This window comes from Leucobacter chironomi DSM 19883 (assembly GCF_000421845.1).
Taxonomy (GTDB): domain Bacteria; phylum Actinomycetota; class Actinomycetes; order Actinomycetales; family Microbacteriaceae; genus Leucobacter; species Leucobacter chironomi.
This window is the reverse complement of the sequence record NZ_ATXU01000005.1, coordinates 173,015-228,050: the sequence shown is the minus strand read 5'-3', so window position 1 is coordinate 228,050 and position 55,036 is coordinate 173,015. Positions and strand designations below refer to the sequence as shown.

Here is a 55,036-nt window from a genome sequence, read left to right as displayed (position 1 = left end):
ATGAAGAGGCGGCGGCGGATCGGCGGCGGTGCGGATCTGCGAGGCGGGCATACAGTGGGGAGCACACCGACGGAGGGATACGGCATGACCGGCGAGTTCTGGACCGATGATGTGACGCGGTTGCTGCGGGTGGGCGCCGACTTCGATCTGCGCGGGGTGGATCCCGACTCGACGCCCGGCACCGAGGCCCGCAAGCGCGACGGCGTCGACGAGCTGGGCCGTTCGGCGCAGGAACTGCGCGGGCTGCAGGAGAAGCTGTTCGCGCAGAGCCGGCTCGGTGCGCGCGACCGGCTGCTCGTGGTGCTGCAGGCGATGGATGCCGCGGGCAAGGGCGGCATCGTGAATCACGTGTTCAGTCAAGTCGAGCCGTACGGTCTCGCACTCTCGGCGTTCAAAACGCCCACGGAGGAGGAGCGCGCTCATGACTTCCTGTGGCGGATCGCGCCGCGGGTGCCGGCGCCCGGCATGATCGGCGTGTTCGACCGTTCGCACTACGAGGACGTGCTGATCCAGCGCGTGCGCGGCTTCGCGCCGCCGGAGGAGATCGAGCGCCGCTACGGGGCGATCGTCGATTTCGAGCGCGGGCTCGTCGCCGACGGCGTGCGGATCGTGAAGATCATGCTGCACATCTCGCCCGAAGAGCAGGCCGAGCGCCTGCTCGCCCGCCTGGACGACCCCGAGAAGCACTGGAAGTACAACGCCGGCGACATCGACGAGCGCGAGCGGTGGCCGGAGTACATGGACGCCTTCAGCATCGCGATCGAGCGCACCGCGACCGAGCGGGCGCCCTGGTACGTGGTGCCGGCGAATGCGAAGTGGTACGCGCGGGCGGCCGTGCAGCGCATCGTTATCTCGGAGCTGCAGCGGATCGATCCGCGCTGGCCGCAGGCCGACTTCGACGTCGCATCCGAGCGGGCCCGCCTCGCAGGCACCGCCGACATGCACTGGCCCGGCTGACGTCGCACCGGTGCACGGCCGGCGGCGTCGCTACGCCGCGAAGGCCTCGGTGATGGGGCTCAGCTTCGCCACGGTCTCGGTGAGCTCGTGCTGCGGATCGGAACCGGCGAGGATGCCGCCGCCGGCGCTCGCCACGACCGCCAGCGACCCGTCCTCGGCCGGTTCGGAGAGCTGGGCGCAGCGCAGCGCGATCACCCATTCGCCGTCGCCGGCAGCGTCGATCCAGCCGACGGCCCCCGAGTAGCGGCCCCGGTCGAAGGGTTCGAGTTCGGCGATCGCCTCGACGGCCTCGGCGGTCGGGGTGCCCGCGACCGCGGCCGTGGGATGCAGGGCGCCGACCAGCTCGATCGCCGAGCTGCGCTCGTCGAGCGTCGCCCCGAGGTCGGTGGCGAGGTGCCAGACGTTCGGCAGCCGCAGAGGGAAGGCCTCCTCGCTCGTGCGCAGCTCGCGCACGTGTGGCGAGAGCGCCGTGACCACGCTCTGCACCGCGAAGGCGTGCTCGTGCTGCTCCTTCGCACTCGTGAGCAGCTGCGCGCGGGCGCGGGCGTCGCGCTGCGGGTCGTCGTGGTGTCGCGCACGGGTCCCCGCGAGCACGCGTGCCGATACCGCGCCGCCCGTCGAGCGGATCAGCGTCTCGGGGCTCGCGCCCACGAGACCGTCGACCGCGAAGGTCCAGCAGTCGAGGTAGTGCTCGGCGAGTCGGCGCAGCGGCACGCGAAGATCGGAGCCCGGCTCGACCCGTCCCTCGATCTGGCGGGCGAGCACGATCTTCTCGACCTCGCCGCTCGTGATGCGGTCGACGGCTTCGCGCACGCCCGCGATGTAGGCGTCGACGGAGTCGCGGCCGGCGTCGCGATCGGCGCGCGACGGAAGCGCGCGCGGCTCGAAGGCCGTGCCCGGCCACGGACCGGGCGCTGCGGCCGCGGGAACCTCGGGCGCGACCGTCGACGCCGCCGGTGCCGAGGCCTCGCCGGCGAGCGAGATCTCGGTGATCCAGGCGGCGTCGCGGTGCCGGGCGATGACGAAGCGCGGCACGATGAGCACGCTCTCGGCTGCGCTGCGGTCATCGAAGGCGAAAGTGCCGAGGGCCACGAGGCCGGTGCCGGGCAGGCGCACCGGGTCGTCGATCTCGGCGGCTGCGGCGATGCGGCGCCACTGCTCCGCGGCGTCGCGGAAGCGGCCGGGGCCGCGGAAGCCGAGGCGCAGCGTCTCGCCCAGTCCGACGCTGCCGCGGTCGTCGCGGTGCCAGAGCATGGGTCGTTGCGGGTCGGGCAGCGAGAGCAGGTCCGGGAGCCGCTGGAGGCTTCGCGTCACCGCGCGCAGCCGGGGCACCTCAGGTTCGCTCGTCACCCTCACCAATCTACCGGCTCGGCCTCGGCGGTGCCGGTTCGCGAGCCCGGGAGGCTCCGAGGAATGAACGGCTAGCATGGAGGGGTGACCCGACCCGACACCGAGACCAAGCATGCGGCCGATGTTTCAGCCATGTTCGACGAGGTGTCCCCTCGCTACGACCTGATCAACGACGTGCTCACGGTCGGCAACGACCGGCTCTGGCGCATCGCCACCACGCGCGCGGTCGCGCCCCGCAAGGGCATGCGAATCCTCGACCTCGCCGCGGGCACCGGCACTTCCTCGGCGGCGCTCGCCGCGCACGGCGCGCACGTCACGGCCGCCGACTTCTCGGAGGGCATGCTCGCCGAGGGGCGCAAGCGCCACGCGGGCAACGATCTCATCGACTTCGTCTGGGCCGACGCCACGCAGCTGCCCTTCGACGACGACACCTTCGACGCGGCCACCATCTCGTACGGCCTGCGCAACGTGAGCGATCCGCGCAAGGCCCTCGCCGAGATGCGGCGCGTGGTGAAACCGGGCGGCCGGGTGGTCATCGCCGAGTTCTCGGAGCCGCCGTCGGCGCTGATCCGCCGCCCCTACCAGCTGTACGGCCGCCACGTGCTGCCGCGCGTCGCGGGGCTCATCAACCGCGAGGCCGCCGAGGCGTACCGCTACCTCAACGACTCGATCGAGGCGTGGCCGGATCAGGCCGAGCTGTGCCGGTGGATGCGCGGGGCGGGTCTCGACCGCGTCGCCTTCCGCAACCTCACCTTTGGCATCGTGGCACTGCACCGCGGCTTCGTGTCGAAGCGCGCGACCGATCACTCGACGACCGACACCTCGAAGGGCGGAGCCAGCCAGTGAGCCGTTCCATGGCCGAAGACACGGCGACCCAGGCGTTGCCCATGCGTCTTTTCCGGGGTGTGCAGGATCGCCGCCACGCGAAGGAGCTGCAGCAGCAGCTCGAACTCATCGAGGCCGAGCTGACCGAGCACCTGCGTTTCGCGTCGCCGGTGGCCGACGCGCCCGCCCGCTACCTCATGGAGGCCGGCGGCAAGCGCATCCGCCCGATGCTGACCCTGCTCACCAGCGAGCTCGGCGACGGCCCGAACGAGCAGGTGCGCCGCGCCGCTCAGGCGATCGAGATGACCCACCTCGCCTCGCTCTACCACGACGACGTGATGGACGACGCGAAACTGCGCCGGGGCGTGCCCGCGGCGCAGACGGTCTGGTCGAACTCGGTCGCGATCCTCGCCGGCGATCTGCTCTTCGCGCGCGCCTCCACGCTCGTCTCGGGGATGGGCGAGGAGGCGATCCTGCTGCAGGCCCGCACCTTCGAGCGCCTGTGCCTGGGGCAGCTGCACGAGACCGTCGGCCCGCAGGAGGGCGACGAGCCGATCGCGCACTACATCCAGGTGCTCGCCGACAAGACGGGCGCGCTGATCGCGACCGCCGCTCGCATGGGCGTGATGTTCGGCGGCGCTCCGGCCGAGTACGCCGACCCGGTCATGGAATACGGCGAGCGCATCGGCGTGGCCTTCCAGCTGATCGACGACGTGATCGACCTGTCGCCGAAGAAGGAGCAGACGGGCAAGCGCGCCGGCACCGACCTGCGGGCGGGCGTCGCGACGCTGCCGCTGCTGCTGCTGCAGCAGCGGGCCGCGGCGGGCGACGCCGCCGACGCCGAACTCCTGCGCCGCATCGACGCGGGCGTCGCGGCCATCCGCGAGGGAGCGGATCCGGGCGTGCTCGACCCCGAGGTCGAGGAGCTGCGCGCGCACGACGTGACCCGCGAGACGGAGGCCACGGCGCACCGCTGGGCGGAGGACGCGAAGGCGGTGCTCGAGGTGCTGCCGAAGACTTCGGTGCGGCGCGCGCTGGAGCGCATGGCGGATTCGATCGTGAACAGGGAAGGCTGAGAATGAGCAAGATGCGACTGGCGATCGTCGGAGCGGGACCTGCGGGCATCTACGCCGCGGACCTGATGCTGAAGGCGGAGCGCGACTTCGAGGTCGAGATCGACCTGTTCGAGCAGCTGCCGGCCCCGTACGGTCTCGTGCGCTACGGCGTTTCGCCGGACCACCCCCGCATCAAGGGCATCATCACGGCGCTGCGCGAGGTGCTCGACAGCGGCGCGATCCGCTACTTCGGCAACGTGCGCTACGGCCAGGACATCACCCTCGCCGACCTCAAGCGGCACTACCACGCGGTGATCTTCGCGACCGGCGCGATCCGCGACGTCTCGCTGAACATCCCCGGCATCGACGCCGAGGGCTCCTACGGCGCCGCCGACTTCGTGAGCTGGTTCGACGGGCACCCCGACGTGCCCCGCACCTGGCCGCTGGAGGCGCGCGAGGTGGGCGTCATCGGCAACGGCAACGTGGCGCTCGACATTTCCCGCATGCTCATCAAGCACGCCGACGACCTGCTCCCCACCGAGATCCCCGACAACGTGTACGCGGGTCTCAAGCAGAACCCCATCGAGGAGCTGCACCTCTTCGGCCGCCGCGGCCCGAAGTACGTGAAGTTCACGCCGCTCGAGCTGCGCGAGCTCGGCGAGGTGCGCGACGTCGACATGGTCGTGGACGAGCGCGACTTCGACCGCGACGACGCCTACGCCGACGAGACGCTCGCGAAGAACAAGCAGGTCGTGGTGATGACCCGCATCATGGACAAGTGGCGGGCCGAGCAGCAGCAGCGCGAGGCCGGCGAGGTCGAGCCGTCGTCGCGCCGCCTGCACCTGCACTTCTGGTCGAAGCCCGTCGAGGTGGTCGTCGAGGACGGCCGCGTGGCCGGGCTCAAGATCGAGCGCACCGCGCCCGACGGTCAGGGCGGCGTGGTCGACACCGGCGAGTTCGAGATCGTCCCCATGCAGTCGCTCTACCGCGCGGTCGGCTACTACGGCTCCCCGCTCGATGAGATCCCCTTCGACGACGCGAAGGGCGTGATCCCGAACGCGCAGGGGCGCGTGCGTGATCTCGAAGGCGAGCAGATTCCGGGCGTGTACGCGACGGGCTGGATCAAGCGCGGCCCCGTCGGCCTCATCGGCCACACCAAGAGCGACGCGATGGAGACGCTCGAGTGCCTGCTCGAGGACCGTGCGAGCTGGTGGCAGCCCGAAGCGCCCGAGGCCGGGGCGATTCCCGAGCTGCTGCACGCGCGCGAGGTGCCGTACACCACGATCGAGGGCTGGCACCGGCTCGACGAGCACGAGCTCGGTCTCGGCGAGCAGGCGGGGCGCACCCGCATCAAGGTCGTGTCCCGCGAGGAGATGACCCGCGTCTCGCGCGGGGAGTGACGAAGCAGCCGCTGGGTTCGTCGTGCTGCTCTGGCCGGCTGGCACGGCGGCCCGTCGCGGTGCTCAGCCGGGGGCGGATCCGGATCCGCTGCGCAGCTGCAGCCACGCCGCGAGCAGCGTGTCCGGGTCGTAGAGGTCGACGCCGTAGTGCTCGTCGGCCCGCTTGAGGCGGTAGCGCACCGTGTTCTCGTGGATGCCGAGCTCGCGGGCGGTGCGGGCCACATTGCCGAACGCGCCGCACCAGGCGACGAGCGTGTCGGCGACGAGCGGATCGGCTTCGATCACGCGCTCGATCGCGGGCGATCGCAGCTCGGGGGCTTCGGCGAAGAGCGCTGAGGCGCGTGCGAAGACGAGAGCGGGGCGCAGCGCGTCGACGGTGAGCAGCCGATCGGCGGGGCTGGCCGGGCTGTCTCCCGGGCCCGCCGGCGAGACGTCGAAGAGCCGCGTCGCGAGATCCCTGAGCGGCGCGACGTCGCCCGGGCGTGCGGCGACACCGGGCAGTGCGACCCGCACGCCGGGTCCGAGCAGACGGTCGATGACCGGGAGCACGGGCTCGACGAGGTCGCGCGGCGAGCGGGAGCCGGCGTGCTCGACGAGGGCGTAGACGCGGCCGCCGCGCATCGCGGTCACCGCTTCCGGCCGCTGCAGGGCGAGATGCCGCTGCACCAGCGAGCGCAGCTGCGCCGGCAGTGGCGAGTGCTCGCGCCGCTCGGGGGAGAACGCGAGGAGCACGGCACCGTGCTCCTCGGAGATGCCGAGCTCCGCGAACTCTGAGCCGCCCACGTCATTCCCGTCGAGCAGAGTGCGCAGCCGGTCCTCACGGGGCTGCTGGGTGGCTCGGCGCACGCGGAGGTCGTCGAGCATGTGCGAGGCGGCCAGCGCTGCGGCTGAGCGCATCCGCTCCTCCTGCTCGGCCGTGAGCTCGGGCAGGCCGCTCGAGTCGATGGCCCAGATCGTACCGAGCGGCAGGGTGCCGGCGTGGATCGCGTAGGCGACGCGCGGCTCCTCGTCGTCGAGCCGCGGGTACTTGATCGGCACCTCCGAGCGGAGCACGGTGCGGTACTGGTCGTCGTTGAAGGGGGAGTCGGGCACCTTCCGAGTGAGGATGCCCTGGGTGCGGAGGCGGTCGATGAGCTGGCCAGGCACCGAGGAGTAGGCGATGATGCGCCGGCCGAGGTCCTCGATCGCGACGGAACCGCCGAAGAACTCGGCGAGCTCGTTGGTGAGGGCGAACAGGGGTTCGGCGCCGCGGTCGCGGTGGGTGTCCTCACTGGAGCGGTGCTCGCCGAGCAGCTGGGCGAGGAGCGCGTCGAAGAGGCGCCAGCTGATCCGCTCCCCGACGCGGATGACGGGGATCCCGGCGCGAAGCGAAGCCGCTGAGACCGCGTCGACGTCCGCGTCGCGGCACTTCACGGCGATGCCGGCGTAGCCGAGCTGCGCGGCGGTGGCAGCGAGAGCGGCGAAGTCGGGGCCCGCGGCGGGCGCGGCGGAGGGGACGAGGAGCAGCGTGTCGGGTTCGTCGGGGAGGTCTTCGAGCGCGTCGTGGAACTCGGTGGTGCGCACGGCGCGAGCCGCCGGCGGGGCGCCGAGCAGGGTCGCGGTCTGGGGGCCGAGCTCGGCGACGAGGGTGTCGAGCCGCAGCGCACCGACCGGCAGTGCTGTCGAAATCGCTGAGCTCATGATTCAAACATATAAGAAAAGTACAAAATGTTGTCGGTTCTCGGTGCCTAAAGTGGGGGAGACGACGACGTGAACGGAGATCCAGTGACCCACGCACAGACCCCTGCCCGCACCGCCCCCGACGGCACCCGGCTCGGCGAACTCTGGAACATCCTCCCCGAGGAGGCCGCACGCATCGACGGCCCGCGCGGCGGAGAGCTCGCGATCGGCGGCCTCGGCGTCACCGAACTCGCCGAGACCTACGGCACCCCGCTGCACATCATGGACGAAACCGGTCTGCGCCGGCAGATCCGCCGCTTCATCGACGGCCTGGCCGAGCGGTGGCCGAACTCGGAAGTGCTCTTCGCCTCGAAGTCGTTGCCCGTGCCCGGCATGTACCGGATCGCGCACGAAGAAGGCCTCTCGGTCGACGTCGCCGGAGGCGGCGAGCTGCAGCTCGCACTTGCGGCCGGGGTGCGACCCGAGAAGCTGCACTTCCACGGCAACGCGAAGACCGACGCCGAACTGCGGATGGCGCTCGACGCGGGCGTCGGCGCGATCATCGTCGACAACGACGACGAGCTCGATCGCCTCGAACGGCTGCTCGAACGGCCGCAGGCGCTGCTCCTGCGCGTGATCCCCGGGGTCGAGGCCGAGACCCACGCCTCCCAGGCCACGGGCGGCGCGAAGTCGAAGTTCGGCCTGCCGATGGATCAGGCGAAGCGCGCCATCGAGCGCATGCAGGCTCACCCGCTCATGCACTTCGAGGGCGTCCACCTGCACATCGGCTCGCAGATCCTGAACACGCGGCAGTTCGCCGAGGCGGTCGCGAACATCTCCACCGTCGGCACCTTCGGCACCTACGACGTGGGCGGCGGCCTCGGCGTGCAGTACACCTACGACGAGACGCCCCCCACCGTCGACGAGTACCTCGACGCGATCGTGGCGGCGGCTCGCGAGAACCTGCCGGCCGACGCGCGGATCATGATCGAGCCGGGCCGCTCGGTCGTCGCCCGCGCGGGCGTCACCCTGTACCGGGTAGTCACCGTGAAGCACACCGGCGAGATCTTCGTGGCGATCGACGGCGGCCTCGCCGACAACCTCGACATCGCCCTCACCGACCAGCGCTACGAGGCGCTGCTCGCCGACCGCATCGACGAGCCGTGGACCGAGACGGTGCAGCTCGTCGGCCGCCAGTGCGAGTCCGGCGACCTGTTCATCGACGGAGCCCCGATGCCCCCGGCCCGCCCGGGCGACCTCGTCGTGATGCCGGGCACGGGCGCCTACAACTACACCCTCGCCAACAACTACAACGGGGCGCTCAAGCCGGCGATCGTGTTCGTGCGCGACGGTGAGGCCCGCCTCGTGACGCGGCGCGAGACCTACGACGACCTGCTGCGCCTGCACGAGCCGCTGCTCGGCGAGCTCGGCTGAGGCCGACTGCGCCGGGCGATCCGCCCTCAGAACTGCCCAATCTCCTCCGACGACGAAGGAACACCATGAAGAAGACACCCCTCACCCTGCTCGCGGCGGCTGCCGCGCTCACCCTCGCGATCACCGGCTGCTCGAACGCTGCGACCTCTGGCGCCGAGGCGTCGGGCGGAGCGGGCGGCGACAGCCTGCCCGCCGGCGACGAGATCAGCACCACGACCGATGCGGCGCTCACCGAGCTGCTGCCCGACGACATCGTCGAGAAGGGGCGGATCGATATCGCCGTCGACATCCCCTTCCCGCCGATGGCGATGTACGACGACTCGAACCGTGCGATCGGCTTCGACCCCGAGCTCGGTCGCCTCATCGGCCAGAAGCTCGGCATCGACGTCTCGCTGAACAAGCAAGCCTTCGACTCGGTGATCCCGTCGCTCCAGGCCGGCAAGAACGACATCATCATGTCGGGCATGAACGACACCCCCGAGCGCCAGGAGACCCTGAGCTTCGTGGACTACACCCACGGCGGCTTCGCCATCGCGGTGAAGAAGGGCAACCCCGAGGGGATCACCACCCAGCGCGACCTCTGCGGGCTCACCGTTTCGGTGCAGAAGGCCACGGTGCAGGGCGAGCTGCTGCGCGCGATGGACTGCGACATCAACGTGATGGAGCTCCCCTCGGATCTCGACGCGCAGACCGCGCTCCGCGCCGGCAAGAGCCAGGCCTACACCGCCGACGCGGTCGTCGCGGAGTACGTCGTCGCGACCACCGACGACGGCAAGGCGTTCGAGATCGTGCGCGACGCCGAGAACCCGGCTGGATTCAATCCTGTCTACAGCGGCATCGGCATCCTCAAGGGCGACACCGAGCTGATCGAGGCCGTGCGCGCCGCACTCCAGTCCCTCATCGAGGAGGGCACCTATCAGCAGGTGCTCGACCGCAACAACATCGGCGCCTACGCGGTCGAGACGGCCGCGGTGAACCAGGGCAAGGCCGCCTCGTGACCGCGCCCACGCTGCCCCGCGGCTCGGCCCCGGCCGATCCCGGCTTCGCCACCGACGACGACGTCGAAGCGATCCCGCTGCGACGCCCCTGGCGCTGGATCAGCGCGGTCGTCGTGCTCGCCCTCCTCGTCTGGTTCGTGAGCGTCATCGCGACGAACCCGAACCTCGACTTCGCGACCGTCGGCCTCTTCCTGTTCGACCCGCGCATCCTCGAGGGGGTCTGGCTGACGATCCTCATCACCGTCATCTCGATGGCGGTGTCGACGATCCTCGCGATCGTCATCGCCGCGATGCGGCTCTCCTCGAACCCGGTGCTGCTCAGCGTCGCCTGGTTCTACGTCTGGGCGTTCCGCGGCACGCCGGTGCTGGTGCAGATCGTGCTCTGGGGCTACCTCGGCCTGCTCTTCGATCAGATCCGCCTGGGCGTCCCGCTCACCGACGTCGTCTTCTGGTCGATGGACACGAACGCGCTCGTCACCCCGTTCGTGGCCGGCCTGCTCGCGCTCACGCTCAACCAGGCCGCGTACTCCTCGGAGATCGTGCGCGCCGGCATGATGTCGGTCGACGAGGGGCAGCGCGAGGCCGCGTACTCCCTCGGCATGTCTCCGCTGTACACCTTCCGTCGAGTGCTGCTGCCGCAGGCGATGCGGGTCATCATCCCGCCGATGGGCAACGAGCTCATCTCGATGCTCAAGAACACCTCGCTGCTCTCGGTCATCGCGGTGATGGAGCTCTACACCCAGGCCTCCGTGATCTCCTCGTCCAACCTCAAGCAGGTCGAGCTGCTCATCGTGGTGAGCATCTGGTACCTGTTCATGACGAGCGTGCTCTCGGTGCCGCAGTACTACCTGGAGCGCCGCTTCGGGCGGGGGAGCACCCGCAACCTTCCGCCCACCCCCTTCCAGCGTCTGCGCTCCGCGCTGCAGAGCCGAAAGCCGGGCCCCGCGCCCGCGCCCCCCACGAACGCCGTCGAGGTGATCGGAGCATGAACATGAGCATGACCCTGACTGCGGCCGAGTCCGAGGCGCAGCACTCCGAGGCCCTCGTGCAGATTCGCCGGGTGCGGAAGAGCTTCGGCGCGCACGAGGTGCTGCGGGACATCTCCCTCGCCGTCCCGGCAGGCACGGTGACGGTGCTCCTCGGCCCGTCGGGCTCGGGGAAATCGACACTGCTGCGCTGCGTGAACCATCTCGAAACCATCGACGGCGGCCGGATCATCGTCGACGGCGAGCTCATCGGCTACCGGCAGGCGGGGCACAAGACCCACGAGATGAGCCCGCGGCAGATCGCGAAGCAGCGGCGGGGCATCGGGATGGTGTTCCAGCGCTTCAACCTCTTCCCGCACATGACCGCGCTGGAGAACATCATGGAGGCGCCGGTCGGCGTCGCCGGTCGCCCGCGCGCGATGGCGAAGGGCCGCGCACTGGAACTGCTCGATCGTGTCGGCCTCGCCGACTTCGCGGGGCACTACCCGGCGCAGCTCTCGGGCGGCCAGCAGCAGCGCATCGCGATCGCCCGGGCGCTCGCCATGGAGCCGAAGCTGATGCTCTTCGACGAGCCGACCTCGGCCCTCGACCCCGAACTGGTCGGCGATGTGCTCGACGTGATGCGCGAGCTGGCGCGGGAGGGTATGACGATGATCGTGGTCACCCACGAGATCGGCTTCGCCCGCGGCGTGGCGGATCAGGTCGTCTTCATGGACGGCGGCGTCGTCGTCGAGGCCGGCCCGCCGCACGAGGTGCTCGACAACCCGCAGCGCCAGCGCACGCGCAACTTCCTGGAGAGCGTGCAGTAGCGGGGCCGCGCGGCTCAGCCGCCGTGCGCGCTGTTCGCGCCGCGCGGTCAGTCGCTTTCCGCGCCGAGCACGGCGACGAGGGCGGTGAGTGTCTCGCTCGTGCCGCCCTCGACGCGCACCCGCACGGAGTCGCGGTCGTCCACCGCGGTCGGGCCGCGGTTGATGACGGCGACCGGGATCCCGCGCCGTTCGGCGCGGTGCACGAGTCGCAGGCCGGTGTTCACGGCGAGCGAGGTGCCGACGAGCAGCAGCGCCTCGGCGTCCCGCAGCAGCGTCTCGGCGGTGGTGAATACCGCCGGCGGCACGGTCTCGCCGAAGTAGACCACGTCGGGTCGCAGCAGTCCGCCGCAGGGCGCGCCCCGTCCCGGGCAGGCGGGGACGACGGCGTCACCGGCTCCCGAGACGCGCGCGTCGCCGTCGGGGGCCAGCTCGGCGGTCGCGTTGCGGTCGACGAAACCGGGGTTGAGCTCGTCGAACCAGCCGAGCACCTCGGTCCGGCTCCAGCGCGCTCCGCACCGCAGGCAGCGGATGACGCTGCCGTTGCCGTGCAGCTCGACCACGGTGCGGGAGCCGCCTCGCCGGTGCAGGTCGTCGACGTTCTGGGTGATGACCCCGCCGATGCGGCCCGCGGCCTCCAACCTGGCGAGGGCGAGGTGGCCGGCGTTGGGGGCGACGCCGCTCGACCGCAGGGAGCCGATGCGTGCGCCGGCCCAGAACCGGCGGCGGTAGGCCTCGTCGTCCATGAACTGCGCGATGCTCATGGGCGTCCGCGGCGGTGAGCCGGCCCCGCGGTAGTCCGGGATGCCCGAGTCGGTGCTGATCCCGGCGCCGGTGAGCACGGCCACCGGCCCCGCCTCGAAGAGCCGGGCGAGCGCCGCAGTGGTCTGCGGTGAGCCGGCCTGCGGTGGTGTCATGATTCCCCCTTTCCTCCGAACCTAGGGCATGCCCTCGACGCTCATCTCTGCGCGAGCGGTGAAGACCGTGTAGTCGGCATGCGAGCGCTCGGCGTAGCCGCGTCCCCAGTCGAGCAGCGCCTCGCCGACCCTGGTGCCGTCGCCGAGGTAGCCGCTCACCTCGGCCGCGCGCGGCGACTGCGCGTGCGCGCGGGCGAGCGTGACCGCGCAGGCGCGCGAGTAGGTGACGAAGGGCTCGTCCTCGATCTCCTCGATCTCGATGCCGCCCTTCATGTCGTGGAACTGGCGCACGTAGAGCTCGAGCTCGCCGAACTCCTCGCCGGTGTGGCGCAGCGAGCCGAGGAACGGGTCGCTCAGCGCCTGGAGGATCCGCTGCATCGCGACGACGCGTCCGCCTTCGCCGAGGTCAGCGGTGAGTTCGACGAGCTCTGCGGGTTGGGCGATGCCGCCGTACTGTTCGAGAACGCTCGGCCCCGCCTGCTTCGATTGGAGGATGAGGGCGTTGCCGTCTCCATCCTGGAAGAGCGAGAGCGCGCACCGGGTGCCGACGCTCCCGACGCCGACGACGCGGCGGATCGAATCGACCGCGGTGTAGTGGCGGAGCAGCAGCCGGATGTCCGCGCTCGCGGTGCGGAGGTAGCGCTCGATGAGCTCGGTCTGGAGCGCCCGCCGGGCGGGTTCGAGTGCGCGCATCGTCGGCGGCCGCTCGACGAAGCGGAGGCGCCCGTCCGGATCCGCCTGGGTGAGCTTGCGGGAGGCGCGCTCGCCCGTGCGCTTTCTCGCGTGGGCGATTGCGCGGTCGAGGACGCTCCGGGACTCCGGGTGCATGTCACCGGTGCCCGCTGAGGCCTCGAAGTGCGCGTAGTAGCGCTGGAGCGGTGATGCCTTCGCCGCGGTGCGCATCGCGAGCGCGTAGGAGCGGGTGGCGGTGACCACCGCCTTCCCGACGATGTCCTCCGCGCGTCCGTTGCTCGCCCCCGCGATGACGATGCTCGCGATGAGCCGCTTGAGATCCCACTCCCACGGCGCCCACGCCGCCTCGTCGAAGTCGTTGAGGTCGAAGACGAGCGTGCGCTGGGGCGAGGCGTAGAAGCCGAAGTTCGCGACGTGGGCGTCGCCGCAGGACGGTACGAGGATGCCGGTGTGCGGCTCGGCCGCGAGGTCGGCGGCCATGATCGCCGCGGTGCCGCGGTAGAAGGCGAACGGGCTCGCGCTCATCCGCTCGGTGCGCAGCGGGATGAGCTCGGGGAGTCGGGTGGCGTTCTGCCCGTCGATGATCGCGAGCGGATCGCGCGGCGCGTCGGAGAGTGCGGCGAGGGCGCGCCGCGGGAGGAGGGCGCGGCGGTGCTTCCCGCTTGCTCGGCGCTCGGTTCGGCGTGCGGGCAGTGCTGCGGGGGAGTCGGGCATGGCTGACCGGCTTTCGTCTCGGAGCGGTGGCGCCACCGCGGTGCGGGGAGACCTCGCCGGGACGTGCGTCCGGCCCGGGTCGTCCGCGACCGGGGTGGTGATTTGCAGGGGGCTGCGAGATGATCCTATGCGGCGCCGCGTGCGGTCGGGTGCGCGGGAACGCCGTAGGATCGTCACCATGACGACTGCGCGCGAACAGCTCATCGACCTCATCACGAGCGAGGCCGTGTTCCACGGCGACTTCACGCTCACGAGCGGCAAGAAGGCCACCTACTACATCGATCTGCGCAAGCTGAGCCTCGATCACCGCGCGGCTCCGCTCATCGGCCAGGTGATGCTCGACCTCATCGACGACATCGACGGCGTGGTGGCCGTGGGCGGCCTCACGATGGGCGCCGACCCGATCGCCTCGGCGATCATGCATCAGGGTGTCGCGCGCGGCAAGGTGTACGACTCCTTCGTGGTGCGCAAGGAGCCGAAGGATCACGGCCGGGGCCGCCAGGTCGAAGGGCCGGATCTCGCGGGCAAGCGCGTCGTGGTGGTCGAGGACACCTCCACCACCGGCGGATCGCCGCTCAAGGCCATCGAGGCGCTGCAGAAGGTGGGCGCCAAGATCGCGGCGGTCGCCGTGGTGGTGGATCGCCAGGCGCCTGCCAAGGAGCGCATCGAGGCGGCGGGCTACGAGTACCGCTACGCGATCGGTCTCGACGACCTGGGGCTGTCGCCGCAGTAGCCGTCGGTCTCAAAGCTCGGGAGGGGCTCCGCGATCCATCGCGGGGCCCCTCTTCTGCGTGCGCGGGCTTGTGTCCCCTTGCTCCTTGCTCCTTGCTCCTTGCCCCCTGCTTCGCCCTGCCGAGAGGCGGATTTCGCATGGGATGGGTCTGCGCCGCCTGCGAAATCCGCCTTTCGGCAGCGGGGTCCGCGGGGGAAGGGCAGGGGCAGGGGTGGGGCAGGGGTCTTGGAGGGGTGCCGAGGGGTGCCAGGTGACGACTTGATCACGGTCGAGAAAAAACTTGCTCCGGGTCTTCCCCTTTCCCCTCGTCTCAGATAACGTCATGGACAGTCGGTCATTCGGTCAGACCAATAGTCCTGATTAACCCGACACCTCAACGACGAGAAGAAGGAGAAATATAGTGTCTGTCTCATACGAAGCGCGCGTGGCGGAGCTCGGCCTGGACATCCCCGACTACAGCAACGGCGGCTACCACGGCACCTACTACGGCACGATGAAGGCGTTCCACAAGACCGGGAACCTGCTCTTCCTCTCGGGCCACGTCGCCGACATCGTGGGCCACAACGGCCAGCCGACCCACGCCGGCAAGCTCGGCGCCGAGGTCACCGTCGAGCAGGGCTACGCCGAGGCCCGCCAGACCGCGCTGAACTGCCTCGGCACGATGCGCCTCGCGCTCGGCTCGCTCGACCGCGTGAAGTGCCTCGTGAACTCGCTGAACTTCGTGGTCGCCGCGCCGGACTTCGTCGACGTGAACCTCGTGTCGTGCGGCGCCACGGACCTCTTCCGCGACGTGTTCGGCGAGGAGAACGGCCTCGGCGGCCGCGCGACGATCGGCGTCACCTCGCTCGCCGCGAACCACTGCTTCGAAAACTGGATGACGATCGAGACGGTCGACTGACCTCCGAACCGACGGGTGTGATGAGAATGTTGAGCAAGAGAACAGCCAAACTGGCGGTCGTGACGGGCGTCGCGCTCCTCGCGCTGAGCGCGTGCTCCTCGGGTGGATCGGGCGGCTCCGGTGACGGAGGCGGCGCCGAAGGCGCGATCCCGCTCGGATACACGGCGACCCTCTCCGGAGACTTCGCGAGCTACGGTCTCGAGATGCGCGAGGGCATCGACCTCGCCATCGAGGAGATCAACGCCGACGGCGGCGTGCTGGACCGCGAACTGACTCTCGAAGGGGTCGACGACGAGGGCAAGCCGGCCAACGGCCCCGTGATCGCGCAGGAGTTCTGCGACAACGCCGATATTCCGGTCGTTCTCGGGTTCAGCTTCTCGAGCGTCGCACTGTCGGGCCTGCCCATCTACACGCAGTGCGGCCTGCCGATCATCGCATCGGCGGTCACGTCACCCGAGCTGAGCGGCGCGAGCGACATCTTCTTCCGCACCGTGTTCACCGACGCCTACCAGGGCGCCGAGGCGGCGAAGTTCATCGCCGAGAACCGGGGTGTGAAGAAGGTCGCCGTGCTGTATCAGCAGGACGACTACGGCAAGGGCGTCGCCGACGCGTTCACGGAGGGCATCGAGAAGGCCGGTGGCACTGTCACCAGCTCCCAGGCCTACCAGCTGGGCACGGTGAACTTCGCGAGCACCGTCGACACGGCGCTCAAGGACGACCCGGACGCGGTCTTCATCGGCGGCTTCTACACCGAGGCCGGCAAGATCGTGAACCAGGTGCGCGATGCGGGATCCGATGTGCCGATCTTCGCCTCCGACGGGGCCGCGAGCCCGCTCTTCATCGAGCTCGCCGGCGACAACGCCGAAGGCGTCGAGGTCTACTCGGCCTTCTCCGCGAGCGACGACAGCCCCGAGGCCGCCGAGTTCGTCGAGGCCTTCACGAAGAAGTACGACAAGGAGCCGAGCTCCTGGGCGGCGCTCGCCTACGACGCCACGTACATCGCGGCGCAGGCCATGGAGACCGCGGGATCGACCGATCGCGCGGCAGTGACCGAGGCGATCGCGGCGACGGAGGGATTCCCCGGCGTCTCCGGCGAGATCAGCTTCGATGACGAGGGGAACCGTGTGGGCAACCTCACCTTCCAGCGCATCGAAGACGGCGCCTTCGTGGTCATCAAGGAGTAGCAACCGCCCGGTGGGCGCCGGCCTCGGCGCCCACCGGGATCCTCATCCGGTTCCCCCAGCAGGCTACGGAGATTAGGTAATGCAGGAAATCATCAACGGTCTCGCCGTCGGCGGCATCTACGGGCTGCTCGCCGTCGCGTTCAGCGTCGTCTACGGCGTCCTCGGCATGGTGAACTTCGCCTTCGGCGAGATCTTCATGTTCGGCGCCGTCGGAGCGCTCGTCGCCGGCCAGACCAACATCCTCATCGCAGACGCGAGCATCGACGGCCCGGGTCTCCCCGCGTGGGCGGCGATCCTCTTCGGGCTCATCGTCGGCTCGCTCATCGGCTGGCTCATCGAGAGGATCGCGTACCGGCCGCTGCGCAACGCCCCGATCCTCTCCATGCTCATCACCGCGATCGCAGTGTCGATGCTGCTGCGCGCCGTGGCGACCTTCCTCTTCGGCGCCGCGCAGCTCCCGGTGCCCCGCCCCGAACTGGGCGAGGCCCTCAACATCTTCGGTGCGCGAGTGCAGCGCATCGACGTCATCGTGCTCACAGTGGCCGTGGCGGTGACCCTCGCCTTCTGGGCGGTGATCCGCTTCACCCCGATCGGCCGCGCGATCCGCGCCACCGCGGAGGACAAGGACGCGGCGAGGCTCATGGGCATCGGCGTCGACAGGGTCATCTCAACCACCTTCGTGCTCGGTTCGGCCCTCGCCGCGGTCGCGGGTCTGCTCTACTCGCAGCGGTACGGGTTCGCCGCCGCCACCATGGGCTTCCTGCCGGGTCTGAAAGCGCTGGTCGCCGCCGTGCTCGGCGGCATCGGCAGCATCCCGGGCGCCTTCGTCGGAGGCCTCGTGCTGGGCGTCAGCGAGGAGCTCGCCGCGTCCTACGTCCCGCAGGGATCCGCCTACCGCGACGTCATCGCGTTCGGGATCCTGGTCATCATCCTGTGGCTCCGCCCGCAGGGGCTGCTCGGCCGCCGAGAGGTACAGAAGGTCTAACGATGTCGAACACGCACACCGCCCCCATCGTCATCCTCAGGCAGGATCACGGCTTCAAGCGCTGGATCTGGCCCGCGGTCTTCCTCTTCATCGGCCTGCTCGCTCCCCTGGTGCTGCCCGGCGACAAGTGGATCCGCGTGGCCGCCCTGGCGCTCATCTACGTGGCACTCGCCTCCGGCCTGAACATCCTCGTCGGCATCACCGGCCTGCTCGACCTCGGTTTCATCGCCTTCTTCATCGTCGGCGCCTATACGACGGCCATATTCTGCACGAGAACCTTCGGCGTCAACCTGGTGGACAACCCCGCCGCGCTCGCCTGGGTGCTTCCACTCAGTATCGTGGCGGCGATCGTGCTGGCCGGCATAGCGGGCTCGATCATCGGATACCCCACGCTGCGCGCCCGCGGCGACTACCTCGCCATCATGACGCTCGCCTTCGGCGAGATCGTGCGCATCGTCTCCATCAACTGGACCGACTTCACCGGCGGCGCGGTCGGCATCCGCAACATCCCCGCACTCACCCTCACGGGCGAGATCGTGCGACCGCTGACCACCTACTACATCGTGTTCCTCGTCGTGGTCATCCTCGTCGTCGCGCTCGCCTCGCTCATCGCCTCGCCCGTCGGGCGGGCCTGGGTCGCCATCCGCGAGGACGAGCTCGTCGCCTCGTCGATGGGGATCCGCACGCGGCGCTACAAGCTGCTGGCCTACGTGGTCGGGGCTTCGACCGCCGGCGTGATCGGCGTGTTCTTCGCCCACATGAACCAGTTCGTGAACCCCGACAGCTTCACCCTCGAAGACAACTTCATCGTGCTGAGCCTCGTCATCCTCGGTGGGGCGGGCACGCTGTGGGGTCCGATCACCGGCGCAGTGCTGTGGATCTTCTTCCAGGCCGTCGCGAAGGACATCCCGCTCATCCAGGCGCACCCCGAGTTCCGCACGGGGTTCCTCGCGCTCATCGTCGTGGTGCTCATGATCCTGCGCCCCGGCGGCATCATCTCGAAGCGCCTCGAACTCACCCGGGCGCGAGGAGGGAAGGAATCGCCGGAGGGCGAGCTCATCGTGAACGAGCGAGAGACGCCCGTGGCGGCCGGCGCACCCGTGCTGAAGGCCGAGAACGTCAAGCAGGTGTTCGGCGGGCTCGTCGCCCTCGAAGCGGTCACCTTCGAGCTCAGGCACGGCGAAGTACTCGGCCTCATGGGGCCGAACGGCGCCGGCAAATCGACTCTGCTCAACGCCATCTCCGGTGTCACCCGGGCGACGTCGGGCACGATCGAGTTGCACGGCGAGCAGACGCAGCGCCTCGAATCGAGTGCGGTCGCGATGCGAGGCATCGCGAGAACCTTCCAGACCGTGCGCCTCTTCTGGGACATGACGGTGCTCGAGAACCTGCTCGTGGGCGGGCACTCGCGCCTCGCCGGGTTCGTTCCGAAGTTCCTGTCGCCGTTCCCGTTCGTGCGGGCGCCTGAGCGGGCTACGGTCGAAGAGGCCGAGGAGGTGCTGGCCTTCATGGACGTGTGGGACAGCCGCGACAAGCGGGCCTCCTCGCTCGACGCGTACCAGCAGCGCCGAGTCGAGATCGCGCGCGCCCTCATGACGCGCCCGAACGTGCTGCTGCTCGACGAGCCGGCGGCGGGCCTGAACGAGAGCGAGACCCGCGACCTCGCCCGCCTCATCAAGCGGATCCGGGAGCGCGGCATCGACGTGATCCTCATCGAGCACGACATGGACCTGCTCATGGGGGTCTCCGACCGGATCATCGTGCTCGATCACGGCGTGATCATCGCCGACGGCACGCCGGCCGAGATCCGCGTCAATCCTGAAGTGCTCGAGGCCTACCTGGGGAGTGATGCGAAGTGAGAGTGCTCGAAGTCGAAGGCCTGAACGTGCGCTACGGCGTGGTCAGGGCGGTCACCGACGTCGACATGCACGTCGACGAGGGCGAACTCGTCGTCGTGGTCGGAGCGAACGGAGCCGGCAAGAGCAGCCTGCTGCGCTCGGTCGCAGGACTCAACAAGAGCCGAGGGCGGATCGCCTTCCTGGAGCAGGACATCTCGTCCCGCCGCGCCGAGCAGCGGACCCGGGCCGGGCTCTCGCTCGTGCCGGAGGGCCGGCATATCTTCGGCCGGATGTCGGTGTTCGAGAACCTGCAGATCGCCCACTGGGGCGCATCGACCGATTTCTCGGCCGAGGTCGCGACCGTGTTCTCGCTCTTCCCGCGGCTCGAAGAGCGCCGTCACCAGACCGCCGCAACCCTGTCCGGCGGGGAGCAGCAGATGCTCGCCCTCTCCCGTGCGCTCATCAGACGCCCGAAACTGCTTATGCTGGATGAGCCATCGATGGGTCTCGCCCCAAAGGTGGTCGCGCAGATGTTCGAGGTGATCGAGGAGATCAACCGTTCGGGCACCAGTGTGCTGCTGATCGAGCAGAACGCCCGCATGGCGCTCTCGATCGCGGATCGGGGGTACCTCATGGAGACGGGCAAGATCTCAGGAGGTGGCGAGGCGGCGGCCATGCTCGAGGACGAACGGCTGCACGAGGCCTACTTCGGCAAGGGCACGGACACGTGACGGCACCCGGAGCGGACGAGTGCGATCTGAGCGGCCCCGCGGTGAGGCTATCGAACTGAGAATGGAAGTGCGCAATGGACTGGGACTCGATCAACAGGGGGGCGACCCTCTCGGTGCCCGACCGGCTCTCGGTCGACCTTGAACGGCTGATCCTCGAGGGCGACCTCGCGCCGGGCGAGAAGCTTCCGGCCGAGCGCGAGCTCGCCCAGCACCTCGGCGTCTCGCGCGTCTCGATCAGGGAGGCGCTGCGGGAGCTCGAAAACCGCGGCTTCATCGACCGCAAGCCGGGGCGCGGCACCATCGTGCTGAGCCCGGGCGAGCGATCCGGGATCGCCGACCGCATCTCCAGCGCCGTCTCGGCGGTGCACCCCGAGATCCGCGACATCATGGAGCTGCGCGCCATCGTCGAACCGCCGATCGCGGGGATCACCGCGACGCGCGCCACCCCCCGCGACATCGCGCAGCTGCGCGAGCTGGTCGAGGCGATGGAAGTGGACGTCACGAAGGAGCGGTACGCGGAGCTCGATCGGGCCTTCCACCAGGCCATCGCGCAGTACGCCCACAACCCGCTGCTCGAACTCATCAACGAGCAGATCGCCCAGCAGATCGCCCCGAGCCGTGCCAGCCGGTACCAGACGAAGGAGCGCCGCGAGGCGTCGAGCGTCGCGCACCGCCGGATCTTCGAGGCGATCGCCGCCGGCGACCCGACGACCGCCGAGGCGGAGGCCCGAGCCCACGTGCTCGACATCAGCAAGCAGATCGCCCTCGCCGCGACGGGCGCGAACGACGAAGGAGCACAGGGATGACCCACCCCGACGCACACCCCCGCGGAGCCATCTCGACCTCGCACCACCTCGCCACCGAGGCCGGCGCCGCCGCACTCGAAGCGGGCGGCAACGCGATCGATGCGGCGCTCGCCGCCGCTGCCGCCCTCTGCGTGGTGTACCCGAACAATGTGGCGCTGGGCGGCGACCTCGTCGCCCTGGTGCGCTCGCCGGAGGGCGAGGTGCGCTTCCTCAACGCGACGGGCACCGCTCCCGCCGCCCAGTCGCTCGACGCGCTCCGCGAGGCGTACGGCGAGCTGCTGCCGCTGCGCGGCATCGACACCGTGACCGTGCCCGGCGGGGTGCGGGGATGGGGCGAGCTGCACGACTTCGGGGCGACCCGCAGCTGGGAGCAGCACCTGGAGGCCGCGATCCGCTACGCCGCCGACGGCGTGCCCACGGCGAAGTCGGTCGCGGCCGCGATCGTCGACGAGCGCGAGGTGCTCGAACTCGACCCCGGCTGCCGGCAAGCCTTCATCCCGGACGGGCTGCCGCTCGTGCAGGGGCAGCCGTTCGTGCAGCCCGCGCTCGCCGACTCGCTGCGCCGACTCGCCGCGGGCGGGCCGGAGGAGTTCTACACGGGCGAGCTCGCGCAGCGCTGGGTGGCGGGCCTGCAGGCGCTCGGGTCGAAGATCGCGCCCGAGGACGCCGCGGCCTACACCGCCTTCTGGGACGACCCCCTCGAAGGATCATTCGGCGACCACCGCGTCATCACCGGGCCGCCGAACACTTCGGGATTCATCCTGCTGCGCGCCCTCGAGGCCATCGCGGACGGGATCGACGATCCGCTCGGCGCGGGAGCGGGCGCCCTCGCAGACGCGTTCCGGGGCGGCAATGCGGTGCGCGCGGCCTACCTCGCCGACCCTGCATCGGGCGGCCCCACCGGCCCGGAACTCATCGCGATGCCCCGACCGGAGCACGCGCCCCCGCGCGAGGCGAAGCCGAGCGGCGACACCGTCGGCCTGAGCGCCGTCAGCGCCGACGGCTGGGCGATCTCGCTCATCAACTCGGTGTACTTCGGCTTCGGGGCCGCGGTGCTCGACCCCGAGACGGGAATCCTGTTCCAGAACCGGGGCACGTCGTTCTCGCTCGACCCCGCCTCGCCGAACGCGTTCGCGCCGGGCCGCCGGCCGCGCCACACGCTCATGCCCGTGCTGATCCTGCGCGGCGACGAGCTCGCCTGGGTGCCGGCGACGATGGGCGGATCGGCGCAGCCGCAGATCCACACGCAGCTGCTGCTGCGCTCCCTCGCCGGAGCATCCCCGCACGAGGCGACGCACGCTCCGAGGTGGATCGTCGACGAGCCGGGTGCGGACGGGACGGTGCGGGTGACGATCGAGGAGGACGTCCCCGAGAGCGCGCGGGACGCCATCGCGGCCGCGGGCTTCCCGCTCAAGACGGTGCCGCCGTACTCGGAGGATCTGGGACACTCGAATCTGATCCGTGTCAGCGCCGAGGGGTACGACGCTGCCAGCGATCCGCGCTCCGACGGCTCTGCGATCGTGGTGTCCGCCTCCGGCTGATCGGAGGCGCAGCCCCGATCCGCAGCTCAGCCACCTCTCTCAGAAACGACCTCCATGACTCAGACTTCACGCCCCAGCATCATCGTCCTCGGCATCCTGGGGGCGGTCACCGGCCTCCTCTCCGGTCTCTTCGGGATCGGCGGCGGCGTGGTGCTGGTCCCCATGCTCGTCATGTTCCTCGGGTTCCAGCAGCGCCTCGCGGCGGGCACCTCGGTGGCCGCGATCCTGCCCGCGGCGGTGGTCGGCGGCATCGGCTACGCCGTGCAGGGGAACGTCGACTGGCTCGCTGCGGTGCTGCTCGCCGCGGGCGTAGTGGTCGGGGCGCAGATCGGCAGCTACCTGCTGTCGAGGGTTCCCACGGGCTTCCTGCGCTGGATGTTCATGGCGTTCCTGCTGGGCGTGGTCATCAGCCTCTGGTTCGTCGTGCCGCAGCGCGACGCGGTCATCGACATCACGGTGCTCACCGGCGCGCTGCTCGTGCTGACGGGGCTCGTGACCGGGGTGCTCTCCGGGCTGCTGGGCGTGGGCGGCGGCGTCATCGTGGTGCCCGTGCTGATGTTCTTCTTCGGGGCGAGCGATCTCATCGCGAAGGGCACCTCGCTCATCATGCTCATCCCGGGATCGATCTCGGGCACCCTCGGCAACGCGCGCCGGCGCAATGTCGACATCCGGTCGGCCGCTGTGCTCGGCATCGCGGCGAGCGTGCTGTCGCCGCTCGGTTCGGTGATCGCGACGCACATCCCGCCGCTCTGGTCGAACGTGGCCTTCTCGCTGCTGCTGGCCTTCATCCTGGGGCAGATGCTCGTCAAGACGCTCCGCCAGGGCAAGAAGTAGCCCCGAAGCCACCCCCGCCGGCCGGGCTCACTCCTCGTCCATGCGCACGCCGCTGCGCTTGAGGGCCTGCAGCACCATCGAGGTGTCGACCTCGACGGCGTCCTCGGTCCAGTCGGACCGCATGAGGAAGTCGGCGAGCGTGTCGTGCCCGGTGCACGCGATGTTCACGAAGAGCTGGTAGCGGCCAGTGGTGAACGCGAGGTAGCGCACCTCGGGCACCCGGGTGAGCTGCATGGCGACCGACTCGGTGCGGCCGGGCAGAGTGCGGATGCGCATGGTGGCCTCCACCGGGAAACCGAGCGCCGCCGGCTCGACCACGGCGCGATCGAAGAGGCGCCCGCTCGCCTGCAGGTGAGCGAGGCGGCGTCTCGCCGAGGCTGGGGAGAGCGCCGTGGCGCGGGCCAGCTCCTCGATCGTGGCCCTGCCGTCGGCGGCGAGCACTCGGGCGATCTCCTGCTCTTCGCGGCTGAGGGGCGCGAGCTCGACCGAGCCGGTCGGCTCCCAGGTCTGCTCATGGTCGATGAGCGCGGCGACCTGATCCTCGGTCAGCAGGCCGGGAAGCCACTGGTGGGTGCCCTTTTAGAGCTTGAGGATTGTTGCGGTCTCGATGCCGGCGGCGCCGGGCATGCCGGGGATCTCGTCGACGAGGGTCGCCAGGGAGCGCGACCGCTCGTTCATGAGCTCGAAGACGCAGTCGGCCTCGCCCGTCGTCAGGTAGGTGAAGACCGAATTGGAGCGCGCGGCGGCCGACATGGCGGTGACCCGGTTCATGCCGGCCTCGCAGCGCACGTTGATGATGGAGCTGTCGAGCAGGCCGCCGCGCGGCAGCAGCGTGAGAGCGGTCATGCGCACCTGACGGCTGCGCAGCAGCTCGGCCCCGCGCGCGGCGACGGTGCGCTCGGCGATGTCGATCACGGCGGCGATCCGGCGCCTTCCCGGGCTGTCAATGAAGATTCGCAAGCTGGCCTTCATCGGCCTCGCCGCCGCCGCGGTCGTCTCGCTCGCCGCCTGCTCCTCCGGCCCCGCCGCCGGCGGTACGACCGAGGCCGCCGACGACGGCCCCATCACGATCCGCATCCAATCGCAGGCCTCCATCGCCGCCGAGCCCATGTACATGTGCGTCGAGGACGGCACCTTCGAAGCCGAGGGCCTCCAGGTCGAGGTCACCGAACTGCCCGACCTGCCCGCCGCCACCGCGGCCCTGCAGGCCGGCAAGCTCGAACTCGCCTTCGTGCCCACCATCTCCGCGCTCACCATGGCTCGTCAGAACGTGCCCATCACCATGATCGCTGCGGCCGACGGCATCAACCCCGCCGCAGCCGACGCCTCGCTCGGCGAACAGCGCAACTACACCTCGGTGGGCGTCTACGTCAGCAAGGGCAGTGGCATCGAGAGCATCGAGGACATGGGCGGCGACACCAGCATCGCCGTGCCCGAGCTCAAGGGGCAGCCCGACGGCACCATCACCTCGGTGCTGCACGAGGCCGGCGTCGACACCGAGAACATCGAGTGGCTCAAGCTCGGCTTCCAGCCCGCGCTGGACGCCCTGAAATCCGATCAGCTCGACGCGGCCTTCCTCGTGAGCCCCTTCTCGCTCGAAGCCGATGCGGCCGGCCGTGCGGCCGTCGCCGCAAAGTAGCTCGGCGCTGACGAACCAGCATAAATCGAGCGCCGGGGGCGAGGAGCGAGACTCCTCGTCCCCGGCGCTTCGGCGTACCCGGGGGCACCGCAGGCGGCGGGTGCTGCTGGGCGCGCTCGCGCTCGTCGCGGTGCTGGTGGCCGGCGGGGCCTTCGCAACGCGGGTGAACTGGGTGGCGCTCGAACGGCCCGGGGCGGCCCTCGCGCCGGAGTTCGCAGACGCCAGCGACACCGTGTACCTCTTCGTCGGTGCAGACTCGGGCATCCAACGGCCCCGCTCGGACAGCCAGTACACCGATGACCCGGACGCGCCGGCCCGCGCCGACATCCTCCTGCTGGTGCGGCTCGCGGCGAACGGCGACGTCGCCGCACTGTCGCTGCCCCGCGACACGGTGGCTTTCGGGTACGACTCGCCGGTGCGCTACGCGATCACCCGGCTCGACGGCCCGCAGCACCTCGTCGATGCGATCTGCGCGGGCACCGGCATCGCGGTCGACCGTTACGTCGAGATCGACGGGGGCGGTTTCGAGGCCGCGATCGACGCGCTTGGCGGTCTGCAGCTCGACATCCCCGAGCCGCTGCGCGATCCTGCCGCACGACTCAAGATCGACGTGGCCGGCCCGCGCACGGTCGACGGGGCGACGGCGCTCGCACTCGTGCGCTCCCGCCACGCCGAGCGCTTCGTCGACGGGCGATGGATCCCTCGTACCGAAGACGAGGGCGCGCTCGATCGCATGCAGTGGTCGTCGGCGGTGCTCGGCGCGGTGCGCGAGAAGCTCGCCGGCGCGGATCCGCTGACGCTCGCCCGGGTGGCGTGGGCTTCGAGCGACGCGCTCACCGTCGGCGGCGGGATCCATCCCGAGGAAGTTCGGCACCTCGCCGGAAGCTCTTTCGATGCGCAGACCATCCCCACCGAGATGCTCGGCGACAACCTCTCGCGGGCGTTGCGCGAGGAGGGGCGCGCGGTCATCGGAGCCGCCGGATTCGACACCTCGTGCCAGCTGGAGGGCGCTGCCGGAGTACGCTGAACCCGTCCGGTCCGTCCCGCTGGGCCCCGTCGAGTCGGCCCTTTCGTTCCGAGCCCGCCTGCTATTCACGCGAATAGCAGGCGGGCTCGATACGTATAGGCCGGCTCGATGTGCGGTCTAGAGGAGATCCGCCACAGAGGAGAGGATCTCGTCAGGGCGGAACGGGAACCTCTCGATCTCGCGGCGATCCGAGATGCCCGTCATCACGAGCACCGTGTGCAGCCCGGCCTCCATGCCCGCGACCACGTCGGTGTCCATGCGGTCGCCGATCATGCCCGTGTTGTGGGAGTGCGCGCCGATCTGGTTGAGCGCCGAACGGAACATCATCGGGTTCGGCTTGCCCACGATGTAGGGCACCTTGCCCGTCACCTTCGTGATGAGGGCGTTGATGGCACCCGTCGCGGGCAGCGGGCCGTCGGCGCTCGGGCCGGTCGCGTCCGGGTTCGTCGAGATGAACCGCGCACCGCCCATGATGAGGCGCACCGCCTTCGTGATCGCCTCGAAGGAGTAGTTGCGGGTCTCGCCCACCACGACGAAGTCGGGGTTCGACTCGGTCATCACGTAGCCCGCGTCGTGCAGCGCGGTGAGGATGCCGGCCTCGCCGATCACGAACGCCGAACCGCCGGGCTTCTGCTGCTTGAGGAACGCGGCGGTGGCGAGCGCGCTCGTCCAGATCCGATCCTCGGGCACCTCGATGCCGGAGGCCGCAAGGCGCGCGCTGAGGTCGCGGGCCGTGAAGATCGAGTTGTTGGTGAGCACGAGGTAGGGGATCTCGTTCTCGCGCCAGTGCCGGATCAGCTCGGCGGCGCCGGGGATCGCGCGCTCCTCGTGCACGAGCACGCCGTCCATGTCGGTGAGCCAGCACTCGATCTCGTCGCGCCGGGAGGGGATCATGCTCTCATCCATGCCTCCAGGGTAACCGGGCACGATGAACGGACGGTATCGCGGGTTTCGGGATCCGGATCCCGAAACGGATCCGGACCCCGCGCAGGTGCGGCCCGCCGGGCGGGCTGGCACACTGGAGGCATGCATGAGAGAGCAGGGCAGCCGGCGCAGCCGCAGGACCTCGTCGACGTCGAAGCGCTGATCGCCGCCTATTCCGAGGTGGTGCCGGATCCCGCCGACCCCGCCCAGCGGGTCGTGTTCGGCACCTCGGGCCACCGCGGCTCCTCGCTGAAGGGCTCCTTCAACGAGGCCCATATCGTCGCGATCAGCGCCGCCATCGCCGAGTACCGCGCCGCGCAGGGCATCACCGGGCCGCTCTTCATCGGCTCGGACACGCACCCGCTGTCGGCGCCCGCCGAGCACACGGCGCGCGAGGTGCTGTCGGCTGCGGGCGTGCACGTGCTCGCGAAGGCGGGCAGCGGTGACGAGGTGTTCGTGCCCACCCCGGCCGTGAGCCACGCGATCCTCGCCCACAACAGCGACCGCGCGGCCGACGATCCGGCCCGGGCCGACGGCATCGTCGTCACACCCAGCCACAACCCGCCGACGGACGGCGGCTTCAAGTACAACCCGCCGCACGGCGGCCCCGCCGACACCGACGCGACGAACGCGATCGCGGCCCGCGCTAACGAGATCCTGGAGCACGGCATCGACTCCGTGCCTCGTGCCAGCGAGGACGGGATCGGCGGCACGCCGGTCGGCCGCTACGACTTCCTCGGCGAGTACGTCGAGGCGCTCGGCGAGGTCGTCGACGTCGCCGCGATCCGCGAGGCCGGCGTGCGCCTGGCCGCGCACCCCCTCGGAGGGGCGAGCGTCGCCTACTGGGCGGCGATCCGCGACCGCTACGACCTCGACCTCACCGTGCTCGGCCCCGGTGTCGACCCGCAGTGGGGCTTCATGCACCTCGATTGGGACGGCAAGATCCGCATGGATCCCTCCTCGCGGCACGTCATGTCGACCGTCGCCGACTCCCAGCCGCTCTACGACCTCGTGACGGGCAACGACGCCGATGCCGACCGGCACGGCATCGTCACCCGCGACGGCGGGCTCATGAACCCGAACCACTACCTCGCTGTCGCCATCGACTACCTGCTGACGCACCGGCCCGACTGGCCCGCGACGGCGAAGGTCGGCAAGACGCTCGTCTCGTCGGCGCTCATCGACCGCGTCGTCGCCTCGCACGGACGCGAGCTGCTCGAAGTGCCGGTGGGCTTCAAATGGTTCGTGCCCGGGCTCTCCTCGGGTGAGGTCGTCTTCGGTGGGGAGGAAAGCGCCGGGGCGTCGTTCCAACGCTTCGACGGCAGCGCCTGGAGCACCGACAAGGACGGCATCCTGCTCGCGCTGCTCGCCGCCGAGATCCAGGCCGTCACCGGGGAGTCGCCCTCGGAACGCTACCGGCAGCTGACCGAGCGCTTCGGGGAGCCCGCCTACGCCCGCATCGATGCGGCGGCGACGCCCGAGCAGAAGCGCCGCCTGGGGGCGCTCTCGCCCGACGACGTCACCGACACCGAGCTGGCCGGCGATCCGATCACGGCGATCCTCACCCGCGCGCCCGGCAACGACGCCCCCATCGGGGGGCTCAAGGTGCAGACCGAGCACGCCTGGTTCGCCGCGCGGCCCTCGGGCACCGAAGACGTCATGAAGATCTACGCGGAGTCGTTCCGCGGGCCCGAGCATCTCGCCGAGGTGCAGCGGGCGGCGCAGGCGCTCGTCGGCCGCGTGCTCGGCTGAGCCGGTTTCCGGGCGGATAGTCCTCGGGGCGAGCCCGGGAAGGCGGTACGCTGGATCGCATGCCAGAGCACGCCGAGACGACCCGCCGCTACTCCTACCTGGGGCCGGCGGGCACGTTCACCGAGGCGGCGCTCAAACAGGTGCCCGAAGCCGTCGGGCAGGAGTGGAACCCCGTCGCGAATCTCGGCGAGGCGCTGAACGACGTCGTGACGGGCTTCAGCGACGCCGCCATGATCGCGATCGAGAACTCGATCGACGGCGGCGTGACCGTCGCGCAGGACGCCCTGGCGACGATCCCCGGGCTGCGCATCGTGGGAGAGTACCTCGTGCCCGTGCGTTTCGTGCTCGTCGCGCGCCCCGGCACCCGGCTCGAAGACATCGCGGTCGTCTCGGGGCACCCGGTGGCCTACGGCCAGTGCCGCGCCTGGCTCGACGACCAGGTGCCCCGGCACCGTCACCTCCTCGCCACCTCGAACGTGCAGGCCGCCCGCGACCTCTTCGACGCGGAGAAGGGCATCGACGCCGCCATCGCGCCGCCCGGTATCGAGGAGCACTACGACGTCGAGGTGCTCGCGGAGGGCATCGCCGAGAACCCGGACGCCGTGACCCGCTTCGTGCTGGTCAGCCGCACCGCTGCCGTGGGCGAACCCACCGGGGCCGACAAGACCTCGCTCATCGCCGAACTGCCCGAGGACCGCGCCGGCGCGCTGCTCGAACTGCTCGAGCAGTTCGCGACCCGCGGCGTCAACCTCACGCTGCTCGCCTCTCGCCCCGTGGGCGACCGCATGGGCCGCTACCGCTTCGTCATCGACGCCGAGGGGCACATCAAGGACGAGCGGGTGGCGGACGCCCTGCTGGGCGTGAAGAGGTTCAGCCCGCGAGTCGTCTTCCTGGGGTCGTATCCGAGGGCGGATCGCGTCTCCGCGAGCATCCGCGACTCCTACGACGACGACGCCTTCCGCGATGCCCGCGACTGGTTGCGCGAGGTGATCGAGGGCGTGCCCGACCCCGCCTGAGCCGAATCCTCGGCAGGCCGAAGCCGGGTTCTGCGCCGAAACTGACGCAGAGCCACCCTGCTCCGGGTCAGCTCTGCGCGTTCCACTCCGGCAGCACGCGCACCGTCAGAGCGCCGGGATCCACTGTGCCGTTCACCGCGAGCGCCAAGCCGAAATCGTCACCGTCGAGCTGCACCGGCTCCGGCTGCGGCACGGAGAGCGCGTAGCGGGTGGCCCGCAGGTAGTTGACGCTCTTCGTGTCGTTCACGAGGTCGATGATCCGCCTGCCCGCCTGCGTCTTGCGCAGCACGCCGTTCTCCCAGCCGATCTTGTTCCAGATGCGCAACCAGGAGAACGGGCCGAGCGGGCGCAGCGCGACCACGTCGAGCTTGCCGTCGTCGAGCTTCGCGTCGGGAATCAGCAGCACGCCGCCGGGCATCAGTCCGCAGTTGCCGATCATCACGGTGTAGACCGACAGCGATTTCACGGGCGAACGGTCGACGGAGTAGTGGATCTGCAGCGGACGGTCCTTGAGCATGGTGCGCACGCCGGCATCGACGTAGGCGAGCCAGCCGAGGCGCTTCTTGAGCGTGGCGCGCGTGGCGGAGATCGCTCGGGCGTCGAGCCCCATCCCGGCGAGCACGAGGAAGACGTGCTCGTCTTCGCCGTCGTCCTCGCGCACGATGCGCAGCACTCCGAGGTCGATCGGGCGTCCGCGTCCGTAGAAGGCGGCGCGCACCGCCTCGTCGGGTCGTCCGAGCGGCATCCCCAGGTTGCGGGCGAGCAGGTTGCCGGTGCCCTGCGGCACGATCGCGAGCGGCACCCCGGTGCCGCGCAGCGCCTCGGCGACGGCCCGCACGGTGCCGTCGCCGCCGCTCGCGAGCACGAGGTTCGCCCCCTCTGAGATCGCGCGGCGGGCAGCCGCCACGCCGGCGTCCTCGGCCTCGGTCTCGTACCAGCGCGTCGCGGCCCAGCCCGACTGCCGCTCGTGCAGGGACACCGCGCTGCGCAGCGCAGCCAGGTCGGTCTTGAAGGGCTGATAGACCACGGCGGCGACGGGCAGGCTGCGGGTCTCGGACATGAGATCCAGCGTAGTGGGGGAGCGGCAGCCTCGGCTGACGGCGCGGCCCGCGGCACGGGTAAGCTGGACGAGTGATCGATCCAGTCCTGCTCCGCACCGATCCTGAGGCCGTCAAGCGCTCCCAGCGCGCGCGAGGAAACGACGAGGCGGTGGTGGATCAGGCGCTCGCCGCAGATGCGGCCCGCCGGGCCGCGCTCGCCGAGTTCGAGAGCCTGCGCGCCGAGCAGAAGGAGTTCGGCGGGCGGGTCAAGGCCGCTTCGAAGGAGGACAAGCCCGCGCTCATCGCCGAGGCCCAGCAGCTCGCGGCCGGCGTGAAGGCCGCCGAGGCCCGGGCGAAGGAGGCGGAGGCGCAGTTCGAGGCGCTCGCGATGCGCATCGAGAACGTCGTGATCGAGGGCGTGCCCGAGGGTGGCGAGAGCAACTTCGTCACGCTGCGCGAGTTCGGCGAGCGCGCCGAGTTCGATTTCGAGGCGCGCGACCACCTCGAGCTCGGCGAACTGCTCGGCGCGATCGACATGGAGCGCGGTGCGAAGGTGTCGGGGGCGCGTTTCTACTTCCTGCGGGGCGTGGGCGCGCGTCTCGAGCTGGCGCTCATGAACATGGCCCTCGACAAGGCCCTGTCGCACGGCTTCACGCCGCTCATCACGCCGACGCTCGTGAAGCCCGAGATCATGGGCGGCACCGGCTTCCTCGGCGAGCACGCCAGCGAGGTGTACCACCTGCCCGAGCAGGATCTGTTCCTCACCGGCACGAGCGAGGTCGCCCTGGCGGGCTACCACGCCGACGAGATCATCGACCTGTCGAACGGCCCCGTGCGCTACGCCGGCTGGTCGACCTGCTACCGCAGCGAGGCCGGCTCGCACGGCAAGGACACCCGCGGCATCCTGCGCGTGCACCAGTTCAACAAGCTGGAGATGTTCGTGTACGCCGATCCGGCCGAGGCCGAGGCCGAGCACGATCGCCTCGTCGGCTGGCAGGAGGACATGCTGCAGGCGCTCGGCTTGCACTACCGCGTGATCGACGTCGCCGCGGGAGACCTCGGTTCGAGTGCGGCCCGCAAGTTCGACATCGAGGCCTGGGTGCCCACGCAGGGCGCCTACCGAGAGCTCACTTCGACCTCCAACTGCACCACCTATCAATCTCGCAGGCTCGCCACCCGCTTCCGCGGCGAGAACGGCAAGACGTCGCCGGTGGCGACGCTCAACGGCACGCTCGCCACCACTCGTTGGCTCGTCGCGATCCTCGAGACCCACCAGCAGGCCGACGGCAGCGTGATCGTGCCCGAGGCGCTGCGCCCGTACCTGGGCGGGCTTGACGTGCTCACCCCGGTGGCCGGAGCCTGAGATGAGCGCAGGATCCGCCGCATCGTCCGGGGCTGTCGTGTCCGCCGGTGAACGCCACATCGTCGCCCTCGACCTCGACGGCACCGTGCTCGATCACGGTTTCCACGGCGCCGGCGACGACCCGAACGGCGGCAGCATCGACCCCGATCTCGCCGACGCGATCCGCGCGCTCCACGAGGCCGGGCACGAGGTCATCATCGCGACCGGGCGATCGGTCGACGCGACGCTGCCGATCGTGGAGCGGCTGCGGATCCGCCCGGACTGGGTGATCGCAGCCAACGGTGCGGTGACGCTGCGCCGGGATCCGCTCGCCCACCGCGCCTATCGGCGCGAGTACGTCGAGGCCTTCGACCCGAGCGACGCCCTGCGGAAGATCCGCACCGCGCTCGTCACGGCCAGCTTCGCGGTCGAGCTCGCCGATGGCGGCTTCCTGTACACCGAGCCCATTCCCACCGGCACGCTGCCCTCCGAGCAGCGCATGGTGCCCTTCGAGCAGTTGCTCGGGGTGCAGGCGTCGCGGGTGGTCGTGGTGTCGCCCGACCACCGGCTCGAGGAGTTCCTCGACGCGGTCGAGACCCTGGGCCTCACGCACGTCTCGTACGCGGTGGGGAGCACCTCGTGGCTCGACATCGCCCCCGACGGGGTGACGAAGGCGAGCGCCCTCGAAGTGGTCGCGGCGCGCCTCGGCATCGACCGCTCGCGGGTGTTCGCGGCGGGCGACGGCCGCAACGACATCGACATGCTGCGCTGGGCGGGGCACTCCGGCGACTCGGTCGCGATGGGGCAGGCGGTGCCCGAGGTGCGCGCCGCAGCGGTGCGGGTGACCGGCACCGTCGACGAGGGCGGCCTGCTCTCAGCGCTGCGGGATCGCTTCCCGCAGCTGCTCGGCTAGCGGCCGGATCATGCTCCGCGGCTTTGCTAAGCTCGTGCGCGGAGGGTTGTCCGAGCGGCCGAAGGAACTTGTCTTGAAAACAAGCATGCAGTAACCCTGCATCAGGGGTTCAAATCCCCTACCCTCCGCGGTGAAAGCCCGGTCAGAACATGTTTCTGACCGGGCTTTCTGCGTCCGTGCGCGATGGCAGTCGGTTCCCGGGTGCGTCGCCCCCTGTTCAGTCGGCACCATGTCGAGCGCGAGAACGGGAAAAGCAAGGAGGCCCCCCTCCGGTTCGAACCGGAGCGGGGCCTCGCGTGCGACGACGGAGTCAGTCGGCGGCGCCCCTGCGGCCGACGATGAGGCCCCAGATCAGCAGCACCACGACGGAGCCGCCGATGGCGAGCAGCCAGGTCTGGAGCGACCAGAACTCCTGCAGGCTCGCTCCGAAGATCACCGAACCCAGCCAGCCGCCGAGCATCGCGCCCACGACGCCGAGAAGCAGCGTCACGAACCAGCCGCCGCCCTGCCTTCCCGGCAGGATCGCCTTGGCGATGGCTCCAGCGATCAGACCGAGCACGAGAAAAGCAATGAAACCCATGTCCTGCTCCTTTCCATGAAGCGGACCCGCCTGTGAACGGGGCCGCTCGGGTGATCTCGACGCTACTCCGGTCGCAGGGGAGGCTCCAGGGGCTTGCGGAGCGCATGCACATTGCGGTACAAGAACGCTGCGGCATCACCGCCGGGCGGGTCCGGGCTGGAGAGCGGATCAGCTGGGCTGCGGCGGCTCCTCGACGAGGCGCAGCCCGCCCTGCGAGTTGGCGAACGCGAGCAGCTGCTCGATCCACGCCGGGTTCAACTCGTCGGTCGAGCGCTCGTCGAACTCGAAGTGCACGGGCACTGAGGGATGCAGCCAGATGCTGTGCTGCTGCTGATCGTCGCTCCAGGTGAAGACGAGGCTCTCCTGCAGATTGAGCTTCGCGAGGATGACCGTGCGCAGGTGCGTCAGCAGTCGGTCGTCGAAGGTGAACCTTGCGCCGTTGCCGTAATTCAGGTGACCCATGTGTGCTCCTAGTTCTGCTCTGCCAAGTGCTGCTGCGCCTCCTGCTCGGAGATGACGACGAGCCCCCGCGGCGTGTTCGAAAGCTCGTTCAAGACCGACAGCCAGTGCTTGTCGAGCTGCGGTGCGCGGCTGCCCGCGAAGCGGAATGAGAGCGGGATCGACGGCGTGAGCCAGATCGAGACTCGCCCTCCGCCGCGTTCCACCGGCACGCTCCAGCTCATGAGGAAGCTCTCCTGCCTCCGCAGCTTGATAGTGATCGCGACTTTGAGGTGGGCGAGCGTGCGGTCGTCGAACTCGAACTCCTGCGCGCCGCCGTAAGTGAGGAAGCCCATGCCACCATGGTGGCATCTTTCGGCGCTGTTTGGGGCGAGCCGGCCGAAACGCGAAAGCGGAGTGCGGATCAGCCCAGCGGGTGCGGCACCATATCGCCCTCGCCCGGGTACTCGTCCTCCTCGGGCTTCGGGTCGCGAGCGTCTGCGTGCGCGAAGGCGATGGCGGCGACCAGCAGTGCGAAGGCGAGGATGCCGAGCGGGTTGCAGAGCGCGATCGACATCTCGCTCGAGAAGGACGATCCCGCCGCGAGGCTGAGCACCGAGACGAGGGCGCCGTCGGAGACATCCGGCACGGTCAAGCCGAAGCCGATCGCGCAGGCCCAGGAGAGCGCGAGCGAGACGACGGTGCTGCGGCTGGTGCGGCGGTTGCGGGCCCGTGTGATCCGCAGGCGGCGCGCCAGCCAGAGGTGCAGCGCGACGAACACCAGCCCGATCGTGGGCAGGTACCACCAGGTGAGCGGCCCGCCGATGCCGAACACCCACCGGCCTGCGGCCATCCAGAGCGCCAGCACCACTCCGACCACGGCGACGACACGATTCATCGCTGCACTGCTCCTCTCCTCGGATCCAGCTCGCGCAGCCGCTCGACGGCGGTGCGCAGCGTCTGCTCGTCTTTGACGAATGTGAAACGCACCCAGGGCGCGAGCGCCTGCGAAGTGGCGGATCCCTCGCGGCAGAACGCGCTGACCGGAACCGTCGCCACCCCGGCGCGCTCGGGCAGAGCGCGGGCGAATGCGGCGCCGTCGTCGCCCTCGGCGAGGAACGGCGTCGCATCGGCGCAGACGAAATAGGTGCCGGCCGGCACGACCAGCTCGAAGCCCGCGTCGCGCAAGCCGGCCACGAGCAGATCGCGGCGGGCGGAGAGCGAGTCGCGCAGTGCGGCGATATCGGGGTCGCCGTCGACGAGGGCGCGCGCGATCGCGGGTTGGAAGGGGGCGCCGCCGCTGTACGTGAGGAACTGCTTGATGGCGGTGACGGCTTCGATGAGTTCGGCGGGCCCCGCGACCCAGCCGATCTTCCAGCCCGTCAGCGAGAAGGTCTTGCCCGCGGAGGAGATGGTGAGGGTGCGCTCGGCCATGCCGGGCAGCGCGGCGATCGGGGTGTGGGTGACGCCGTCGAAGGTGAGGTGCTCGTAGACCTCATCGGTGACGACGAGCGCGTCGGCCCGTCGTGCCGCGTCGGCGATGAGCTGCAGCTCCGGCCGTGACAGCACGGTGCCCGTCGGATTGTGCGGCGTGTTGACGAGGATGATGCGGGTGCGCTCGGAGACGGCGGTGCCGAGAGCCGCCGTGTCGAGGCGGAAGCCGTCGGGGCCGGGAACGAGCGGCACGGTGACGTGGGTGGCGCCCGCCATCGCGATGGCGGCGGCGTGCGAGTCGTAGAAGGGTTCGAGTGTGACCACCTCGTCGCCGGGACCTGCGAGGGCGAGCACCGCCGCCGCGATGGCCTCGGTGGCGCCCGCCGTCACGAGCACCTCGCGCTCGGGGTCGAGTTCGATGCCGTAGCGCCGCAGCTGGTGCGCGGCGACGGCGCGTCGTAGTTCCGGCGCGCCGCGACCGGGCGGGTACTGGTTGACGCCGTCGCGGATCGCGGCCGCGGCGATCTCGCGAATCCAGGCTGGTCCGTCGCTGTCGGGGAAGCCCTGGCCGAGGTTGGCGGCGCCGGTGCGCTGCGCGAGCACCGTCATCTCGGCGAAGATCGTGGGCCTGGCCGACCCGTCGGGGGAGGCGAGACCGCTCGCCCGGGCCACATCTCGCCATCTCTGCAACACCCCTCCAGTCTAGGCCGCGGACCGGGGCCGCCTCTGGTCGCGTGTCGCCGCGCGACACAGCCCCGGGCGCCCCGGATCCGGGAGGCGGAGGCCGAGAACGAACGGGATCCGGGCGGGCTCGAGCGGCCCGCGCCGCAGCGTGCCGCAGGCAGCTGCAACGGGGCGTAACGCGTGGGTGGGAGCGTGCGGTGCGGTGGTAGCTTGACGCATCAGAGTGCACGCTTGCGGCGGGCGCGCGGGTCTCCCGCCGCGAGTCCGGATCCGCAACCCGATACGTTCCACGGAGGTACGATGCCCGCGACGATTCCAGTGACCGCCGACGCGGTGGTCATCGACCTCGAGGGGACGACGAGCGCGGCGGGGTTCATCCTGGGCGACCTGTACGACTACGCGCGGCCCCGCCTCGAGGAGGTGCTGGGGCGCGACGACGGCCCGGTGCGCGAGGCGCGGCGGCAGGCGATCGCCGAGAGCGGGATCGCAGAGGACGCCTCCGACGCCGAGGTCGCCGACGCGCTGCGCGCGCTGATGGCGTCCGACGTGAAGTCGACGCCGCTGAAGACGCTGCAGGGCATCATCTGGGCCGAGGGGTTCGCGGCGGGCGAGATCACGTCGCACTTCTTCGACGACGCGCCCCCGCGGCTGCGCGCCTGGCACGAGCGCGGGATCCGTCTGGCCGTGTACTCGTCGGGGTCGGTCACATCGCAGAAGCCGTGGTTCCGCCACGCCCCGCAGGGCGACCTCTCGGCCATCGTCGAGGCCTGGTTCGACACCGCCAACGCGGGACCCAAGAAGGAGCCCGCCTCGTACGAGCGGATCGCCGAGGCGCTCGGCACGGATCCGGATCGCACCCTCTTCCTCACCGACCACCCCGAGGAGGTCGCCGCCGCTCGGGCCGCGGGCTGGCAGGTCGTCGCCCTCGATCGCGAGGGCGAGCCGTGGGCGGGATCCGACTTCGCCGCCGCCGGGGCGCCTGCGGTCGCGAGCTTCGACGAGATCGAGGTGGCGTCGTGAGCCTCCTCGCCCCCGAACTGGTCTCGCTTGAGCGCGTGCGCGAGGCGGGCCGAGCTCTGGCCGCCGAATCGGCGCGCTTCGCCGGCTACGGCTGGATGCGCGGCACCGGCGGCAACCTGTCGGTCGTGGTGGAACGGCACCCGCTGCTGCTCGCCGTCACCGCGTCGGGGCTCGACAAGTCGGAGCTCACCGAGCGCGATGTGGTGCTCGTGGGCGAGGGTGGCGGATCGGCCGATCCCGGCGATCCGCGGCCGCCGTCGGCGGAGGCCGGCCTGCACGCCCACATCGCGGCCCGCACCGGGGCCGAAGCGATCTTCCACGTGCACGCGGTCGACGCCGTCATCGCCGGCCATCGTTGGCCCGACGGCGTTGAGATCCGGGATCTCGAGATGCTGAAGGGCATCGGCCACCCCGCCCACGACGCGGTCGTGCGGATCCCGGTGATCCAGAACCACCAGGACATGGCGGTCGAGGCCGCCCGCTTCGATGAGGTCTACCGCACGCCCACCGACGAGGTGCCCGAGGTGCCAGCGCTCATCGTCGCCGGCCACGGCATGTATGCGTGGGGCGGCAGCATCTCGGCGGCGCGACGCCACCTCGAGGTCGCCGAGTGGCTGCTGCGCTACCTCGTGGCCGTCACCGGCTGAGCTGCTCCGCGACGAGCGCGGCCCAGGGGGCGTGCCACCACGACGGGTCCGAGACGCGAGCCAACCGGGCGGTGACCGGGCGGCGCGCAGCGCGCCGCCCGGTCGGAATGTTACGTCGGGACGTCGTTGTGTTACCGCCTCTGCGCGGGCTGCGGGCGCCGGATGAGATGATGGCCCGAAATCGATGCTCGATGGGGGACATCGGGTACCCGCACACAGAGGAGACACCATGACGCTGCTCACGGTCTGGAACGAGAACGACCCCGAGACCCCCGTGCTCGAGACCACCGACGACGCCGAGATCCTCGCGGAGCTGACGAAGCTCGGCGCGCGCTTCTCGCACTGGGAGGTCAAGGACTTCGCCGCCGACGCGACGCTCGACGAGATCTTCGCGCTCTACACCGACGAGATCGAGGCCGTGAAGCAGCAGGAGGGGTACACCCTCGTCGACATCATGGGTCTGACTCCGGGTCAGCCGGGCTACGACGAGGCGAAGGGTCCCGCCCGTGAGAAGTTCCTCTCGGAGCACCGGCACGACGACGATGAGGACCGCTTCTTCGCGAAGGGCGCGGGAGTGTTCTACCTCCACGTGAACGGCAGGGTGCACGCGCTCTACTGCGAGCCGGGCGACCTCGTGTCGGTGCCCGCCAACACGACCCACTGGTTCGACATGGGCACCGAACCCGAGTTCACTTCGATCCGCTTCTTCCACGAGCACGACGGCTGGGTCGGGCACTTCACCGGCAGCTCCATCGCCGAGAAGTTCGCGACCTTCGATCAGCTGTACGCGCGACGCAAGGAACTGGCCGCCGCCTGAGCGGGCGGGCACGCCGAACGGCGGCTCTCTCCACCCCAGAGACGGAGAGCCACGGACGTTCGCTTCCCTGCCTGAAACGGTGCCGGAGCGGGCTTGGGTGATGACCGGTTCAGGCGTCGGGGGCTGCGATCCTGACCGAGGCCAGCTGCTCGGCGCGCGTGGGAGCCGGGTGCACGGTGATCAGCTCGTCGACGCCGGCGAAGCGGGCGAAGGCCTCCAGCTCCTCGCGCACGCGCTCGCGGCCGCCGATCGCGGTGTACTGCAGCATGCCGCGGATCTCCACCCCGGCGGGGGTGTCGACGAGCGCCGAGGCCTCATCGGCGGTGAGCTCGCGCTCGCGGCCCCGCGACAGGAAGCGCCGCACCCGGTCGATCTCGGTGCGCACGAACAGCGCCTCGGCCTGCTCGTCGGTTTCGGCGGCGACGACGTTGATCCCCGCGCTCACGTAGGGCTCGGGGTGCGCCGCGCTCGGCACGAAGTGCGTGCGGTAGTGCTGCACGGCCGCGGTGAGCTGCTGCGGGGCGAAGTGCGAGGCGAAGGAGTAGGGGAGCCCCAGCTGGGCTGCGAGGCTCGCGCCGAACAGGCTGGATCCGAGGATCGTGAGCGGCACACGGGTGCCGCGCCCCGGGTACGCGTTCACCGCTGTGCGGGGAAGCTCGTCGGAGAGGTAGCGCTGCAGCTCGAGCACGTCGGACGGGAAGCTCTCGGCGGCCTCGTGGGTGCGGCGCAGGGCGCGGAAGGTGGCGCCGTCGGTGCCAGGCGCGCGACCGAGGCCGAGGTCGATGCGGCCGGGATGCAGCTCGGCCAGGGTGCCGAACTGCTCGGCGATGACGAGCGGCGAGTGGTTCGGCAGCATGATCCCGCCGGCGCCGAGTCCGATGCGCTCGGTGTGCGCGGCGATGTGCCCGATGAGCACCGCGGTGGCGCTCGACGCGATCGACGGCATGTTGTGGTGCTCAGCGTACCAGATGCGGCGGTAGCCCCGGCCCTCGGCAAGACGTGCCACCTCGACGGAGTGGCGGAAGGCGTCGGCGATGCTGCCGTCGGCCTCCACGGTGGCGAGGTCGAGGATCGAGAGCGGGGTGGCGGCCATGCGGAATGCAACCGGGGTGCCGGATCGCGTATTCCCCGGGACGACACGGAGGGGCGGATCCGTTTCCGGATCCGCCCCTCCCTGCGCACGAGTTCGCGGACTAGCGCTTCGCGGGCACCCAGGTGTGGATGAGGCCGCTGTGCTCGAACTCGGGGTCGAGCGGGATGTTGGTGCGGTCCTTGAGCAGCGTGCTCGCGAGCAGGCCGAGGCCCGTCATGATGAGCAGGTAGACCACGATGGCCCAGGTGCTGCCGAAGGTCTGCAGCAGGATCTGCGCGATGGTCGGGGCGAAGGCACCGCCGATGACGCCGCCGATCGCGTAGCTGATCGAGATGCCCGAGTAGCGGATCGAGGCCGGGAAGGTCTCGGCGTACCAGACGGCAGTGGGGCCGTAGGTGAGGCCGAGACCCACCGCGAGCAGGCTGGTGCCGATGAGCACGCCGCCGACGCCGCCGTTGAAGACGAACTGGAAGAGCGGGATGACGGCTGCGGCCTGCAGGAACCAGCCGACGGTCATGACCGGCTTGCGGCCGAAGCGGTCGCTCAGCGGGCCCGAGATGAAGGTGAAGATCGCCCAGACGACCGCCGATGCGAGCACGGCGAGCTGCACCTGCACCGGATCGTAGCCGAGGCCGCCGTCGGCCTCGGGGCGGGAGGCGAGGCCCTGCACGTAGCCGCCGGTGAGCATGTAGCCCACGGCGTTGTTACCGGCGAACAGCAGCGCGGCGAGGATCACGAGCGGGGTGTGCGCCTTGAAGACCTGCACGATGGGCGCGGAGGCCTGCTTCTTGGTCTGCTTGATCTCGCTGAACACGGGCGACTCGTCGACGGTGCGGCGGATGATGAAGCCGATCACGATGAGCACGACCGAGAACAGGAACGGCACGCGCCAGCCCCACTCCTCGAAGGCGTCGCCGGGGGCGACGACGCGCATGAGCGCGAGCATCGCAGAGGCGAGCAGCATGCCGAAGGGCACGCCGAGCTGGGGGAAGACGCCGAAGAGGCCGCGCTTGCCCTCGGGGGCGTGCTCGACCGACATGAGCACGGCGCCGCCCCACTCGCCGCCGGCCGAGAGGCCCTGCAGGATGCGCAGCACGATGAGGATGACCGGCGCCATGAGGCCGATCGACTGGTAGGTGGGCAGCAGGCCGATGCCCACGGTCGCGACGCCCATGACCAGCAGCGTGATGACGAGCATCGGCTGGCGGCCGAGCTTGTCGCCGAAGTGGCCGGCGAGGAACGCGCCGAGGGGGCGGAAGAGGAACGAGAGGCCGATCGTCACGAGCGAGAGGATCTGCATCATGCCCGGGCCGGCCGGCTCGAAGAAGAGCTTCGCGAGCACGAGGTTCGCCGCGAAGGCGTAGATGAAGAAGTCGTACCACTCGATGGTGGTGCCGATGACCGAGGCTGCGACCACTTTGCGGCGCTCGCGGGCTGTGCTCCTGGGATGTGCTGACGCTGGTGCTGTCATTATTTGACTTCCTTGTCCAAATATCGGATGAAATGGTCCCCATAGAGCATTCTACGCCTATGCGCGACGGCAGGCGCGCATCCTGTGGAAACCCCACCCGTTTCCATGCCCGATCTCATGCCGAGCCCGAGCGGAGCCGCGGCAGCGAACGGGCGCGCGCAACGAAGGGCCGCCCCGACGGAATCGGGGCGGCCCTTCGTGAGGCGCAGGCTCGGCTTCGGCTCAGCGCGGAGTCCGCTCTGCGGTGCGGCTGAGGCGCCGGACTACTCGGAATCGACGATGCTGAGCAGCACGTGCCCGTTCGGCACGGTCTGCCCGATCGGCGCGTCGATGTTCGCCACCACGCCGTCGCGGTGCGCGTAGAGCGACTGCTCCATCTTCATGGCCTCGAGCACGGCGACCAGATCGCCCTCCGAGACCTGCTGGCCCGCCTCGACGGCGACCTTCACGACCGTGGCCTGCATGGGAGCGGCGACCGCGTCGCCCGTCGCGGTCGCGACGCCGGAGCCCTTCGCGCGCTTCGGGGCCGGCCCGCGGGTGACCTCCTGGTCGACGAGCGGCAGCAGAGTCGCGGGCATCGACACCTCGACACGGCGGCCGGCGACCTCGACGACGACGGTCTGACGCTTCGGATCCTGGCCGATCGGCGGCACCTCGCCCTCCCAGGGCTCGATGTCGTTCTCGAACTCGCTCTCGATCCACAGCGTGTACACGCCGAAGGTGCCCTCGGGTGCGGTGAACGCCGGATCGCGCACGATCTTGCGGTGGAAGGGGAGCACGGTCGGCAGGCCCTGGATCTCGAACTCGTCGAGGGCCCGGCGGGAGCGCTCGAGCGCCTCCTCGCGGGTCGCCCCCGTGACGATGAGCTTGCCGAGCATCGAGTCGAACGACCCCGAGACCACGTCGCCCGACTGCACGCCCGTGTCGACGCGCACGCCGGGGCCCGCGGCGGGCTTGAACAGCGCCACCGGGCCGGGGGCCGGCAGGAAGCCGTTGCCGGGATCCTCGCCGTTCAGGCGGAACTCGAAGGAGTGGCCGCGGGCCACCGGGTCTGCGTAGTCGATGACGCCGCCCTCGGCGATCCGGAACTGCTCGCGCACGAGATCGATGCCGGTGACCTCCTCGGAGACCGGGTGCTCGACCTGCAGACGGGTGTTCACCTCGAGGAACGACACCGTGCCGTCCTTCGCGACGAGGAACTCGCAGGTGCCGGCACCCACGTAGCCGACCTCCTTGAGGATCGCCTTCGACGCGGCGTAGAGCTTCTCGTTCTGCTCATCGGTGAGGAACGGCGCGGGCGCCTCCTCGACGAGCTTCTGGTGGCGGCGCTGCAGCGAGCAGTCGCGGGTCGAGACCACCACGACGTTGCCGTGCTGATCGGCGAGGCACTGGGTCTCGACGTGACGCGGCTTCTCGAGGTACTTCTCGACGAAGCACTCGCCGCGGCCGAACGCCGCAACCGCCTCGCGGGTAGCCGACTCGAAGAGCTCGGCCACCTCGTCGCGGTCGTAGGCGACCTTCAGGCCGCGGCCGCCGCCGCCGAACGCCGCCTTGATGGCGATCGGCAGGCCGACCTCGTCGGCGAAGGCGAGCACCTCGTCGGCGTTCTCGACCGGGTCGCTCGTGCCCGCGGCGAGCGGCGCGCCCACCTTCTCGGCGACGTGGCGGGCCGAGACCTTGTCGCCCAGGCGCTCGATGGCGTCCGGGCCGGGACCGATCCAGGTGAGTCCCGCCGCGGCGACGGCTCGCGCGAAATCGGCGTTCTCGGCGAGGAAGCCGTAGCCGGGGTGCACGGCGTCGGCGCCGGAGCGGCGGGCCACGGCCAGGATCTTGTCGATCACGAGGTACGTCTCGGCGCTGGTGGTGCCGTTCAATGCGTACGCCTCGTCGGCGAGCTGCGCGTGCATGGCGTCCCGGTCCTGGTCGGCGTAGACCGCGACCGAGGCGATGCCGCTGTCTGCGGCGGCACGGATGATGCGGACGGCGATTTCGCCACGGTTGGCGATAAGCACTTTACGAATGCGCGACATGGGGTACAGCCTATTCCAGGACGTCCCGCGAGCCTTGGATATAAGGCACAAACCTTTCGACGTTTCGTTGCCGATGCGCATAGCCGGCTCGGGGCGCGCCGCCGGTCTGAGCGCCCGCGATCCGCGATGTCCCTGCACGACCCCGCCCGCACCTTCTCCCTTGCTCTCCGCCCCCTCACGGCCGCACCGATCGACGCTCACGCAACTCGATTCGGTGCTTGAAGATGCATCGGTGCGGTTCGAATGGGAAGGGTTGGCGCCAGGAGGGATGCAGCAGGGGGAGCGGGCGGCGGAGAGCCGGAGGAGCGGGAGGAGCGGCGCTGTAGACTGACGCCGTGGTGAATCCAGAGATCCAAGGCCGGGAATACCCGCCGACCGCCCCGTATCTGGTGGGTCGCGAGAAGGTGCGCGAGTTCGCGCGCGCCGTGCAGAGCGACTCCCCGCTGCACCTCGACCCGGAGGCCGCGCGCGCCGCGGGCTACACCGACGTGGTGGCCCCGCCCACCTTCGCCGTCGTGGTGCAGGAGTCGACGCTCGCGCAGCTGCTCGCCGACTCCGAGGCCGGCGTCGACTTCTCGCGCGTCGTGCACGGCGACCAGCGGTTCAGCTACACCCGCCCCATCGTCGCAGGCGACGAGTTGACCGCCACGCTCACGATCGCCGCCGTGAAGCAGCTCGGCGGCAACTCGATGGTCACGGCGTCGAGCAGCATCTCCGACGCCTCCGGAGCGCACGTGGTCACCGCGATCTCGACGCTCGTGGTGAGAGGGGAAGACGCATGACCGCCGCACCGGTGTTCGAGCACCTGACCGAGGGCGACGTCGTCGCCCAGCGCGAACTACACTTCACCCGCGACCGCCTCGTGCGCTACGCGGGGGCCTCGGGCGACTTCAACCCCATTCACTACCGCGACGACGTGGCGCAGTCGGTCGGGCTGCCCGGCGTGCTCGCCCACGGCATGCTCACGATGGGCGCCGCAGGTTCCGTCGTGACCGACTGGCTCGGCACCGCGGCCTGGGTGCGCGACTACCAGTCGCGCTTCACGCGCCCCGTGCTGGTCGACGCGAACGAGGGCGCGACGGTCGCCGTCACCGCGACGGTCGCCGCCATCGACGTCGAGGCCCGCACGGCGCGCATCGACCTCAAGGTCGTCTTCGAGGGTTCGACCGTGCTGGGCAAGGCCCAGCTGCTGGCGGCGTTCGCGTGAGCCTGCCGGCCGGTTCGATCCCCGAGCCCGGCGCTGCGGCCGTCGGCGACGGCACGCCGCTCGCCGAGCTGACCACGATGCGGGTCGGCGGTCCGGCCGAGCGCATCGTGGTGGCGCGCAGCGGCGACGAGCTCGTGCGCTGCGCGACCGAGCTCTGGCAGGGCGACGAGCCCTGGTTGCTGCTCGGCGGAGGCTCGAACACGGTCATGCACGACGACGGCTTCCCCGGGCCGGTGCTGCTCGTGCGCAGCACGGGCATGGAGCTCGTGAACGACCCCGAGCAGCCCGAGGGCCGCGTTCGGCTGCGCGTGCAGGCGGGCCACGACTGGGATGCGCTCGTCGCGGCGTGCGTCGAACGCGGATGGTCGGGCATCGAGGCGCTCTCGGGCATCCCCGGCCTCGCCGGCGCCGCTCCCGTGCAGAACATCGGCGCGTACGGGCAGGAGCTCGCGGACGTGCTGCACTCGATCGAGTTCCTGGACCGCGAGAGCGGCGAAATGCAGCGCCTCTCGGCCGATGAGCTGCAGCTGGGATACCGCGACTCGGCGATCAAGCGGGGGCGCGAGGGCGTCGTGCTCTCCATCGACCTGCTGCTCACCGCGGGCGCGTCCGCCGAGTCGGCCGCACCGGCAGGCCGGCATGCGGCGCCGGCGGCCGCTCCGGAGGCGGGCGACGCGCTCTCCGAGCCCGTGCGCTACGCCCAGCTCGCGGCGGCGCTCGGGGTCGAGCCGGGCGATCGCGTGCCGGTGCGGCAGCTGCGCGAGGCCGTGCTGCGGCTGCGCGCGTCGAAGGGCATGGTGCTCGATCCCGAGGATCACGACACCTGGAGCGCCGGATCCTTCTTCACGAACCCCATCGTCACCGAGCGTTTCGCGCGCACCCTGCCCGAGAACGCACCCCGCTTCCCGGTCGGCGACGACGAGCCCGCTCCCGCCGTCACGACGCTCGAAGAGCTCGCCGCCGGCGTGCCCATGCGCTTCCCGCAGGCCGCGCCCGAGCGGCGCATCAAGCTGTCGGCGGCGTGGCTCATCGAGAACTCCGGGGTGCCGCGCGGGTACCGCCTGCCCGGGTCCGGTGCCGCGATCTCGTCGAAGCACACGCTCGCGATCACGAACCGCGGCGGCGCCACGGCCGCGCAGGTGGCTGAGCTCGCCCGCTTCGTGGTGCAGCGCGTGCAGCAGGAGTTCGGCGTGATCCTCGCGCCCGAACCCAACCTCTACGGGCTGGAGCTGTAGCGGGCATGCGCGTGCAGCTCGTCGGACGCGGTCGCGTGAGCGCGGCGCTCGCGCACGCGCTCGCCGGCTCAGGCCTCGACGTGCTGCCCCTCGCCGGGAGGGGCGCCGACGGCGTCGGCCCCGATGGCCGCCCGGTCGACGTGGTGCTGCTGGCCGTGCCCGACACCGCGATCGCGGAGGCTGCGGCGCGCATCGCCCCCGGCCCGGTAGTGGGGCATTGCTCGGGCGCGACCGGCCTCGACGCGCTGCAACCCCACCCCGCATTCTCGCTGCACCCGCTGCTCACCGTGCTGGGCGCAGGCACTTCGTTCTCCGGCGCCCACGCCGCCATCGACGCCTCCGACGAGGGAGCGCTGGCCGCTGCGCAGCGGTTGGCCGATGCCCTCGGGCTGCGCACCTTCCGGGTGCACGAGGCGGATCGCGCCGCCTATCACGCGGCGGCGTCGATCGCCTCGAACTTCCTCGTCGCCCTCGAAGGCTTCGCCGAGCAGCTCGCCGACGGTGCGGGGGTGCCGCGCGACGCACTGCGCCCGCTCGCGGAAGCGGCACTGCGCAACTGGGGCGAGCACGGCGCCGAGGCGGCGCTCACCGGCCCCATCGCTCGCGGCGACGAGGACACCGTGCGGCGGCAGCGGCAGGCGGTCGCGGATCGTATGCCGGACCGGCTGCCCCTGTTCGACGCGCTCGCCGCCGAGACGCGACGGCTCGCGGGACGGCCTGCCGCTGCCGCCGGAGCGTCGTCGCCTGGTTCGCCCGATCCCACGCCCTCCCGTTCTGCGGTTCTCTCACGTATCTCGGACGAGAACCGGGGGTCGGGTCCGAAACACGGGGGAGCCCCGAAGAACGGTAGGCCGCCCGGAGACGAGGAGACCCCCGAATGAGGATCGTTCGCACTGTGCGCGAACTGCGCGCCGCGGTCGCCGCGGCCAAGGCCGCCGGCTCGACCGCCGCGCTCATCCCCACGATGGGCGCCCTGCACGAGGGGCACCTCTCGCTCGTGCGGGCCGCCCGTGCCGAGCACGGCTTCGTGATGATGTCGATCTTCGTCAACCCGACGCAGTTCACCGAGGCCGCGGACCTCGCCGCCTATCCGAGGAACGAGGATCGGGACGCAGCGCTCGCCGAGAGCGCCGGCGTCGACCTCGTCTTCGCACCCGACGCGGCCGAGCTGTACCCCGCAGGCTTCGCCACGACGGTGCACGTTGCGGGCGCCATCACCGAGACGCTCGAGGGTGCCGGGCGCGGACCCGCCCACTTCGACGGCGTCGCGACGATCGTCTCGAAGCTGCTCATCGCCGCCGCCCCCGATGCCGCCTACTTCGGGCAGAAGGACGCGCAGCAGCTGGTCGTGGTGCGCCGCATGGTCGCCGACCTCGGCCTCCCGGTTCGGATCGTCGCCTGCCCCACCTCGCGCGACGACGACGGCCTCGCGCGATCCAGCCGCAACACCCGCCTCAGCACCGAGCAGCGATCGAGCGCGCTCGCGATCCCACGCGCGCTCGCCGCGATCGCGGAGTCCGCGCGATCCGGCGAGACCGATGCGGCCGCGCTCCGCGAGCGCGGTGCGGCGGTGCTCGCGCAGAGCGGCCTCACGGCCGAGTACCTCGCGCTCGTCGATCCCGATACTCTGGAAGCAGTGCCGCGGGTGACCGGCGCGACGCTCTGCGCCATCGCCGTGCGCGTCGGCGAGGTGCGGCTCATCGACAACGTGCTGCTGGGCGCCGGGCCCGAGCAGCGGTAGGGAGTGCTGAGATGCCCAAGGTGACCATCCCGAGTCTGATCGAACGCAAGAGCACCGGCGAGGCCATCGTCATGGTGACGGCCTACGACTACCCCGGCGCGCGCGCCGCGGAGCGCGCCGGCGTCGACATGGTGCTCGTGGGCGACTCGGGCGCTCAGGTGGTGCTCGGCTACTCGGCCACGGCCGAGGTGACCGTCGACGAGATGCTGATGTTGGCGAAGGCCGTGCGTCGCGGCACCGACACCCCGTTCCTCGTCTGCGACGTGCCCTTCGGATCGACCGAGCAGAGCGACGCTCAGGCCGTCGCCACCGCGGTGCGCTTCGTGAAGGAGGCCGGCGCCGACGCCGTCAAGCTCGAGGGCGGCGGGCCGTCGCAGCTGAGCCGCATCAGCGCCATCGTCGCAGCCGGCATCCCCGTGGTCGCGCACGTCGGGCTCACGCCGCAGACCGCGACTGCGCTGGGCGGTCTGCGCGCTCAGGGGCGCACCGAGGCGAGCGCGGCGCGCGTGATCGAGGAGGCCGTGGGGGCGCAGCGGGCGGGCGCGTTCTGCGTGGTCGTCGAGGCCGTGCCGTCCGAGGTGACCGCGGTGCTGCGGGAGACCCTCGATGTTCCGATTATCGGCATCGGAGCCGGCCCCGCAGAGGGGCAGGTGCTGGTGCTGCACGACCTGCTGGGTGTGACCGAGGGGCGCACTGCCAAGTTCGTGAAGACCTTCGGCACGATCGGAGTCGACACCGTCGCCGCGATCTCGGCGTACGCCGACGAGGTGCGCTCGGGGGCATTCCCCGCGGCCGAGCACCAGTACGCGGCGAGCCCGGAGGCCGTGGAGGCGGCTCGCGGCGCCGCTCGCAGAGCGTAGTCGGGCTGCTTGCGGGGGCGAGTACTTCGCTCACAGGACGTGATCTCGACGGAGATATCCACAGCTGCGACGGATGCTGCGCCGACGGCGCATCGACCCGTAGACTTGGTGCCAAGGCCGTGCGGGTCGATCTGCAAAGGGGTCCGCAATGCCTATTGAAGTTCTCACCACCAACCTCACCGCGGTGGCTCTGCTCCTGTCGTTCGCCGGGGGATTCGCGTGGATGATCACGCGCTTCGATCAGCGGCTCGATCATGGCCTCGGTCATCTGGAGACGAAGCTCACGTCGCGGATCGATGGGGTGGAGGCGAGGCTGTCTCACCGGATCGATGACGTGGAGGCGAGGCTGTCTCACCGGATCGATGACGTGGAGGCGAGGCTCACGTCGCGGATTGACGGCGTTGAGGCGAGGCTGGAGCGGGTGGAGAGCGACGTGACGGAGATCAAGGTCACGATCGCGCGGTGGGAGGGCCCGTCCCGGCCGCCACTGCTCCTGCTGGAGTGACGGCAGGCTCCGCACACCTTGTGCTTCGGCAGGCTCAGCGCCCGGTTCTCTTCGACGGGTCTGTGGAACGGAGTGCGGGCCCGTCCGCGACGCTACAGCGCTGCGACCCAGTCGAGCGCGCCGCGCAGATCGCGGATGAGGTCGTCGGACGACTCCAGCCCGACCGAGAGCCGCAGCAGCCCGGGCGTGATCCCGAGCCGCGCGTTGATCTCGGGTGAGAAGGTGCCGTGCGTCGAGGTGAGCGGGTGCAGGATCATCGAGCGGGTGTCACCGATCCCGGTCATGCGCGAGAACACGCGCACCCCGTTGACGAAAGCCCGCGCCCCGTCGATGCCGCCCCGCACGGTCACCCCGAACACCGATCCGGTACGACCGCGCCCCGCCTCGTCGGCGCCGTAATCGCGCACCGCGAGCCCGTGCAGCGGGTTCGACGGCAGCCCGGCGTAGTCCACCGAGAGCACCTCGGGCTGCTGCTCCAGCCAGGATGCGATCCGCAGCGACGAGTCGACGTGGCGCTCCATGCGCAGCGACAGGGTCTCCATGCCCTGGTGCAGCAGGAAGCCGTGCAGCGGGGACATCGTCGGGCCGATGTCGTTGACGACCGACTCGCGCACCGCGCGCGCGTAAGCGCCGCGACCGAAGCGATCCAGCATCGAGGCGACTCCCGGCCGCGACGACTGCGTGATGAGCGGGTAGCTGCGTCCCGCCCGCTCCGCGGCCTCCCAGTCGAAGTTGCCGCCGTCGACCACCGCGCCGCCCACAGCCGCGCCGTGCCCGGTGAGAAACTTCGTCGTCGAGTGCACCACGATGTTCGCGCCGTGCTCGAAAGGGCGGATCAGCGCGGGCGTGCCGACCGTGTTGTCGACCACGACCGGCAGATTGTAACGTGCGGCGACCTCCGCGATACGGCGCAGCTCGGTGATGTCGTTGCGGGGGTTCGGGATCGTCTCGGTGTAGATCGCCTTCGTCTCGGGGCGGATCGCGCGCTCCCACTCGGCGTCGTCGGCGGCGTCCCACACGTAGTCGAATTCGATGCCGAAGCGCTTGAAGCTGCGGCCGAACAGGATGCGAGTGCCGCCGTAGATCGAGCCCGTCGACACGATGTGGTCGCCCTGCTGCGCGAGCGCGAAGAGCGCGGCCGAGATGGCCGCCTGCCCGCTCGCCACCGCCACCGCCACCGTGCCGCCCTCGAGCGACGCGAGCCGCTCCTCGGCCACCCAGTTCGTGGGGTTGCCCTGGCGGGAGTAGATGGGTGCGTGCTCGCTCACCGAGAAGCCGTCGGCGGCGTCGTGCCCGGCGTGATCCTCGGCCCGCCAGTGGATGCTGCCGTTGAAGCGGTTGACCTGATCGTCGAAGTCGTCGAAGAGGTACCCGGCGGAGAGCGCGATCGGCGGGACGCGGAGCCCGCTGTTCTTATCGGGGTACTCGCCGGCGTGCACCTGGCGGGTGTCGAAGCCGAATCCCTGCCAGTCGTAGATCGGCTGCGCGGTCTGCTGGGTCATCGGGACTCCTTCGAGGTATGGGGCAGGATCGCCGAGATGCGCGCGACGGCTGCTCGGATCGTGTCGGGGGCGCAGGCCAGGTTGAGGCGCACATGCCCGGCCCCGCCGGCGCCGAAGTGGCGGCCGTCGTTCAACGCGACCCGTGCCTCGTCGAGGATGCGCTTGCAGGGGTCGTCGCCGAGGCCTGCCTCGCGGAAGTCGAGCCAGGCGAGGTAGCCGGCGCGGGGCCGCGTGAGCCGCACCCCCGGCAGGCGCTCGGCTACCAGCTCGCTGAGCAGCTGCTCGTTCTGCTCGATCTGCGCGATGGCGCGGTCGAGCCAGGCGGCGCCCTCCGAGAACGCGGCGACCCCGGCGTGGAGCCCGAGGATGCTCGCTCGTGTGACGGTCTCGGGCGGCAGGCGGCGCAGCGCCTCGTTCGCGCGCTCGTCGGCGGCGACGATCACCGCGCACTTCGCGCCGGCCAGGTTCCAGCCCTTGCTGGCCGAGGTGGTCGTCGCGGAGAGCGCGCCGGCTGCCGCGGCGAGCGGGGCGAAGGGGGCGAAGGCCTCGCCGTCGAAGACGAGCGGCGCGTGGATCTCGTCGGAGACCACGAACACGTCGTGCGCGGCTGCGAGTCGCGCCAGCTCGGCGAGGTCTTCGGCGCGATGCGCGAGACCGTGCGGATTGTGGGGGTTGCAGAGCAGGAAGGCGTCCACGCCGGGGCCCTCGGTGAAGGCGCGCTCGATCGCGGCGAGGTCGAGTCGCGGCTCGGGCGACGTGAGGAGCGGCAGCTCCACCACCTCGAAGGGCACCTCCTCGAGCATCTCGAAGAAGCCGGGGTAGACGGGCGTGGGCACCGCGATGCGGCCCCCTGCCGGCCGGAACACGCGCAGCGACTCGACCACGCCGGTGGCGACGTCGGTGGCGAGGTGCACGTGATCGTGCGGCACCGCCCATCCCCAGCGGTTGAGGGCGAAGTCGGCGAAGGCGCGGGCGAGCGGGCCGGGGGAGTCGAGGTAGCCGATGTCGGAGGCCTCGATGCGGGCCGTCAGCGCTGCGCGGATCTCGGGCGCCACGGCGAAGTCCATCTCAGCCACGAAGAGCGGCAGCACCTCGGCCGGGAAACGGGTCCACTTGATGCTCGTGCGCTGCTCGCGCAGCAGCGCCGGATCGAGCTCGGCGAGCGGCACCCCGCTGGGGTCGGCCTGCGCGGTTCGCACCGGCGCGGTCACGACGCTGGATCGACAGTCGGCTTCGGTCATGCCCCCATGCTCTCCCGGCGCGCCGCGACGGTGCGAGCCGGCGAGTAAAGCGGCGTCACACTGGGCGCACGACGACCCACACCGATCCGCAATGGCCGGCGATAAGCAGCGCAGCCTTGCGGGTCAGCGGGTCAGCGGGTCAGCGGATCACGAGCCCCACGATGCGCGACAGCAGCGCTTCGAGCGGGCCGCGGCGTTTCGTCGCCGCCAGGATCGCGCCCAGCAGCAGCGCTCCGCCGAACTGCAGCGCGAAGGCTCCGGGGCCCTGCGCCCACCAGGGCATCCCCTGCATCATCACCTCGGGATCCCGGTACGGGCCCATGAGTAGACCCGACACGATGATGTGCAGGGTGTAGACGGTGAGCGGCGCCGCACCCGTCGCACGCAGCACGCCCAGCAGGCGGCCGGGAGCGCGCCCCGCCGCACCCTCGCGATCGCACAGCACCACCAGCACGCCGATCACCGCGAAGGAGATGCCGATGGTGCGCAGCAGATCGAAGACGGTGCCCGTGTGCGGAATCGCGATCAGCTGCACACCGGGCAGATCGAAGGGCGGTGCGCCGTAGTTCCACATCATCAGCTGCTCGGCCAGCGACTCGTCGAAGGGTGCGCCCGAGCCGACCCCGATCACCGAGAGATTCGCGAGCGCCCAGTTCGAGACCAGCTGGGCGAACACCGTCAGCGCGACCCCCGCGGCCGCCAGCACGGCAGCGGCGCGACCGAGCGCCCCCCGGCCCGTCGCCGAGACCAGGGCGCGACCGACCAGCACCCCTACGAGCAGATACACGCACCAGGTGATCGCCGGATACTCGCCCGTGAGCAGCAGCGCCCGCAGCGCCCCCACCGGATCGGTGGAGATCAGGTCGAACGAGACCGACTTGCCCTCGACCACGACCTCCAGCGAGCGGCGCACCACCGCGTTGATCCAGGCGCCGCCGAGGCCGAGCACGGTCGCGACCGAGGCGAGCACCCAGCCTGGGGCGGCGATGAGCGGGGCCACGAGGATCATGGCGACGCCGTAGTAGGCGAGCACCACCACGATCCCGTTCTCGATGAGGCCGAGCAGCAGGCCGATCACGATCAGCACGGCGCCGCGCACCATGATCGCGCCGATGGCCGACCCGGTGCGGCCCTCGCGCAGCAGCCGGCGGGTGGCGAACACCATGCTGAGCCCGCCGAGCACCGCGAACAGCGCGGCCGCGGTACCGTTCGTGACCACCTCCGCGCCCTCGGCCAGCCCTCTGTCGAACTCCGAAGCGGTCGGGATGAACCGGTTCACGGTGAGCAGGTGCGCCGCCATCATGCCGACGATGGCGATGAAGCGGGCCAGGTCGATGCCGATGTAGCGCACCCGCGGGCGGGCGGCAGCGTGCGCGGGTGCGGCCGCGACCGCGGGAGGGGCTGAGCTCATGCTCCCCAGTATGGTGCAGGACGGCCGGGCAACGGCTGTCTCGGCGGCGGATCGCGGACGCCGCCGGGCCGGGCGTCGCAGGCGCGATCCGCCCCCGAGTACCGAGCCCCCGTGTTCTGGCTACAGGCGCCCGCGATTGCGGCGGCGGATCTCGCGCGGCGGACGACCGCCCAGGAACGATGCGGCCGAGTCGACGACGAAGCCCCGGCGCAGCGCCTCGCGGCCGATGAGCATGCGGAACACCATCTCCTCGCGATCCGTCAGCGTCACCTCGGCCTCGATGGTGCGGCCCGCCAGCCCGATCTCCACGAGCACCACCGGCCGCAGCTGGGCGTGGCCCGACGAACTGCGCACCGTGCGGCGATCGTGAACCGGCAGCTCCACCGCGACCGCGTCCTCCTCGGCGAGCTGCCACGGCTGCACCAGGAAGCGCACCCACGACGCGCCGTCGCGCTCGAACTCCTCGATCTCGGCGGCGTGCAGCGCAGAGGTCTGGGCGCCCGTGTCGACCTTCGCCTTGATCCACGGCACGCCGATGCCGGGCAGCGACACCCATTCACGCCAGCCCGTGAGGGTGCTTGAATAGTCGGGTACGGTCACGCATCTATCTTGGCAGGAAATCACGGTGAAACTCGCGGTTCTTTCGCGCGCCCCGCAGGCATACTCGACGCAGCGGCTGCAGACGGCAGCCGAGGAACGCGGGCACAGGGTCAAAGTGCTCAACACGCTGCGCTTCGCGATCGACCTCGCCGGCGAAGAACCCGATCTGCTGTACCGGGGCAAGCAGCTCAGCGACTACGACGCGATCCTGCCCCGCATCGGCAGCTCCATCACCTACTTCGGCACCGCCGTCGTGCGCCAGTTCGAGCAGATGGACGTCTACACCCCCAACACCGCGGGCGGCATCTCCAACGCGCGCGACAAGCTGCGCGCCATCCAGATCCTCTCCCGTCACAACATCGACATGCCCGCCACCGCGTTCGTGCGCAACCGCGCCGACGTGCGCCCCGCGATCGAGAGCGTGGGCGGCGCGCCCGTCGTCATCAAACTGCTCGAGGGCACGCAGGGCATCGGCGTGATCCTCGCCCCGCAGGTGAAGGTGGCCGAGGCCATCATCGAGACGCTGCACTCGACCCGTCAGAACGTGCTGATCCAGCGCTTCGTCGCGGAGAGCCGCGGCCGCGACGTGCGCGCGCTCGTGGTGGGCGATCGCGTCGTCGCCGCGATGCGCCGCCGCGCGAGCGGTGACGAGTTCCGGTCGAACGTGCACCGCGGCGGCACCGTCGAACCCGTGCAGCTCGACCCCGCCTACGAGCAGACAGCAGTGCGCGCCGCCCAGATCATGGGCCTGCGCGTCGCCGGCGTCGACATGCTCGAGGGCGACGAGGGCCCGCTCGTGATGGAGGTCAACTCGTCGCCCGGTCTGCAGGGCATCGAGCAGGCCACCGGCCTCGACGTGGCCGGGGCGATCATCGACTACATCGCGGGGCAGGTCGACTTCCCCGAGATCGACGTGCGGCAGCGGCTGTCGGTGTCGACCGGGTACGGCGTCGCCGAACTCACCATGCACGGTTCGGAGCACGTCGGCAAGACCCTCGGCGAACTCGGCCTGTGGGATCGCGACATCACCGTGCTCACGCTGCACCGCGGGGTGCAGGTCATCCCCAACCCCCGCAAGCACGTGGTGCTCGAGGCCGAAGACCGGCTGCTGTGCTTCGGCAAGCTGGAAGAGATGCGCTCGATGATCCCGGAACGCCGGCGCCGCCGCGCCCGCGTGCGCAAGCTCCCCAAGTCGGCCCAGGATCTCGCCGACAGCTAGGCCCCCGCGCCCGCGCTATCCCGTCGCCCGTCGTTGAATCGGCCTATTCGTATCGAGTCGGCCGGGTTTTTGCGTGAATCGTAGGCCGACTCGATACGAATAGGCGGACTCGATGGGCGCGGACTCGATCGGTGCGGCCCGGGGCGCGGTCCGGGGCGCGGCCCGGGGGCGCGGTCACCCCTGCTCGGCGGTGAGCTGGAACTCGACGAAGCCCTCCGGCTCCACCTGCACGAAGCCGAGGCTCGGCGCCTCGACGCCGAAGTCGGCGAACACGATCGGGATCGTGCCCGCGATCTCGGCGACC

General features: G+C 70.7%; 55 protein-coding genes and 1 tRNA gene (1 of these 56 only partly in view). 35 read left to right on the top strand and 21 right to left on the bottom strand.

Annotated elements, in window-relative coordinates; translation table 11 throughout:
- The first annotated feature begins 84 nt into the window (after positions 1 to 84).
- The gene (locus H629_RS0107320) at positions 85 to 957 is read left to right on the top strand and encodes a PPK2 family polyphosphate kinase (protein WP_024356642.1); all 873 of its coding nucleotides are present in this window, start codon (positions 85 to 87) and stop codon (positions 955 to 957) included.
- A 30-nt stretch (positions 958 to 987) separates the two neighbouring features.
- Here H629_RS0107320 and H629_RS0107315 read toward each other — a convergent pair whose 3' ends face one another.
- The gene (locus tag H629_RS0107315) at positions 988 to 2,307 is read right to left on the bottom strand and encodes an isochorismate synthase (RefSeq protein ID WP_024356641.1); all 1,320 of its coding nucleotides are present in this window, start codon (positions 2,305 to 2,307) and stop codon (positions 988 to 990) included.
- 84 nt (positions 2,308 to 2,391) lie between these two features.
- On the opposite strand from H629_RS0107315, the gene H629_RS0107310 reads away from it, so the two are divergent.
- Genes H629_RS0107310 through H629_RS0107300 form a run of 3 tightly spaced genes read left to right on the top strand, consistent with a single transcriptional unit; the run spans position 2,392 to position 5,587 of the window.
- Positions 2,392 to 3,153, top strand: coding sequence for a class I SAM-dependent methyltransferase (locus H629_RS0107310; RefSeq protein WP_024356640.1), 762 nt, complete (start codon positions 2,392 to 2,394; stop codon positions 3,151 to 3,153).
- A gap of 8 nt (positions 3,154 to 3,161) precedes the next feature.
- Positions 3,162 to 4,208 (top strand): polyprenyl synthetase family protein, encoded by a 1,047-nt coding sequence (locus H629_RS0107305; protein WP_024356639.1) that lies wholly within the window; start codon positions 3,162 to 3,164, stop codon positions 4,206 to 4,208.
- Positions 4,209 to 4,210: 2 nt separating this feature from the next.
- Complete coding sequence (locus tag H629_RS0107300) at positions 4,211 to 5,587, top strand: FAD-dependent oxidoreductase (protein WP_024356638.1); 1,377 nt, start codon at positions 4,211 to 4,213, stop codon at positions 5,585 to 5,587.
- A gap of 63 nt (positions 5,588 to 5,650) precedes the next feature.
- On the opposite strand, the gene H629_RS0107295 is transcribed toward H629_RS0107300, so the two are convergent.
- Positions 5,651 to 7,267 carry a PucR family transcriptional regulator gene (locus H629_RS0107295; protein ID WP_024356637.1) on the bottom strand — a complete coding sequence of 539 codons (1,617 nt, stop codon included), beginning with the start codon at positions 7,265 to 7,267 and terminating at the stop codon, positions 5,651 to 5,653.
- An 84-nt stretch (positions 7,268 to 7,351) separates the two neighbouring features.
- Between H629_RS0107295 and lysA the strand changes: the two genes are divergently transcribed.
- The 4 genes from lysA to H629_RS0107275 all read left to right on the top strand — a co-directional run bounded on the left by lysA (position 7,352) and on the right by H629_RS0107275 (position 11,473).
- Positions 7,352 to 8,680, top strand: coding sequence for a diaminopimelate decarboxylase (gene lysA, locus H629_RS0107290; RefSeq protein WP_024356636.1), 1,329 nt, complete (start codon positions 7,352 to 7,354; stop codon positions 8,678 to 8,680).
- Between the two features lie 65 nt (positions 8,681 to 8,745).
- Positions 8,746 to 9,678 carry an ABC transporter substrate-binding protein gene (locus H629_RS0107285; protein WP_024356635.1) on the top strand — a complete coding sequence of 311 codons (933 nt, stop codon included), beginning with the start codon at positions 8,746 to 8,748 and terminating at the stop codon, positions 9,676 to 9,678.
- Positions 9,675 to 10,667 (top strand): amino acid ABC transporter permease, encoded by a 993-nt coding sequence (locus tag H629_RS0107280; RefSeq protein ID WP_029746696.1) that lies wholly within the window; start codon positions 9,675 to 9,677, stop codon positions 10,665 to 10,667. Before H629_RS0107285 ends, H629_RS0107280 begins: the two co-directional genes overlap by 4 nt.
- Before the next feature lie 8 nt (positions 10,668 to 10,675).
- Positions 10,676 to 11,473 carry an amino acid ABC transporter ATP-binding protein gene (locus H629_RS0107275; protein ID WP_205618696.1) on the top strand — a complete coding sequence of 266 codons (798 nt, stop codon included), beginning with the start codon at positions 10,676 to 10,678 and terminating at the stop codon, positions 11,471 to 11,473.
- Between the two features lie 47 nt (positions 11,474 to 11,520).
- Here H629_RS0107275 and H629_RS0107270 read toward each other — a convergent pair whose 3' ends face one another.
- Both H629_RS0107270 and H629_RS0107265 read right to left on the bottom strand, forming a co-directional pair.
- Positions 11,521 to 12,387, bottom strand: a complete 867-nt coding sequence (locus H629_RS0107270; RefSeq protein WP_024356632.1) for a Sir2 family NAD-dependent protein deacetylase — start codon at positions 12,385 to 12,387, stop codon at positions 11,521 to 11,523.
- A 21-nt stretch (positions 12,388 to 12,408) separates the two neighbouring features.
- Complete coding sequence (locus tag H629_RS0107265) at positions 12,409 to 13,794, bottom strand: DUF2252 domain-containing protein (protein WP_024356631.1); 1,386 nt, start codon at positions 13,792 to 13,794, stop codon at positions 12,409 to 12,411.
- Positions 13,795 to 13,972: 178 nt separating this feature from the next.
- On the opposite strand from H629_RS0107265, the gene pyrE reads away from it, so the two are divergent.
- The 9 genes from pyrE (at position 13,973) to H629_RS0107220 (ending at position 23,344) form a co-directional block, all read left to right on the top strand.
- Positions 13,973 to 14,527: an orotate phosphoribosyltransferase gene (gene pyrE / locus H629_RS0107260; RefSeq protein WP_024356630.1), complete on the top strand. Its 555-nt coding sequence runs from the start codon at positions 13,973 to 13,975 to the stop codon at positions 14,525 to 14,527.
- Between the two features lie 400 nt (positions 14,528 to 14,927).
- Complete coding sequence (locus H629_RS0107255; protein WP_024356629.1) at positions 14,928 to 15,425, top strand: RidA family protein; 498 nt, start codon at positions 14,928 to 14,930, stop codon at positions 15,423 to 15,425.
- 29 nt (positions 15,426 to 15,454) lie between these two features.
- Positions 15,455 to 16,609: an ABC transporter substrate-binding protein gene (locus H629_RS0107250; protein WP_161607997.1), complete on the top strand. Its 1,155-nt coding sequence runs from the start codon at positions 15,455 to 15,457 to the stop codon at positions 16,607 to 16,609.
- A gap of 79 nt (positions 16,610 to 16,688) precedes the next feature.
- Positions 16,689 to 17,594 (top strand): branched-chain amino acid ABC transporter permease, encoded by a 906-nt coding sequence (locus tag H629_RS0107245; protein ID WP_029746693.1) that lies wholly within the window; start codon positions 16,689 to 16,691, stop codon positions 17,592 to 17,594.
- A gap of 2 nt (positions 17,595 to 17,596) precedes the next feature.
- Positions 17,597 to 19,453: a branched-chain amino acid ABC transporter ATP-binding protein/permease gene (locus H629_RS0107240; protein WP_024356627.1), complete on the top strand. Its 1,857-nt coding sequence runs from the start codon at positions 17,597 to 17,599 to the stop codon at positions 19,451 to 19,453.
- Complete coding sequence (locus tag H629_RS0107235) at positions 19,450 to 20,163, top strand: ABC transporter ATP-binding protein (protein WP_024356626.1); 714 nt, start codon at positions 19,450 to 19,452, stop codon at positions 20,161 to 20,163. The genes H629_RS0107240 and H629_RS0107235 overlap by 4 nt, the downstream gene beginning before the upstream one ends.
- Before the next feature lie 74 nt (positions 20,164 to 20,237).
- The gene (locus H629_RS0107230; protein ID WP_024356625.1) at positions 20,238 to 20,969 is read left to right on the top strand and encodes a FadR/GntR family transcriptional regulator; all 732 of its coding nucleotides are present in this window, start codon (positions 20,238 to 20,240) and stop codon (positions 20,967 to 20,969) included.
- On the top strand, positions 20,966 to 22,510 hold the full coding sequence (locus H629_RS0107225) for a gamma-glutamyltransferase family protein (protein ID WP_024356624.1): 1,545 nt from the start codon (positions 20,966 to 20,968) through the stop codon (positions 22,508 to 22,510). Before H629_RS0107230 ends, H629_RS0107225 begins: the two co-directional genes overlap by 4 nt.
- Before the next feature lie 54 nt (positions 22,511 to 22,564).
- Positions 22,565 to 23,344, top strand: coding sequence for a sulfite exporter TauE/SafE family protein (locus H629_RS0107220; RefSeq protein WP_024356623.1), 780 nt, complete (start codon positions 22,565 to 22,567; stop codon positions 23,342 to 23,344).
- Positions 23,345 to 23,371: 27 nt separating this feature from the next.
- On the opposite strand, the gene H629_RS0107215 is transcribed toward H629_RS0107220, so the two are convergent.
- Entirely contained in the window at positions 23,372 to 23,785 is a 414-nt protein-coding gene (locus H629_RS0107215; protein ID WP_024356622.1) for an Lrp/AsnC family transcriptional regulator, read from the bottom strand.
- A 138-nt stretch (positions 23,786 to 23,923) separates the two neighbouring features.
- On the bottom strand, positions 23,924 to 24,304 hold the full coding sequence (locus H629_RS0107210; RefSeq protein WP_161607995.1) for a hypothetical protein: 381 nt from the start codon (positions 24,302 to 24,304) through the stop codon (positions 23,924 to 23,926).
- Between H629_RS0107210 and H629_RS0107205 the strand changes: the two genes are divergently transcribed.
- A complete protein-coding gene (locus tag H629_RS0107205) occupies positions 24,291 to 24,983 on the top strand; it encodes an ABC transporter substrate-binding protein (RefSeq protein WP_024356620.1) in 693 nt (230 codons plus the stop codon). The two genes, H629_RS0107210 and H629_RS0107205, sit on opposite strands and share 14 nt — an antisense overlap.
- Positions 24,984 to 25,083: 100 nt before the next feature.
- Positions 25,084 to 26,010 (top strand): LCP family protein, encoded by a 927-nt coding sequence (locus tag H629_RS0107200; protein WP_024356619.1) that lies wholly within the window; start codon positions 25,084 to 25,086, stop codon positions 26,008 to 26,010.
- Between the two features lie 117 nt (positions 26,011 to 26,127).
- Here H629_RS0107200 and H629_RS0107195 read toward each other — a convergent pair whose 3' ends face one another.
- The gene (locus H629_RS0107195) at positions 26,128 to 26,916 is read right to left on the bottom strand and encodes an HAD-IIA family hydrolase (protein WP_029746689.1); all 789 of its coding nucleotides are present in this window, start codon (positions 26,914 to 26,916) and stop codon (positions 26,128 to 26,130) included.
- A 120-nt stretch (positions 26,917 to 27,036) separates the two neighbouring features.
- Here H629_RS0107195 and pgm point away from each other — a divergent pair, with 120 nt between their 5' ends.
- Positions 27,037 to 28,686: a phosphoglucomutase (alpha-D-glucose-1,6-bisphosphate-dependent) gene (gene pgm / locus H629_RS0107190; RefSeq protein ID WP_024356617.1), complete on the top strand. Its 1,650-nt coding sequence runs from the start codon at positions 27,037 to 27,039 to the stop codon at positions 28,684 to 28,686.
- Between the two features lie 59 nt (positions 28,687 to 28,745).
- Positions 28,746 to 29,702: a prephenate dehydratase gene (gene pheA, locus H629_RS0107185; RefSeq protein WP_024356616.1), complete on the top strand. Its 957-nt coding sequence runs from the start codon at positions 28,746 to 28,748 to the stop codon at positions 29,700 to 29,702.
- 67 nt (positions 29,703 to 29,769) lie between these two features.
- Here the strand turns inward: pheA and H629_RS0107180 are convergent, their stop codons facing one another.
- Positions 29,770 to 30,762: a diacylglycerol/lipid kinase family protein gene (locus H629_RS0107180; protein ID WP_024356615.1), complete on the bottom strand. Its 993-nt coding sequence runs from the start codon at positions 30,760 to 30,762 to the stop codon at positions 29,770 to 29,772.
- Positions 30,763 to 30,833: 71 nt separating this feature from the next.
- Between H629_RS0107180 and serS the strand changes: the two genes are divergently transcribed.
- From serS to H629_RS0107165, 3 genes are all read left to right on the top strand, one after another.
- A complete protein-coding gene (gene serS / locus H629_RS0107175; RefSeq protein WP_024356614.1) occupies positions 30,834 to 32,105 on the top strand; it encodes a serine--tRNA ligase in 1,272 nt (423 codons plus the stop codon).
- A 1-nt stretch (position 32,106) separates the two neighbouring features.
- Positions 32,107 to 32,997 carry an HAD family hydrolase gene (locus tag H629_RS0107170; RefSeq protein ID WP_024356613.1) on the top strand — a complete coding sequence of 297 codons (891 nt, stop codon included), beginning with the start codon at positions 32,107 to 32,109 and terminating at the stop codon, positions 32,995 to 32,997.
- Between the two features lie 40 nt (positions 32,998 to 33,037).
- A tRNA-Ser gene (locus H629_RS0107165) sits at positions 33,038 to 33,125 on the top strand.
- A gap of 182 nt (positions 33,126 to 33,307) precedes the next feature.
- Here H629_RS0107165 and H629_RS0107160 read toward each other — a convergent pair.
- The 5 genes from H629_RS0107160 to H629_RS0107140 form a co-directional block, all read right to left on the bottom strand.
- Positions 33,308 to 33,577, bottom strand: coding sequence for a GlsB/YeaQ/YmgE family stress response membrane protein (locus H629_RS0107160; protein WP_024356612.1), 270 nt, complete (start codon positions 33,575 to 33,577; stop codon positions 33,308 to 33,310).
- 168 nt (positions 33,578 to 33,745) lie between these two features.
- Positions 33,746 to 34,039: a DUF7882 family protein gene (locus H629_RS0107155; RefSeq protein WP_024356611.1), complete on the bottom strand. Its 294-nt coding sequence runs from the start codon at positions 34,037 to 34,039 to the stop codon at positions 33,746 to 33,748.
- 8 nt (positions 34,040 to 34,047) lie between these two features.
- The gene (locus tag H629_RS0107150; RefSeq protein ID WP_024356610.1) at positions 34,048 to 34,371 is read right to left on the bottom strand and encodes a DUF7882 family protein; all 324 of its coding nucleotides are present in this window, start codon (positions 34,369 to 34,371) and stop codon (positions 34,048 to 34,050) included.
- A 68-nt stretch (positions 34,372 to 34,439) separates the two neighbouring features.
- Positions 34,440 to 34,913 (bottom strand): hypothetical protein, encoded by a 474-nt coding sequence (locus H629_RS0107145; RefSeq protein WP_024356609.1) that lies wholly within the window; start codon positions 34,911 to 34,913, stop codon positions 34,440 to 34,442.
- Positions 34,910 to 36,142 (bottom strand): pyridoxal phosphate-dependent aminotransferase, encoded by a 1,233-nt coding sequence (locus tag H629_RS0107140; protein WP_024356608.1) that lies wholly within the window; start codon positions 36,140 to 36,142, stop codon positions 34,910 to 34,912. The genes H629_RS0107145 and H629_RS0107140 overlap by 4 nt, the downstream gene beginning before the upstream one ends.
- A gap of 291 nt (positions 36,143 to 36,433) precedes the next feature.
- Here H629_RS0107140 and mtnC point away from each other — a divergent pair, with 291 nt between their 5' ends.
- The 3 genes from mtnC (at position 36,434) to H629_RS0107125 (ending at position 38,617) form a co-directional block, all read left to right on the top strand.
- Positions 36,434 to 37,153: an acireductone synthase gene (gene mtnC, locus H629_RS0107135; protein ID WP_024356607.1), complete on the top strand. Its 720-nt coding sequence runs from the start codon at positions 36,434 to 36,436 to the stop codon at positions 37,151 to 37,153.
- Positions 37,150 to 37,800 (top strand): methylthioribulose 1-phosphate dehydratase, encoded by a 651-nt coding sequence (gene mtnB / locus H629_RS0107130; RefSeq protein WP_084705362.1) that lies wholly within the window; start codon positions 37,150 to 37,152, stop codon positions 37,798 to 37,800. Before mtnC ends, mtnB begins: the two co-directional genes overlap by 4 nt.
- 229 nt (positions 37,801 to 38,029) lie before the next feature.
- Entirely contained in the window at positions 38,030 to 38,617 is a 588-nt protein-coding gene (locus tag H629_RS0107125; RefSeq protein WP_024356605.1) for a 1,2-dihydroxy-3-keto-5-methylthiopentene dioxygenase, read from the top strand.
- A 109-nt stretch (positions 38,618 to 38,726) separates the two neighbouring features.
- On the opposite strand, the gene H629_RS0107120 is transcribed toward H629_RS0107125, so the two are convergent.
- The 3 genes from H629_RS0107120 to H629_RS0107110 all read right to left on the bottom strand — a co-directional run bounded on the left by H629_RS0107120 (position 38,727) and on the right by H629_RS0107110 (position 43,211).
- Positions 38,727 to 39,710, bottom strand: coding sequence for an LLM class flavin-dependent oxidoreductase (locus H629_RS0107120; protein ID WP_024356604.1), 984 nt, complete (start codon positions 39,708 to 39,710; stop codon positions 38,727 to 38,729).
- 100 nt (positions 39,711 to 39,810) lie between these two features.
- On the bottom strand, positions 39,811 to 41,181 hold the full coding sequence (locus tag H629_RS0107115; protein ID WP_084705361.1) for an MFS transporter: 1,371 nt from the start codon (positions 41,179 to 41,181) through the stop codon (positions 39,811 to 39,813).
- 263 nt (positions 41,182 to 41,444) lie between these two features.
- Positions 41,445 to 43,211, bottom strand: coding sequence for an acetyl/propionyl/methylcrotonyl-CoA carboxylase subunit alpha (locus tag H629_RS0107110; RefSeq protein WP_024356602.1), 1,767 nt, complete (start codon positions 43,209 to 43,211; stop codon positions 41,445 to 41,447).
- 335 nt (positions 43,212 to 43,546) lie between these two features.
- Between H629_RS0107110 and H629_RS0107105 the strand changes: the two genes are divergently transcribed.
- The 7 genes from H629_RS0107105 (at position 43,547) to H629_RS14495 (ending at position 48,759) form a co-directional block, all read left to right on the top strand.
- On the top strand, positions 43,547 to 43,993 hold the full coding sequence (locus H629_RS0107105; protein WP_024356601.1) for an FAS1-like dehydratase domain-containing protein: 447 nt from the start codon (positions 43,547 to 43,549) through the stop codon (positions 43,991 to 43,993).
- Positions 43,990 to 44,418: a MaoC/PaaZ C-terminal domain-containing protein gene (locus H629_RS0107100; protein ID WP_024356600.1), complete on the top strand. Its 429-nt coding sequence runs from the start codon at positions 43,990 to 43,992 to the stop codon at positions 44,416 to 44,418. The genes H629_RS0107105 and H629_RS0107100 overlap by 4 nt, the downstream gene beginning before the upstream one ends.
- 77 nt (positions 44,419 to 44,495) lie before the next feature.
- A complete protein-coding gene (locus H629_RS0107095) occupies positions 44,496 to 45,653 on the top strand; it encodes a UDP-N-acetylmuramate dehydrogenase (protein WP_051137841.1) in 1,158 nt (385 codons plus the stop codon).
- 5 nt (positions 45,654 to 45,658) lie between these two features.
- Complete coding sequence (locus H629_RS0107090) at positions 45,659 to 46,534, top strand: DUF2520 domain-containing protein (protein WP_024356598.1); 876 nt, start codon at positions 45,659 to 45,661, stop codon at positions 46,532 to 46,534.
- Positions 46,531 to 47,394, top strand: coding sequence for a pantoate--beta-alanine ligase (gene panC, locus H629_RS0107085; protein WP_024356597.1), 864 nt, complete (start codon positions 46,531 to 46,533; stop codon positions 47,392 to 47,394). Before H629_RS0107090 ends, panC begins: the two co-directional genes overlap by 4 nt.
- An 11-nt stretch (positions 47,395 to 47,405) precedes the next feature.
- On the top strand, positions 47,406 to 48,254 hold the full coding sequence (panB, locus tag H629_RS0107080; protein ID WP_024356596.1) for a 3-methyl-2-oxobutanoate hydroxymethyltransferase: 849 nt from the start codon (positions 47,406 to 47,408) through the stop codon (positions 48,252 to 48,254).
- A gap of 184 nt (positions 48,255 to 48,438) precedes the next feature.
- Positions 48,439 to 48,759, top strand: a complete 321-nt coding sequence (locus tag H629_RS14495) for a DUF4164 family protein (protein WP_161607993.1) — start codon at positions 48,439 to 48,441, stop codon at positions 48,757 to 48,759.
- A 92-nt stretch (positions 48,760 to 48,851) separates the two neighbouring features.
- Here the strand turns inward: H629_RS14495 and H629_RS0107070 are convergent, their stop codons facing one another.
- From H629_RS0107070 to H629_RS0107055, 4 genes are all read right to left on the bottom strand, one after another.
- Positions 48,852 to 50,261, bottom strand: coding sequence for an O-acetylhomoserine aminocarboxypropyltransferase/cysteine synthase family protein (locus tag H629_RS0107070; RefSeq protein WP_024356594.1), 1,410 nt, complete (start codon positions 50,259 to 50,261; stop codon positions 48,852 to 48,854).
- Positions 50,258 to 51,502 carry a MalY/PatB family protein gene (locus H629_RS0107065; protein WP_024356593.1) on the bottom strand — a complete coding sequence of 415 codons (1,245 nt, stop codon included), beginning with the start codon at positions 51,500 to 51,502 and terminating at the stop codon, positions 50,258 to 50,260. Before H629_RS0107065 ends, H629_RS0107070 begins: the two co-directional genes overlap by 4 nt.
- A gap of 139 nt (positions 51,503 to 51,641) precedes the next feature.
- Complete coding sequence (locus H629_RS0107060; RefSeq protein ID WP_036084601.1) at positions 51,642 to 52,913, bottom strand: heparan-alpha-glucosaminide N-acetyltransferase domain-containing protein; 1,272 nt, start codon at positions 52,911 to 52,913, stop codon at positions 51,642 to 51,644.
- A gap of 120 nt (positions 52,914 to 53,033) precedes the next feature.
- On the bottom strand, positions 53,034 to 53,513 hold the full coding sequence (locus H629_RS0107055) for an ATP-dependent zinc protease family protein (RefSeq protein WP_076623947.1): 480 nt from the start codon (positions 53,511 to 53,513) through the stop codon (positions 53,034 to 53,036).
- Positions 53,514 to 53,538: 25 nt separating this feature from the next.
- On the opposite strand from H629_RS0107055, the gene H629_RS0107050 reads away from it, so the two are divergent.
- On the top strand, positions 53,539 to 54,732 hold the full coding sequence (locus tag H629_RS0107050; protein WP_024356590.1) for a RimK family alpha-L-glutamate ligase: 1,194 nt from the start codon (positions 53,539 to 53,541) through the stop codon (positions 54,730 to 54,732).
- 174 nt (positions 54,733 to 54,906) lie between these two features.
- On the opposite strand, the gene H629_RS0107045 is transcribed toward H629_RS0107050, so the two are convergent.
- Positions 54,907 to 55,036, bottom strand: partial view of a YceI family protein gene (locus H629_RS0107045; RefSeq protein WP_024356589.1) — the 3' portion only. Its footprint extends 599 nt past the window's final position; only the last 130 of its 729 coding nucleotides appear in the window; the start codon falls outside the window, past its right edge; it ends in the stop codon at positions 54,907 to 54,909.

What these genes read in the sequence shown, in the direction of transcription:
- H629_RS0107320 (WP_024356642.1), top strand. Translation starts at nt 85, where the DNA reads ATGACCGGCGAGTTCTGGACCGATGATGTGACGCGGTTGCTGCGGGTG.
- H629_RS0107305 (WP_024356639.1), top strand. Translation starts at nt 3,162, where the DNA reads ATGGCCGAAGACACGGCGACCCAGGCGTTGCCCATGCGTCTTTTCCGG.
- H629_RS0107300 (WP_024356638.1), top strand. Translation starts at nt 4,211, where the DNA reads ATGAGCAAGATGCGACTGGCGATCGTCGGAGCGGGACCTGCGGGCATC.
- H629_RS0107295 (WP_024356637.1), bottom strand. Translation starts at nt 7,267, where the DNA reads ATGAGCTCAGCGATTTCGACAGCACTGCCGGTCGGTGCGCTGCGGCTC.
- H629_RS0107285 (WP_024356635.1), top strand. Translation starts at nt 8,746, where the DNA reads ATGAAGAAGACACCCCTCACCCTGCTCGCGGCGGCTGCCGCGCTCACC.
- H629_RS0107275 (WP_205618696.1), top strand. Translation starts at nt 10,676, where the DNA reads ATGACCCTGACTGCGGCCGAGTCCGAGGCGCAGCACTCCGAGGCCCTC.
- H629_RS0107270 (WP_024356632.1), bottom strand. Translation starts at nt 12,387, where the DNA reads ATGACACCACCGCAGGCCGGCTCACCGCAGACCACTGCGGCGCTCGCC.
- H629_RS0107265 (WP_024356631.1), bottom strand. Translation starts at nt 13,794, where the DNA reads ATGCCCGACTCCCCCGCAGCACTGCCCGCACGCCGAACCGAGCGCCGA.
- pyrE (WP_024356630.1), top strand. Translation starts at nt 13,973, where the DNA reads ATGACGACTGCGCGCGAACAGCTCATCGACCTCATCACGAGCGAGGCC.
- H629_RS0107245 (WP_029746693.1), top strand. Translation starts at nt 16,689, where the DNA reads ATGCAGGAAATCATCAACGGTCTCGCCGTCGGCGGCATCTACGGGCTG.
- H629_RS0107240 (WP_024356627.1), top strand. Translation starts at nt 17,597, where the DNA reads ATGTCGAACACGCACACCGCCCCCATCGTCATCCTCAGGCAGGATCAC.
- H629_RS0107230 (WP_024356625.1), top strand. Translation starts at nt 20,238, where the DNA reads ATGGACTGGGACTCGATCAACAGGGGGGCGACCCTCTCGGTGCCCGAC.
- H629_RS0107225 (WP_024356624.1), top strand. Translation starts at nt 20,966, where the DNA reads ATGACCCACCCCGACGCACACCCCCGCGGAGCCATCTCGACCTCGCAC.
- H629_RS0107220 (WP_024356623.1), top strand. Translation starts at nt 22,565, where the DNA reads ATGACTCAGACTTCACGCCCCAGCATCATCGTCCTCGGCATCCTGGGG.
- H629_RS0107205 (WP_024356620.1), top strand. Translation starts at nt 24,291, where the DNA reads ATGAAGATTCGCAAGCTGGCCTTCATCGGCCTCGCCGCCGCCGCGGTC.
- H629_RS0107195 (WP_029746689.1), bottom strand. Translation starts at nt 26,916, where the DNA reads ATGGATGAGAGCATGATCCCCTCCCGGCGCGACGAGATCGAGTGCTGG.
- pgm (WP_024356617.1), top strand. Translation starts at nt 27,037, where the DNA reads ATGCATGAGAGAGCAGGGCAGCCGGCGCAGCCGCAGGACCTCGTCGAC.
- pheA (WP_024356616.1), top strand. Translation starts at nt 28,746, where the DNA reads ATGCCAGAGCACGCCGAGACGACCCGCCGCTACTCCTACCTGGGGCCG.
- H629_RS0107180 (WP_024356615.1), bottom strand. Translation starts at nt 30,762, where the DNA reads ATGTCCGAGACCCGCAGCCTGCCCGTCGCCGCCGTGGTCTATCAGCCC.
- H629_RS0107170 (WP_024356613.1), top strand. Translation starts at nt 32,107, where the DNA reads ATGAGCGCAGGATCCGCCGCATCGTCCGGGGCTGTCGTGTCCGCCGGT.
- H629_RS0107160 (WP_024356612.1), bottom strand. Translation starts at nt 33,577, where the DNA reads ATGGGTTTCATTGCTTTTCTCGTGCTCGGTCTGATCGCTGGAGCCATC.
- H629_RS0107155 (WP_024356611.1), bottom strand. Translation starts at nt 34,039, where the DNA reads ATGGGTCACCTGAATTACGGCAACGGCGCAAGGTTCACCTTCGACGAC.
- H629_RS0107150 (WP_024356610.1), bottom strand. Translation starts at nt 34,371, where the DNA reads ATGGGCTTCCTCACTTACGGCGGCGCGCAGGAGTTCGAGTTCGACGAC.
- H629_RS0107145 (WP_024356609.1), bottom strand. Translation starts at nt 34,913, where the DNA reads ATGAATCGTGTCGTCGCCGTGGTCGGAGTGGTGCTGGCGCTCTGGATG.
- mtnC (WP_024356607.1), top strand. Translation starts at nt 36,434, where the DNA reads ATGCCCGCGACGATTCCAGTGACCGCCGACGCGGTGGTCATCGACCTC.
- H629_RS0107125 (WP_024356605.1), top strand. Translation starts at nt 38,030, where the DNA reads ATGACGCTGCTCACGGTCTGGAACGAGAACGACCCCGAGACCCCCGTG.
- H629_RS0107120 (WP_024356604.1), bottom strand. Translation starts at nt 39,710, where the DNA reads ATGGCCGCCACCCCGCTCTCGATCCTCGACCTCGCCACCGTGGAGGCC.
- H629_RS0107115 (WP_084705361.1), bottom strand. Translation starts at nt 41,181, where the DNA reads ATGACAGCACCAGCGTCAGCACATCCCAGGAGCACAGCCCGCGAGCGC.
- H629_RS0107110 (WP_024356602.1), bottom strand. Translation starts at nt 43,211, where the DNA reads ATGTCGCGCATTCGTAAAGTGCTTATCGCCAACCGTGGCGAAATCGCC.
- H629_RS0107100 (WP_024356600.1), top strand. Translation starts at nt 43,990, where the DNA reads ATGACCGCCGCACCGGTGTTCGAGCACCTGACCGAGGGCGACGTCGTC.
- H629_RS0107095 (WP_051137841.1), top strand. Translation starts at nt 44,496, where the DNA reads ATGCGGGTCGGCGGTCCGGCCGAGCGCATCGTGGTGGCGCGCAGCGGC.
- H629_RS0107090 (WP_024356598.1), top strand. Translation starts at nt 45,659, where the DNA reads ATGCGCGTGCAGCTCGTCGGACGCGGTCGCGTGAGCGCGGCGCTCGCG.
- panC (WP_024356597.1), top strand. Translation starts at nt 46,531, where the DNA reads ATGAGGATCGTTCGCACTGTGCGCGAACTGCGCGCCGCGGTCGCCGCG.
- panB (WP_024356596.1), top strand. Translation starts at nt 47,406, where the DNA reads ATGCCCAAGGTGACCATCCCGAGTCTGATCGAACGCAAGAGCACCGGC.
- H629_RS0107070 (WP_024356594.1), bottom strand. Translation starts at nt 50,261, where the DNA reads ATGACCCAGCAGACCGCGCAGCCGATCTACGACTGGCAGGGATTCGGC.
- H629_RS0107065 (WP_024356593.1), bottom strand. Translation starts at nt 51,502, where the DNA reads ATGACCGAAGCCGACTGTCGATCCAGCGTCGTGACCGCGCCGGTGCGA.
- H629_RS0107060 (WP_036084601.1), bottom strand. Translation starts at nt 52,913, where the DNA reads ATGAGCTCAGCCCCTCCCGCGGTCGCGGCCGCACCCGCGCACGCTGCC.